Here is a 56,709-nt window from a genome sequence, read left to right as displayed (position 1 = left end):
GGCAATAATCACGTTGCGCGGCACATCCGGGTGGTTTTTGGCCAGCGGCAGGGCGCCCGGCTTGGTGAGCTGCATGGGCGGGATGTAAAATTGATGATCACGCGGCAGCGGGGCACGCAGGTTGATCATGAACAGGTTGGCCGGAAAGGTGTTGACCAGCGTGACGTTGTTTTTGGCGTCGTAATGGGCGTTGGTGCCGAGCTCCTCCAGCCTTACATGGAGGAATTTGCCTTTGGCCACGGTCTGGTTTTTGCGCCAGTGAAGCTCCAGGAAGGCGCTGCGCGGGATGATGACGAAATCGATCGGCGATTTGCAGAAAACATCGTCCACCACCAGGTTATGGTTGAAGGCGCCGAAGAAACTGGCCTCGTTCAAGCCTTCCGGGTAGGGGAAGGCCAGGCGCTGGTCGGGTTCCAGCGGTTTATCCAGCACGATGTTGACGTTGACAAAAGGCATGGTTTCTTTCCTATTTACCCTTTGTTATGGCACCATGGGTTTAGCAAAGGGTTAAATTTGTGCCTGTAAGGTGAGGCGATGGATTCAGGCGATAAACCATTTCACGATGTTGACCCCAGCAGGCTTGGGCATGGGCTGCATCCCGACGAGGATAAAAAGGATGAGAGCGGTGGGGATCACCGGTTTCGCCATCAATTCGAGCAACAGCAGCAGGCGCAGGAAACGCAGCCTGCCGTGGGGGAGATGCTGATCACCAGCATGGTGATGGGCGGGATTGCGGTGGATGCCAATTCCAAGAAAGGCAGCACCATCAAGAGTTTTCTGACCAAGAGCAGCTCGTTGCTGACGGCCAGCGAAGGGGTGGGCGACCTGGTGCCGGACCTCTGGTTTGACGAAGTGGATGAGGAAAAAGAGGCGGAATATCTGGCGTATCTGCAGATGATTGCGCCGGATAACGAGGTGGCCCAGCAGGCGTTGAAAGGAAAATTGCTCATGAAGCAGGTGGCGCTTGCCCGCATGTTGACGCGCCTGACGGTGGCCAATGTGGCGCGCCATGCGGGCCTGCTGGCGCCCGATGTGACGATTACCTGATATGGCGCACCATTTTTTCACCGACCAGGTTCGCACGGAGCTTTATGGGCTGATTCTGATGCAGGGATTTCGCAAGGATGGCGTGCCCTGGTATTGCTACCTGTCCGTGCGCATGGACATGCTGAAGGAACTGGCGGAGAAGCAGGCCGAAGGTATAGGCGTGGAGCCGACGGATTACGGCAGGGTGCTGGCGCATGGCATCGGCGTGCCGGATTTATCGGTACGGGCGCGAATGGAAGAGGAATATGGGTTTAACCATGAGGAGTGGTTGAACATCACTCAGCCTATTCATGCGCCTGACCAGTCACATGAATAGGCTGCCTTTTGTTTTGCCTCCGGCGAAATCCTCCTTGATTTCGCCATGAGGCATGCTCAAGGCTGGCCAGCGCGATCTGCTGTCGCGTTAACAAAGAGGGTAGGAATAAAAAAGGCGCCGGAGTGATCCGGCGCCTTTTCGTTCACGCTTGAAGCAGCTTACTTCTTGCCGGCCTTTTTCTTGGCGGCTGGTTTGGCTTCTTCCTTCGGTTTTTCTTCTTTTGCGGGGGCTGCTTCCTCTTTCACGTCTGCGGCAACCTGCATTTTGACGATTTTATCCGGGTTGTTGACGGAACCGTTGGAGCTGGGATCGCCCTTTTTGATGTTATCGACAAATTCCATGCCGGAGGTCACGCGGCCCCAGACGGTGTATTGACGATCCAGGAAGTTGGAATCCTTCAGCACGATGAAGAACTGGCTGTCGGCGCTATCCGGGGAGGCTGCGCGCGCCATGGACACGGCGCCACGGGTGTGGGGCTCGTCATTGAATTCGGCATTCAGTTTTTTGCCGCTGCCGCCCATGCCGGTGCCGGTGGGGTCACCCGTCTGGGCCATGAAGCCGTCGATCACGCGGTGGAATACGATGCCGTCATAAAAGCCCTTGCGGGTGAGTTCCTTGATGCGGGCAACGTGGTTGGGGGCTTTTTCCGGCAGCAGTTCGATGACCACGCGGCCGTCCTTCAGGTCGAGATAAAGAGTGTTCTCGGGATCCGCAGCTTTGGCTTTCGCCATAAAACCTCCTGTGATGGTTGCGGCGAGCAGGATTGCCGCCATGAATTTCTTGAAGCTTGCCATTGTTAGATGCTCCTACTGGTGAGTGGCATAATATCGCGCGAGTTTATCGGCAACTTGCGCAGATACAAAGCTGGAAATGTCACCGCCCAGGCGGGAAATCTGCTTGACGAAACGGGATGAGATGAATTGCGTGTTTTCCGATGCGGTGAGGAACACGGTTTCGATGTCGTGGTTCAGGCGGCGGTTGGTGCAGGCCATCTCGAATTCATATTCGAAATCCGACGTGGCGCGCATGCCGCGAACGATGAGCTGGGCCTTTTCTTTTTTGGCGAAATCCACCAGCAGGCCCTTGAAGGGTTTGACCTCGATATGGGCGGCGATGTCGGCGGGGAGGCTTGCGATTTCAGCTTTGGCCATGCTGACGCGGTCAGTCATGGAGAAGATGGAGCCTTTGCCCGTATCCTGCGCAACGCCGACCACCAGCTTGTCGACCACCTTCACGCCACGGCGGATGAGATCCAGGTGGCCGAAGGTGATGGGATCGAACGTGCCGGGGTAGATGCCGATGGTCATCGGTGTTATTCCGCCTGGGTGGTGGTTTCTTCTACCGCTTCTGCGCCTTCTTCATCCTCATCCTGGCTGTTGTCGGCAATGCGGACGGCGGAGACGACGTGCTCATCGTCCGACACGCGGAAGAGCGTGACGCCCTGCGTGTTGCGGCCGGCGATGCGGATGTCCTTCACCGTGGTGCGGATCATCTGGCCCTTGTCGGTCATCAGCATGATGTGGTCGGTCGCATCCACGGGGAAGCTGGCCACCACCGCGCCGTTGCGCTCGGAGGTTTCGATGTTGACGATGCCCTGGCCGCCGCGGTTGGTGATGCGGTATTCGTAGGCCGAGGTGCGTTTGCCGTAGCCGTTTTCGGTGATGGTGAGGATGAATTGTTCCTCGGTTTCCAGCTGCGTCACTGTTTCCTGCGGAAGTTTGGAGGCGTAGTCCTCTCCACGGCGCTTGGCGCTGGCATAGCGCAAATATTCGTCGCGCTCTTCAATGCTGACGCTGGAATCTTTCACGATGGCCATGGAGATAACGCGATCGCCTTCGGCGAGCAGCATGCCGCGCACGCCGTCGGACGTGCGGCTTTTGAACACGCGCACGTTGGCCACGGGGAAGCGCACGCATTTGCCGCTATGGGCGGCGAGCAGCACGTTGTCGTCCTCGGTGCAGGTGCGCACGCCGATGAGCGTGTCGCCTTCGTCCATGCGGATGGCGATTTTGCCGTTGGAGCGTACATCGTGGAAATCCTCCAGCGTGTTGCGGCGCACGTTGCCCTTGCTGGTGGCGAACATGATGTGCAGCTGATCCCAGAGGTTTTCATTCTCCGGCAGGGGCATGAAGGTCTGGATGGTTTCGCCCTGTTCCAGCGGCAGGATGTTGATGAGCGCCTTGCCGCGCGATTGCGGCGTGCCCTGCGGCAGTTTGTAGACCTTCAGCTTGAAGACGCGGCCCTTGCTGCTGAAGAACAATACCGGCGTGTGGGTGTTGGCCACGAACAGCTCGGTGGTGATGTCATCCTCATGGATGTTCATGCCGCTGCGGCCTTTGCCGCCGCGCTTCTGGGCGCGGTAGTCGGCCAGCGGCACGCGCTTGATGTAGCCGCCCATGGTGACGGTGACGACCATGTCCTCGCGCTGGATGAGGTCTTCGATATCCTGGTCGAAATCGCCATCTTCGATGCGGCTGCGGCGCGGCTCGGCATAGGCGGTTTTGACGGCGGTGAGTTCCTCGCGGATGATGGCGCGGATGCGCTCACGCGAGCCGAGGATGTCGAGATAATCACGGATGGCGGTGCCGAGTTCGCCGAGTTCGTCGTTGATCTTGGCTTGCTCAAGGCCCGTCAGGCGATGCAGGCGCAGGTCAAGGATGGCTTTGGCCTGGGCTTCGGTCAGTTTGGTGCGGCCGGAAACGAGGATGTTGCCGCGGTCTTCCACCAAGGCGATGAGCGGGGCGACGGTTTCGGCGGCCCAGTCCTTGGCCATCAGGGATTCACGCGCGGTGGCGGGGTCCGGCGAATTGCGGATGATGCGGATGATCTCGTCGATATTGGCCACCGCGATGGAAAGGCCGATCAATACGTGCGCACGCTCGCGGGATTTACTCAGGCGGTTGATGGTGCGGCGGTAGATGACCTCCTCGCGGAAGTCGATGAAGGCGATCAGGATCTCACGCGGGGTGAGGAGCTTGGGCTGGCCCTGGTCCAGCACCAGCATGTTGGCGCCGAAGCTGGTCTGCAGCGGGCTGTAGCGGTAGAGCTGGTTGAGGACGACGTCGGCCTGGTGATCTTTCTTGACCTCGATGACGACGCGCACGCCGTCGCTGTCGGATTCGTCGCGCAGGTCGGAGATGCCCTCGATGCGTTTTTCGCGCACGAGCTCGGCGATGCGCTCGATCATGCGGGCCTTGTTCACCTGGTAGGGAATGTCCTGCACGATGATGGTCTGACGGCCGTTATTGGCCTCTTCGATGTCGGTACGGGCGCGCATGACGATGCTGCCGCGGCCCGTCTCCATCATGTTGCGGATGCCGCCGCGGCCGAGGATGAGGCCGCCGGTCGGGAAATCCGGCCCGGGCATGACGGTGAGGATCTCCTCATTGGTGGCCAGCGGGTTGTCCAGCAGCATGTGCGTGGCGTCGATGACTTCGCCCAGGTTGAAGGTGGGGATGTTGGTGGCCATGCCGACCGCAATGCCGCCGCCGCCATTGACGAGGATGTTGGGGAAGCGGGAGGGAAGGACTTTGGGTTCCTGTTCGGAGCCGTCGTAGTTTTCCTGGAAGTCGACGGTGTTTTCGTCGATGTCGGCGAGGATTTCCATCGCCACCTTGGCGAGGCGGGATTCGGTGTAACGCATGGCGGCCGGTTTGTCGCCGTCCATGGAGCCGAAGTTACCCTGACCGTCCACCAGCATGACGGACATGGCGAAATCCTGCGCCATGCGCACGAGGGCGTCGTAAATGGCGGAGTCGCCGTGCGGGTGGTATTTACCCATCACTTCACCGACGATACGGGCGGATTTTTTGTAGGGCTTGTCGTTGGTGCAGCCGGATTCCAGCATGGCGAAGAGGATGCGGCGGTGTACGGGTTTGAGGCCGTCGCGGACATCGGGGATGGCCCGGCTCACGATCACGCTCATGGCGTAATCGAGGTACGAGCGCTTCATTTCATGTTCAATCGCTACCGGCTGAGAGCTGGAGGCTGGGGTATCGGTCATACTGGTTCCGAACTGGTCTGAAAAAGGATAGGGGGTTGGTTTAGCAAATCATGCCGTCGAGCGAAACCAAAACCTTGCCCAGTCCCTTTAAATAGTGCAGATGGATGATATGAAACGGATTCACCTTGTTTTTGCCTTTTTGTTGGGAATGGCGGCCCTGCTGCTGGCGGCCGCAGGGTGGCACGGTGACGCAAAAGCCGGAACCGAGCGAGATTCCACGGTTTTTCGACAGATTACGAAGCCGCCGGTTGTGACGCATAAGGGCGTGGAATGGTGCGGGGGCGGCGAAATCCGCCGTCAGGACGCCAGGATCGGCGGGATTTCCGACATGCAGGTGGAGGGCAATCACTGGATGGGCCTGGCCGACCGGGCGGAAATGGTGGAAGGGACGCTGATTTTCTCCCGCAATAAAAACAAGAGCCTTTATCTCGAAGACCTGAGCGATGTTACCGCCCACGATCTGCTGGATGCAAAAGGCGGCAAGCTGGCCATGCGCATGCGCGACAGCGAAGGCCTGGCCACGGCGGAGCAGACGGGCGAATATTGGGTGAGTTTTGAGCGCAAGCACCGGCTGCAGCGGTTTGAACGCAATGGCGAAGGCTGGCGCGCGGTGGGCGATGCCGTGCCCGTGCCCCTGAACGGTAAGGGGCAGGATGGCAATCTGGGGATTGAAACGATCATCAACCTGGGGGATGGAACCTGGTGGCTGGTGGCGGAATATGCCGCCTATAAGGATAAGGGCGGGAATGCGGTCAAGGATGCATCGACCTTATGGATATTTGACGGGAAAGCATTGACGGAAAGCCGCCCTTATCAGGAAAGCGAAGGGTTCATGCCGACTTCGGTGGCCCGGTGGGATGAGATGCACCTGCTGGTGCTGGAGCGGAAGCTGACCTTGTTTGAAGGATTTCGCAGCCGCCTCAGGCTGGTGGAAATCGGCCATGAGGACGTGGTGGGGCCGGTGATCGAGGTGACCAATTACATCATGCATGACAATGCCGAGGACCTTGCCGTGCTGGACAGCAAGGAAGGCGAGAAGATGGTGCTGATCGGCAGCGACGATAACTTCCAGCTGTGGCAGAGCAGCTGGCTGGTTGGCCTTTGCATGACGGATGAAGCCTTTGCCCCCGCGGACTGAACGCATCGCCGTGCTGGGAGCGGGGGGGCAGCTGGGCGGCGCCCTGTGCGCCCTGCTGGGAAAGCAGGCAAAGGGATTCGGCCATGGGCAGGCCGACCTGGCGGAGCCGGATGCGGCACTGCGCGTGCTGACGGATTACCGGCCGGATCTGGTGGTGAATGCGGCGGCCTATACGCAGGTGGATAAGGCCGAAAGCGAACGGGAAGCGGCTTTTCTCGTGAATGCGCATGCCCCGGGACTGCTGGCCGAGTGGGCAACCACGGAGGATATTCCGCTGGTGCATTTTTCCACCGATTATGTGTTTGACGGCGCGGGTTCGGCGCCCTGGCGGGAGGCGGATGACGCGCATCCGCTCAATTATTATGGAGCAAGCAAACTGGCGGGAGAGCAGGCGGTGCTGGCATCCGGCGGCAGCCATTATATTATTCGCCTGAGCTGGGTGTATGATGCGGTGAGGCGGAATTTCTTCACTTCCATTCTGGAGCAGGCAAAACAAGGCAAGCCATTACGCGTGGTGGATGACCAGATCGGCGCGCCGAGTTATGCGCCGGACCTGGCGCGGTGGCTGGTGAAAGCTATTGGAATGATTCTATCCGATAATCCACCCGCGCCCGGCCTTTATCATCTTTGCCATGGCGGGGAGGTGTCTCGCCACGGGTTTGCGGAGGCGATGGTGAAGGCGGCGCATAATGCCGGGCTCATCCCGCAGCTTCCCGACGTGGAGGCCGTATCCAGCGGCGCGTTTGCCACGCCCGCGCGGCGGCCGCTGAACAGCCGGCTGGATATATCCGCCTTTCGCGAGGCTTTCGGCATCTTACCGGATGATTGGCGGGACGGGCTTGCCCGTGCTATAGCCAGCCTTGGAGGGAAGGCATGAAGGTTATCGACACGGCCATTGACGGGGTGAAGGTCATCGAGCTGCAGCGGCACCGGGACGAGCGCGGCTGGTTCATGGAGCGCTTCAATGCGCGCGCCTTCAAGGAAGCCGGGCTGCCGCACGCCTTCGTGCAGGATAACCATTCCTTTTCCAAACCCAATGTGCTGCGCGGGCTGCATTACCAGCATAACCCGACGCAGGGGAAGCTGGTGGGCGTGCTGCGCGGGGCCATCTGGGACGTGGCGGTGGATGTGCGGGTGGCTTCGCCGACTTACAGCCAGCATGTGGCGGTGGAACTGAGCGCGGAAAACGGCAGGCTTCTGTGGGTACCCGGCGGCATGGCGCATGGGTTTTGCGTGCTGGGCGAGGAAGAGGCCGAGGTGTTTTACAAGGTGGATTCCCATTACAACGCCAAGGGGGAGGGCGGCATCCGTTGGGATGACCCTGACCTCGGCATTGTGTGGCCGCTTTCCAGCCCGATCGTTTCCGAAAAGGATGCCGGGTTGCCATCCTGGAACCATTACGCCCGGCACCCGGTGCGGGAGTGGAAGTAGATGAGTTTTTTCAGCAAGCTGCTTCGGTTGAAAAGCCGGATTCCACCCGCGCAGGCGGATGGCGCCTTGAAAGGGCTTTCCAGCCTGGAAGCCGCGCAGGCCGAATGGGCGCGCCGCCGCGTGACGGTGGTGCTGGCGGTTGGCGACGGCCGTATGGAAGGGCTTGGCGTACATGTGAAGGCCTTGTTCAAGCAGCCGTCGCTGCACAGCGTGATTCTGGTTTATCACAAGGCGCCCCCTGCTTTGCGGGAGCAATGGCATCACTGGGTGGATGACAGCGAGCGCATGGTGGTGATGGAAAGCGCCTGTGCCGACGCCGGAGGGCAATGGCAGGAGGCTGCCAGGCTTGCGGCAGGCCGCTATGTGGCGGCGGTGTCGCCTTATGCCAACCTGCCGGAGGACGCGCTGGAAGGAATGCTGGCGGTGGTTGAAAAAACTGGCGGTGTGAACGGGCTGCGGGTGCAGGATGGCTGGCATCACATTCTGGCGGGGTGGCGCGAGAAGATATGGCGCTATTGCGCGCGTTACATGCTGCGCCATGTGCCGCAGGATGGACGTGCGGCGTTGCCGTCGCTGCTGGCCATGATGTGGCCCAAGGGAGTGGATGTGCCGTTTGAACGGGCGGCTCAGGGCGTACCGCATGGTGCGGCCCTGAACGCGCTGGCCTGGTATTACGCGCAAAACGGTAACCCCGTTACGCTGGTGACGTTACCCGCCGCGGTTGCTCTGCCGCCGGAAAGCATTGGCCAATGGTGGAACTGGGTGATGCCGCGCCTGCAACAGGCCGCGCCGACGTTTCATCGTTCGCTTTTGTGGCTGGCTACCCGGGCGACCTCGCGGCTGGAGGCTATATGAAGCCGGTGCTGGTGACGGGAGCGGCCGGGTTTATCGGCTTTCATCTGAGCAAACGGCTGCTGGAGCAGGGTGTGCGCGTGATCGGCGTGGATAACCTGAATGCTTATTACGACCCACGCTTGAAGCAGGCGCGCCTGGCGGAGCTGGAAAAGCTGGGCGGGGATTTCACTTTCATCAAGGCGGATATCGCCGATGAAGCAAGCTTTGACCTTTTGCTGAAGGCGGCAGGAGAGGTGGAGGCGATTGCGCATCTGGCGGCGCAGCCGGGGGTGCGTTATTCGCTGGAAGCGCCGAGGGCCTACACGAAAGCGAATGTGGACGGCACACTGAACATGCTGGAATTGTGCCGGGCTCTGGGGCCGCAGGCGCATCTGGCCTATGCGAGTTCGAGCTCGGTTTACGGGGCGAACAAAAAGCTGCCTTTTTCGGTGGAGGACCCGGTGGATCATCCGGTGTCGCTTTATGCCGCCACCAAAAAAGCGACCGAACTAATGGCGGATTGCTATAGCCGCCTTTACGGCATACCTGCCACAGGGCTGCGATTTTTCACGGTATATGGCCCATGGGGCAGGCCCGACATGGCGGCGTGGAAATTCACGCAGGCCATTACGCAGGGTAAGCCGATCGACGTGTATAATCATGGCGATATGCGGCGCGATTTTACGTTCATCGACGATATTATCAACGGGCTCATGGCGGTGCTGGGGCGCCCGCCGGAAGAAAAAGACAGTGTGCGCCACCGGGTTTACAACCTTGGCAACCACCGCAGCGAAAAACTGACGGATTTCATTGCTGAACTGGAAAAGGCCATCGGCATCAAGGCGCAGTTGCGCATGCAACCCATGCAACCCGGCGATGTGCAGGATACCTATGCCGATATCGAGGCCAGCCGGCGGGATTTCGGTTTTTCGCCAAAAACGTCGATTTCTCAGGGGATTCCGGCATTCGTGGACTGGTACAAAATGTATCACTTAAACCGCTGAACGCGGCCTAACTGCAATCTTTTGGTAATGTTTTGCTGATAATCCCCATTGAAGCGGTGGGAAAGCAGGCCTATCTATGCCATACCGCAACGCACAAATTTGGGGAGACGCCGGTGTCCGCCTTACGTTCACAGACCATGCAGCAGGCGCGTATCAATATGGTATCGCAGCAGCTGGCCACTTCCGGAATCACGGATAAGCGTATTCTGGACGTGATGGGTGAGCTGCCGCGCGAGCCATTCATCCCCGCCGAATATCAAAGCCTGGCCTATGCGGACCATGACCTGCCGCTGGGGCATGGGCTGGATGCGCGCTACCTGCTGGAGCCCCTGGCTCAGGCCCGTCTGCTTCAGCTGGCCGAAATCGACGCAGAGGACACGGTGCTGGATGTGGGCTGCGCCACGGGATATTCCGCCGCGCTGGCTTCGCATCTGGCTAGACACGTGGTGGCGCTGGAATGCAATGAACAGCTGGCCGCCCATGCCGTCAGCCAACTGCGCAGGCTGGGACGTCAGAATGTTGAGGTGACGGTGGGCAGCCTGGCGCATGGCGTGGATGCCAAAACGCTGTTTGATGCCATCATCATCAATGGCGGCGCGCATCAGGTGCCCCAGGCGCTTGAGGAGCAATTGAAGGAAGGCGGCCGCATTGCCGCCATTATCTATAAAAAGGATTCCGGCCGTTTCGCCCGCATGGTTCAAGGGGTGAAGGCGGATGGCGTGGTGACGTATCGCGATGCTTACGATGCCGCGGTTCGCGTGCTGCCAGGGCTGGAGAAACATCAGGAGTTCGTGTTTTGATACGCCGTTCAGCTTCTCTCTTTCATCGCCGATTCATGCTGGGGCTGCTGGCCGTGGGGTGCGCAACGCTTCCCCTGGTGGCCCATGCCGAGGAACCGGTAAATAACTTTGCCGATGCGCTGGCGCATACCTACACGTTCAACCCCGAGCTTTCCTCCGGGCGTGAAGGGCTGAAGGCCACGGATGAGAATGTGAACCAGGCGTTCTCGCAGTTCCGTCCGTCCGTTTCGGCGGATTATTCGCGCGGGAATCAACGTATCAAACGCGGTTCCGGCGCGTTCTCGTACGGCACCACGGATGTGCGTTCGCTGCAGGCCAGCCAGCCCTTGTTCAACGGGTTTGGCAGCTATTACAGTTATCAGCAGGCAAAAGAGAATTCCGCCGCCGGGCGTGAGCAACTCAGGGGCACCGAGCAAAGCGTGCTGCTGGATGCCGCAACGGCTTATGCGGATGTGATCCGCACCCGCCGCGTGATGGATCTCAGCAAAAAAAACCTGGATGTGCTGCGCAAGCACCTGGATGCGACCAATGAGCGTTTCGAGGTGGGCGAAGTGACGCGCACCGACACCGCCCAGGCCCAGGCCCGCCTGGCAACCGCGCAGGCCAACCAGACGCAGGCGCAGGCCGACCAGGCCGCCGCCGAGGCGAATTTCGAGCGTATCGTCCGCAAGCCGGCGTCGCCCGTTCTTTCCGACGAATTGCCGGATATCAAACTGCCCGGCACGATTGAAGAGGCTGTGGATGTCGCCCTCAAGCAGAACCCCGTGCTGAAGCAGCGCGCGTTTCAGGCAGAGGCGGCGGATAAGAATGTAGGCGTTCAGCGGTCGCAGCTGTTGCCATCCGTTTCGCTGGATGCAACGGCGCAGCGTCAGGAAGGGAATGTGTTCCTGGGCGCGGGCACGGATGTGCGCAACGATACGATTGCGCTCAATTTCAATATTCCGCTGTATGAATCCGGCTCGGCCTATTCAAAGACACGGCAGGCCAAGCGTCAGCGCGAGCAGGCCAAGCTGACGGCAATGGATACGAATAACCGTGTGCGCGAAGCTGTGGTGAGTGCGTGGGAGCGCCTGAATTCCACCCGTGCCTCCATTGAGGCGAACAAAGAGGCGGTGGATGCTGCGAAAGTGGCGCTGGACGGCGTTCAGCAGGAGCAGCTATACGGTGCGCGCACCACGCTGGATGTGCTGGATGCCGAGCGCGAGCTTTTTCAGGCAGAGGTGGACCAGGTATCTGCCGAGCGTGACGAGGCCGTGGCGGAATATACACTGGCCGCGCTGCTTGGCCAATTTACCGCTGAAGCCTTGAATCTGGCCGTGCAGCGCTATGACCCCGAAGAGTATTACGACAACAACAGCCACAAAATGTTGGGGTTCTAACCCTAAGCCTATAACAAATGATTGTATTTGGCAGGTCCATTTGCTATCCTGCCCATGTGGTGTAAACATGGGGAAGAACGCAGGCCGTTTAGCGGCCTGGTTCGCAGGCGAAAGGTAAATGGTGGCTGGGCATGGCTGACGACAAGCTGCAACAAGACCCAACCATGGAAGAAATTCTTCAGTCCATCAAACGCATTATTGCGGAAGATGGGCCTGCAGGGGGTTCTCCTGAAGGGGCTGCCGACACAGCGGCGCCCGTTGACGCAGTGCCGGAATCAATCGATGCCTCGGCCGAAGAAGAGGATGTGCTCGAACTCACCGACATGGTGATGGAGCCGGATATTTCCACCCCCGATGATTCGCATGATATTCTGGCCGATATCGATGCCATTACCAAAGCCATTGAATCCGACGAGCCGTTGTCCGTTTCCGGTGGTGAAGAGGATATCGCGGAGCCGATTGATGAGGTGATTGCCGAAGAGGCCACGCCCATGGTGGCGGATGAAATGCCCGTTGAGCTTGAAATGGTGGATGAGGAAGCGCCTTCAAGCGTTGAAGCGGAAGAGGAAATTCACGAAGAGGACATCCACGAAGAATCCGGGGCTGATGATTTCAAGGACATGGATATTTCCATGCTCGAAAATGCCGGACTGGACGAGACGGATGAAGAAGACCAACCTGCCAAGGATCTGTCCATGGATGAACAGGAAGAACGGGGCTTGCTGTCGCCCCAGGCTGCCGCCAATGTGAGCAGTGCTTTCAAGGAGTTCATCGATACGCTTCCGCACCAGAATGAAGAGGCGCAGCCGGTTCATAGCGGTCTGGTGACCCGCAGCGGCACCACGGTGGAGGATTTGCTGATCGAGGCATTGCAACCGTTGATCAAGGACTGGTTTGAGGCCAATCTGCCAGCCACGGTAGAGCGCATCGTCCGCGATGAGCTGCGCAAACTGATACCCCGTTAAGCAGGGGGAATTGTGGCGGGCCACGGCACATTCAGCCAATATATCATCACAGGCCTTTGGGTGAGCCTTGCGGCCTTGTCATGTTCCAGTGCGTTTGCACAGGGAACGGGAGGGTTGCCACCGCTGCCCAACGCCAGTGATGCCGCCAGCGTGGAACTGCCAGAAATGCCGCCCATGCCGGCGCTGGAGCTTCCGTCGGCTTCGGCATTGCCACCGCCCGTGCCGGACAAGGCCGCGCGAAAAGCCGCCGATGACAAGGACATCAACGATCTTTTTCAGAAGCTGCCTCCGGATAAGGCGGCGGCCGCCAAGGTGACCAGCACCGCTACCACGACGACCAAGACCAGCGTGGTTGCCGCTGATATGCCGCCATTGCCGCCCGCTAAAACGGCCCCGGCCAAGACGCAGCCGACCGAGCTGGATGATCTGCCTCCTCCGTTGCCGCCCGCAAAGGGCGCATCCGCCAGTGTGAAGGCTCAGGCCGTGCCGGTGGATGACATGCCGCCGCCGCTGCCGCCCGCCAAAACAACGGTGCAAACCACCCAGACGACGGTTAAAGCCGTTGCCGTGCCAGTGGACGATATGCCGCCGCCATTACCACCTGCCAAAACCGCAGCACCAGCCAAGGCAGCGGCCGCTCCCACGCTGGACCTTCCGCCCTTGCCGACAGCGCCTGCTGCCCCGGTGCCCACCAAATCCGTCAAAACGCAAACCGTTACGACCACCACCACCAAAACCGTTAAGCCCGTGGTGGCCGGTGCCGCGCCCGCTGCGGCTACCCAGACCACCACCACCACGGTTGCGAAAGATCTGCCCCCTCTGCCGACGATGGCGACGGAACCCGCAGGCTTGCCGCCCTTGCCCGGCATGACCGATGCAGCAGCTGGCAAAGCAAGCAGCAAGGCTGGATTGCCACCTGTGCAACTGCCGGATAAGCCGGTGGATGCATCGGGCCGTATTGCGCCGATGTTTGCCATCAAAGGGCCGAATGGCGGCAATGGCAAAACCGATACGCTGGACAGCGGCGACCCCAATATCGACAAGGCCCTGAAGATGCTGGACGAGGCCGATAATAAAGGCCGGGTGTCGGGCATGGGCTATGATGATGAATTTGAGGAAGAGGACAGCACCCCGCCACCGCGCCCGCAGCTGAACCCCGAGGATTATAAACGCAAGAGCACGGCGCCGATTCCCGGTGGGCGGAAATTGTCGCGCCAGTTGGAGCATATGTATTTCACCGCCATCGACCGAAACGATACTGGCGCATTGCAGGCTTTGTTCGCACAGGGGTTTGACGGCAACCAGATTGACGAGGCGGGCAACCCGCCCGTGCTGCGTGCGCTCAAGCGCGGCAACATGCTGGCGGCGAATTTTCTGCTGTCGCAGAAACTCGACCCGGATGCGCAGGACAGCCACGGTATGACGGCGCTGCATTTTGCCGCCAATAACGGCAATACCGATATCGCCAAACTCATGATCAAGAACAAGGCGCGGGTGGATGAGAGCGATCAGGAAGGGCGCACGCCGCTGGCCTATGCGGTGAATGCGGGGCATGTGGAAGTGGCCAGCCTTTTGCTGAAGGCAGGGGCCAACCCTAACCTGCCCATGCAGCAGGGGCAGACGGCGCTGCATATCGCCGCCGCCAAGGGCAATAGCGACATGGTGGATTTGCTGACCAATAACGGCGCGGATAAGAACAAGGTGGATGATCGTGGCTTCACGCCGGGTTATTACGCGCAGTATTACGGCTTTCAGGAACTGGCGAATCGTCTGTTGCCGCCACCGCCGCCACAACCGGTCTATCGCCCTTATTATGGCTATCAGCAGCAGCCTTATTATGCGCCGCCGCCGACCTATTATCAGCAGCCGCAGGCCTATGCGCCGCAGCGCCAGTCCTATCCCGCGCCGCTGATGGCCGCTCCGCAGCCTGCGCCACGTTACCAGGCGCCCGTGCCGCAGCAGGGGTATGCGCCGCCGCAATCGCTGGGGGCGGTGCCACAGGGCTATCAGCCGCCGCAGCGCTATGCGCCGCCCATGCAGGCGCCTTATGCGGCGCCGCAGCCCGTGTATCAGCAGCAGAGCTATCAATATCAGCAAGAGAGCTTGCCGCCGCTGATTTCCAACGGAGGCGGCGCGGCTTATGTGCAGTCTTACGATCTGCCGCCCGCGAGGAAGGAAAGTTACATCTCGCAGCCTAATTTTGTGCCGCCGACGCAGCAGGGCTATGCGCCGCAGGTCTATACTCCCGCTTATCAGCCGCCACTTCAGCCGGTGATGCAGCAGCAGGCTTATACGCCGATGCCCGCGCAATTGCCGTATCAGGGGCAGTACCAGCAGCCCTATAATGGGCAGCCCGTTTACAATAGATAGATTGGGCAACAGGCGAACCCGTACCGTTAGGATTGTTTGGTTTTGCCGAGCCGATCGAACAGGTCGGCGGCCAGTTGCGTCAGGCGTTTTTCCTGAATGGCGGTGCGCAGCTGACGGGTGAGTTCCTGATAATAAGAGAGGTTGTGCCAGGTCATCAGGATAGGGCCGAGCATTTCGTCGGCTTTGAACAGGTGATGAAGGTAAGCGCGGGAAAAGCGGGAGCAGGTGGGGCAGTTGCAGGCTTCGTCAAGCGGGAGCGGGTCTTCGGCGAAGCGGGCGTTGCGGATGTTGACCTCGCCGATGGAGGTGTAGGCGCGGGCCAGGCGGCCGGAGCGGGTGGGGATGACGCAATCGAACATATCCACCCCGCGAAGCACAGCGCCGACGATATCGAGCGGTTTGCCGACGCCCATGAGGTAGCGCGGTTTGTGCGTGGGAAGGTGCGGGACGGTGACATCGAGCGTGTCGAACATAGCCTGCTGGCCTTCGCCCACGGCGAGGCCGCCGATGGCGAGGCCGTTAAAATCCATGTTGCTTAGAACGTCGGCGCTTTCCTTGCGAAGGTCCTCATAAGTGCTGCCCTGGACAATGCCGAAAATGCCGTATCCGTCGCGTTGCTGGAAGGCATCGAGGGAGCGTTTGGCCCAGCGCATGGAAAGGCGCATGGAGTCGGCGGCCTGTTTGTGCGTGGCGGGGAAGGGAGTGCATTCGTCGAAGCACATGGTAATGGTGGAATCCAGATGATGCTGGATTTCGATGGAGCGCTCGGGCGTGAGGTGGTGGGAGCTGCCGTCGATGTGGGATTTGAAGGTGACGCCTTCCTCGGTGATTTTGCGTAAGGAGGAAAGGGACATGACCTGAAACCCGCCGGAATCGGTGAGGATGGGACCGGGCCATTGCATGAATGTGTGCAGGCCGCCGAGGCGGCTGACGCGCTCCGCGCCGGGGCGGAGCATGAGGTGGTAGGTGTTGCCGAGGATGATGGAAGCGCCGGTGGCTTTGACCTGCTCGGGCGTCATGGCCTTGACGGTTGCGGCGGTGCCGACGGGCATGAAAACAGGGGTTTGCACTTCACCATGGGCGGTGTGCAGGGTGCCTGCGCGGGCGTTGCCGTCGGTGTGGGTGATGTTGAAGTTCATGTTCATTTTATGCTTTCCTCATGAGGAGGCTGCTATCACCGTAGGAGTAGAAACGGTAGTGTTTTGCGATGGCTTCCGCATAGGCGGCGTGCATTTCCTCCATGCCTGCGAAGGCGCATACGAGCATCATGAGCGTGGATTTGGGCAGGTGGAAGTTGGTCATGAGCATATCGGCGGATTTGAAATTGTAGCCGGGCGTGATGAAGATGCCGGTGGGGCCGGTGAAGGGGGCGAAACGGCCGTTATCATCCGCGATGCTTTCCAGCGTTCGCAGGGCGGTGGTGCCGACGACGATGATGCGGCGGCCTTCCGTTTTGGCCTGATTGAGGGCGGTGGCGGTGGATTCATCCATCTGGATGATTTCCTCGTGCATCACGTGTTCATTGGTGTCGTCCACCTTCACGGGCTGGAAAGTGCCTGCGCCCACATGCAGGGTGACGAAATGGCGCTGAATGTTTTTGGCGTCGAGTTTGGCGAGCAGGTCTGGCGTGAAGTGGAGACCGGCGGTGGGCGCGGCGACGGAGCCGTCATGTTTGGCGTAGATGGTCTGGTAGCTTTGCTGGTCGGTGCTGTCGGCGGCGCGTTTTTTCTGGATGTAGGGGGGCAGGGGCATCTGGCCGTGCCGGGTGAGCCATGCCATGAGCTGTGTGTGGTCGAGCGAGAAGGAGAGGATGACCTGGCCGTCATCCTGCTTTTCCAGCACATCGGCGGTGAGGTTGTGGCCGAAGGCGACGGGCTGGCCGGGTTTCAGCTTGCGGCCCGGTTTGGCGAAAACGCGCCATCGGTTGCCGCCCATGTGCTGATGGAGGAGGCATTCCACGTTGTTTTCGGTGAAGATGCGGGCGGGTATGACCCGGGAATCGTTGAAGACCATCACGTCGCCGGGTTGGAGGAGGTCGGGCAGGTTATGCACATTCAAGTGCTGGCGCGATGGGCCGTCTACCACCATCAACCGGGCGGCATCGCGCGGGGTGGCCGGGCTGGTGGCGATCAGCTCCTCTGGCAGATGATAATCAAATAAATCTACGCGCATGACGAAACAAACTTGGGAAACTATGATGGGCAGCTAACGCAAAAACCCTATTTGGGCAAGGATACTTCAGGCAAGGTTGGGCATGGAATGGCAGGATGAAGGTATTGTGCTGGCGGTGCGCAGGCATGGCGAGACATCGGCCATTGTGCAGGCCATGACGGCCAGCCACGGGCGGGCCGCCGGGCTGGTGAAGGGCGCGATGCGGGGCAAGCAGGCCAATTTGTGGCAGGTGGGGCAGGTGGTGGAGCTGCGCTGGAGCGCGCGGCTGCAGGAGCATTTGGGCATATTTGGCGGGGAGATGGTGCTGCCCGCGGGCAGTTTGCTGATGCGGGAGCGGGCGGCGCTGGCGGCGTTGCAGGAGTGTTTGCCGCTGCTTTCCATCCTGATGGCGGAGCATGAGAGCCACCCGGATGTGTATGTAGCCACGCGGCAATGGCTGCAATGGCTGTGTGAAAAAACGCGGGAAATGGCGGAATTGCAGGCATCGATTGCCGTGTGGCAGGGGCTTTTGCTGGAGGATATCGGCTATGGGTTTGACTGGTTGCAGTGCGCGGCGACGGGGGAAGATGTTGAATTGACGCATGTTTCGCCAAAATCCGGCGGGGCGGTTGGGGCGGAGGCGGCCCGGCCCTATGAGGGGCGTCTGTTGAAATTGCCTGCCTGGTACCGGGAGGTGATGCTGCATAAACCGCCGAACTGGCTGGAAATTGTGGGGCATATTTCTTTGCCGGAAGCCGCAGAATCGCTGGCAATATCGCGGCATTTCCTGTACCAGTGGGCGCTGCTTCCGATAGGGAAGGAACCGACCTGGAACTTATTGGCTGCGTAACATAGCCAATGGCGATAGTCCGTTGCTTAACCTTAGCTGCCGCAGTCTGGATTCCAGCGAAAGCTGGAATCCAGACTGCGGTGCAACCAATACAGGTCTTGAGTTGTCAACGGCCTGCTGGATTCCAGCTTTCGCTGGAATGACGCAATATGAATAGAGAATTGAACAGGATTTGAGATGAGCAAAGAGAAGACCCATCACCAAGACCCCGCCGGTGCGATTGTGGATGTGCCACTCGTGAATGCGCTTTCGGAGCGGTATCTCTCTTATGCGCTGTCCACTATCATGTCGCGTTCGCTGCCGGATGTGCGGGACGGGTTGAAGCCGGTGCACCGCCGCGTGCTGTATGCGATGCTGCAGCTGAAGCTGGACCCGGCATCGGGCTATAAGAAATGCGCCCGCGTGGTGGGGGATGTGATCGGTAAATACCACCCGCACGGCGATGTGGCGGTGTATGAGACGATGGTGCGCATGGCGCAGAGTTTTGCGCTGCGCTACCCGCTGGTGGACGGCCAGGGGAATTTTGGTTCCATCGATGGGGATAACGCGGCGGCGATGCGTTATACCGAGGCGCGCATGACCAATGTGGCCATGCTGCTGCTCGAAGATATCGAGAATGACACGGTGGATTTTCGCCCCACCTATGATTCGTCTGACATTGAGCCGGTGCTGCTGTCGGCGCGTTTCCCGAACCTTCTGGCCAATGGATCGGAAGGGATTGCGGTGGGAATGGCGACCAGCATTCCGCCGCATAACGTGGCGGAGCTGTGCGATGCGATTCAGCTGCTGATCAAAAAGCCGAAAAGCGACGTGGCGGATTTGATGCAGTTTGTGAAGGGGCCGGATTTCCCGACCGGTGGCTCGCTGGTGGAAGCACCCGAAACGATTTTGAAGGCGTATGAGACAGGCCGCGGAAGCTTGCGCGTGCGCGCCAAATGGGAAGTGGAGCAGCTGAGCCACGGGCTGTACCAGATTGTGGTGACGGAAATTCCGTATCAGGTGCAGAAATCGCGCCTGATCGAGAAGATCGCCGAATTGTTCCGCGATAAAAAGCTCGCGCTGCTCGGGAATATCCGTGATGAATCGACGGAGACTATCCGCATCGTGTTTGAGCCGAAGAGCCGCAATGTGGAGCCGGAAGTACTGATGGAATCGCTCTTCAAGCTGACCGAGCTGGAGAGCCGTTTTGCGCTGAATTTGAACGTGATCACCTCGGCCAATGTGCCGAAGGTGCAGAACCTGAAGGATATCTTGCAGGAATATATCGACCATCGTCTGGTGGTGCTGGACCGCAAGAGTCGTTATCGCCTTGGCAAGATCAAGGACCGGCTGGAAGTGCTGGAAGGTTACCTGGTTGCATATCTGAACCTGGATGAGGTGATTCGCATCATCCGTGAGGAGGATAAGCCCAAGCCGGTGATGATGGAGCGTTTCGGGCTTACCGACAATCAGGCGGAGGCCATCCTCAACATGCGTTTGCGCTCCTTACGCAAGCTGGAGGAATTCGAGATTCGCGGTGAGCATGACAGGCTGAAGGCCGAGCAGGCGGAGCTGGAAGCATTGCTTGGCAGCGATGACAAGCGCATGAGCTGGCTTTCCAAGGATGTGAAGGCGCTGAAGGCGATGTTTTCCGAGGAGACGGAAATCGGCAAGCGCCGCACGCTGGTGACGGATGCGCCGAAGGATATCGATATTTCCGTGGAAGCATTCGTGGAGAAAGAGCCCATCACGGTGCTTTGCTCCAAGATGGGCTGGGTGCGCGCGGTGAAGGGAACCTTCACCGAGATGCCGGATGCCAAATATAAAGAGGGCGATGAAGAGCGGTTTATTATTCCGTGCAAGACGACGGATAAGCTGATGTTCTTCGCCAGCGACGGGAAATGCTACACGGTGCCTGCCAACCGGATTCCGAAAGGGAAAGGGCTGGGTGAGCCGATTCGCCTGATGGTGGATTTGCCGAACGAGGAAGATATTGTTGCGCTATTTGTCAATGAGCCGGGCACGGATGAGCGCCAGTGGCTGGTGGCTTCCAGCGAGGGCAAGGGCTTCCGCATCATTGAAGGCGACATGGTGGCGCAGACGCGCCAGGGCCGCCAGGTGCTGAACCTGAATGACAAGCAGAAGGCCGTGATCTGCACGCCGGTGGATGGCGACAAGGTGGCCGTGATTGGCCAGAACCGCAAGCTGCTGGTGTTTGAGCTGGAGGAAATCCCCGTGATGAAGCGCGGGCAGGGTGTGACGCTGCAGAAATACAAGGATGGCAATATCAGCGATCTTAAAGTGTTCAAAGGCGAGAATGGCCTTAGCTGGAAAAGTGGTGAGCGCGAGCGGGTGGAGCCAAACCTGAACATGTGGCTGGGCAAGCGTGCGAGTGCGGGCAAATTGCCGCCGACGGGCTTTCCGCGGAATAATAAGTTCGCTTAGGTTTAAGATACCCCTCACCCCAACCCTCTCCCTCAAGGGGAGGGTTGGGGTGCCCTCGCTTGTTTCTCTAGCAATCCAGCAACGCTGACATGACTCCCTCTCTCGTGAGGGAGAGGGTTGGGGTGAGGGGCATCTATAGTGTGTGATGCATCGCGATGTTGTGAACGCGGAGGTATTCCACGCCTTCCGCGGCGAGTTGCCGTGAAAGGGTGTATGTTTCGGCATCACGCGTTTCGCTGAGGTTCGGCAGGGTTTTCAGGAATGATTTGCGGGAATGGCCGATGAGGAGGGGGATGCCCTCCACACGGATGGCGTGGGTGTTTTCGATGATGCGCCAGCTTTGGGCGGCGGTTTTGCCGAAGCCGAGGCCGGGATCGAGGATGATGCGGTGAGGGGCGATGCCGTTTTCCTGCAAGCGGGTGACGGTTGCTTCGCTCCATTGTTTGAGGGTGGTTAAGACGTCGGTATTTTCCGGCAGGGTGATGGATGGATCGGCCGGGATGGTGAGGCTGTGCATCACCACGCAGGTGGCGTCGCTGTGTTTGACGACATCGAGCATAGCGAGGGGGAAGCCGGTAACGTCGTTTACCCAGTCGATGCCTTCGCCGAGGGCGCGGGCGATGGTTTCGGGGTGGCGGCTGTCGAGGCTGACGAGCACGTTGTTGCTGTGGGCGAGTTTGATGATGTCGCTCAGAATGGGAGAGAGGCGTTGCCATTCCTGTGCGGGGGTGAGGGGGGTGGCGCCCGGGCGGGTGGATTCCGCGCCGATATCGATGATGTGGGCGCCGTCTTTGATGAGTTGTTTGGCATGGGCGTAGGCGGTTTCGGCATGGTCGTGCTCGCCGCCGTCGGAGAAGGAATCGGGCGTTATGTTGAGGATGCCGACCAGCTTACTCATAGGTGAATGCTTCGAGGATGCCGTCATAGCCGATGGTGGCGGCCATGTCCGACACGCGTTTGCCGGTGACGGGATGGACCCATCTGGGTGCGATGTCGTTTAAAGGAAGCAGTACGAAATTGCGCTTATCCAGTTGCGAATGGGGCAGGGTGAGGGTCGGGGTTTGCAGCACCAGGTCGTCATAGGCGAGGATATCGACATCCACCTCGCGCGGGCCCCAGTGGCCGCGCTTCTGGCGACCGGCGGCATGTTCGGCGGCCTGGGTGTGTTCGAGCAGGGCATGGGGGGTGAGGTTGGTGATGGCGGCCACGGCGATGTTGATGAAGGAGATGTTCCATTCCGGCGGGGCGTTTTCCGGCAGGAGGGCGGCATTCTCATAGGCGTTGGAGATGGCGGTGATCTGGATGACGGGCTTGAGGTGATCCAGCGCGGCCTGGAGGTTGGCAAGGCGGTCGCCCACGTTGCTGCCGAGGCTGAGAAGAATGTGATGTTCTGGCGCTGGATTCATACGGGCCTCTGGTCTAGAAGCATAACTATGACATCTGTGCCCGCTTACATCAATGGTTTGCCTGCCGAGGAGGCTGGGGGAATCTCTCCCGCCGACCGGTGCTTCCGTTATGGCGACGGGTTGTTTGAGACGATGCGCGTGGTGAAGGGGCGCATCTGGAACGAGGCGTTTCATCGGCAGCGTTTGATGCAGGGCATGAAGCGGCTTGGCATGGAGGGCGCGGTGGAATGGCCGGTTCCGCAGGCGGATGGCTTGTTGAGGCTTGGTGTGAGCCGTGGTGTGGGGGGGCGCGGTTATCTGCCGCCGGAAAAGCCCGTGCTGAATGTGGTGACGGAGCATTTCGCGGCACCACCTTTTCTGGGAATGGCCGCGCGGTTGTGGCTGGGGGAATGGCGCAGGCCGCCTTCCGATAGTCTGCCGCATGAGGTGAAGCATGCGAGCGGGTTGAATTCCGTGCTGGCGCGGATGGATGCGGCGAAGAATGGGTGCGATGAGTGCCTGTTGCTTTCCGTGGATGGATGGGTGGCGGAGGCGAGCTCGGCGAATATCTTCTGGCACAAAAATGGTGAGTGGTTCACGCCTGCGCTGGATATCGGCGTGCTGCCGGGCAGCGTGCGCCATTGGCTGATGGGGCGGGTGAAGGTGATGGAAGGGCGTTTTCGTTTGCCTGATTTGCTGGCGGCGGATGGGGTGGTGCTGACCAATGTAGGCTGGGGGCTTTGGCCGGTGGAATTGCTGAAGCCGCATGGGCATGTGTGGCAACGGACGGATGAGGTGCGCGCCCTGCGCCATGCGCTGCTGAAGGAATGGGGGGTGGACAATGCGGATGCGTGAGCTGCCCTGGCGGCACCCATTGGCCTGCGCGGACTGGCTGGCGGAGCGAGGCGAAGCGGAATGGGCCTTGTTCTATTCCAGCATGGAGACGAGCTATAGCGGTGGGAAATCGTTGCTGGCCTGGGGTGTGGAAAAACGCGTGGATGGTGGTGACTGGGATGCGTTGAGCGAGCATCTGTCCCAATATGACAATGAATATGAGCATGCCTGGTTCGGGTATCTTGGCTATGGGTTGAAGAACCGGCTGGAGAAGCTGCCGGAGGATGTGGCGGATGCGGCGATCAGCATCGGCTCCGCCTTGCCGGACATGCAATGGCGGCGCTATGCGCATGTGCTGGTGTTCGATCATGCGGCGAAGCGGCTGTTTGCCTATAGCGATGCACCGGAGGCGATGGACAGCTTGCCCCGCGCGGAAGATGCGCCCGCGCTTGCGCAGAAGACGCAGGGGCACCGGGTGGTGATGAGTTCACCTATGACGGATGGTGAATATCTGGTGAATGTGGGAAGGATTCTGGAGCATATCGCGGAGGGCGATATCTATCAGGCGAACCTGACGCGGAAATATACGGGGCATGTTGAGGGACGTAGATGGCGGCATTTTGATTTGTTCTGCAAACTGTGCGAAGTGAGCCCGGCGCCTTACAGCGCGTTTCTGCAACTGGGGGAGACGGCAATCCTTTCCTCCAGCCCCGAGCGGTTTTTATCGATGGATGCGAAAGGGCATATCGAGGCGCGGCCGATCAAAGGGACGCTCCGGCGCGGGGACAGCAAGGCGGATGACGCAGCGCTGGCGGAAAAGCTGGCGCATAGCGAGAAGGACCGGGCCGAGAACCTGATGATTGTGGACCTGATGCGGCATGATCTGTCGCGCATTGCGGTGCCAGGAAGTGTCGAGGTGCCTGCGTTGTTCGAGGTGCAGCCTTTTGCGACCGTGCATCATATGGATTCCACCATCCGCGCGCAGAAGCGCAGCGACATTGCGGCGCTGGATGTGGTGAAGGCGTGTTTTCCGCCCGGCTCGATGACGGGAGCGCCGAAAATACGCGCAATGGAGATCTGTACCCATCTGGAGAAATACCGAAGGGGGGTGTATAGTGGCGCAATCGGCTGGTTCGGCGGGGATGGCAGCATGGATCTCTCGGTGGTGATCCGCACCCTCATCATGCAGGGGGACCGGTTTGAGTTTCAGGTGGGTGGCGCAATTGTCAGCGATTCGGTTCCGGAAAAGGAGCTGGAGGAGGTTCAGGTGAAATCACGCGGGATATTGAAGGCATTGGGAGTGTTATGACGAAAGAGAAGCTGATTTATGCGCTCAGCCATTTCGGCCCGGCGGTGGGATTTCTGATCGGGTTTCATCTGGGCGGCTTGATGGCGGCGACGCTGACGGTGGTGATCGTCACGCCGATTGCCCTGCTGCTGCATTATTCGCATTATCGGAAATGGCCGTTGCTGCCCGCCATAACCTGTGCCTTCGTGCTGGTGTTCGGCGGGCTGACACTGGCGTTTAACGATCCGCTTTTCATCAAGATGCGGCCGACGGTGGTGAACCTTGTGTTTGCGCTGACGCTGGCCATCGGGCTGGCGGCCGACAGGCTTTGGGTGAAGCAGGCGCTCGGCCATCAATTCAACCTGCCGGACAATGCATGGAAAATGCTGACCTGGCGGATGGTGGGCATGTTCGTGATGCTTGCCTGCGTGAATGAAATCGCCTGGCGGCATACGCCGGATAATGTTTGGGTGAACATCAAGCTGTTCGGGTTACCGACATTGATCATGCTTTTTTTCCTGGCGCATTTGCCATTTTTTCAGAAATACATGATAGTGCCTGATAATCAGCCTAAAAGCTGACGTTTTTTAGGGAGTTACCCAGTCATGGTCGTCGCCACGCTCAGAAATACCCCCCGGGAGGAAACCGTTAAGGCCTATGTGACCATGAAGCTGGAGAACCAGATGCTTGGTATGCCGGTTTCCTGCGTGCAGGACGTGCTGAAGAACCGGATGATCACGCCCGTGCCGCTGACGCATGAATGCATTGCGGGCGTGATGAACCTGCGCGGGCGCGTGGTGACGGCGATCGATATGCGCAAGCGGCTGGGCATGCCCATCGTCGAGCATGGGCCGGACGATGAATTGACGCTGGTGGTGGTGAATTACCACGAGGAGCTTTACGGACTGATTGTCGATAAGATCGGCGATGTACTGAACCTGCCGGATAATAAAATCGAACACACGCCGCCGCACTTGAAAGAGCATTGGAAGGCCATTGCCTCCGGCGTGTATCCCATGCAGGACAGTTTGATGGTGATTGTCGACCCCGAGCGGCTGTTCGTGGTATAAAAGGGCTGTAAGCAGCCATCATTCCTCATTGCATCTCTGTGGTATCGGCCTACAAGGGTATGCCTTACCTGAGGCTGAACCAGGCTGTGAAGATGAACGACACGCAACATGCATGGATGCGCCGTCTGGCGCGGCACCCGTTGATGGTGGATGTAAAAGAGCGGCTGGATAGCTGGATCGATGAACCGGACCTGCTGCGCCATGTGCTGCGCGAAAACCAGTTTGGCCAGGCATTGCTGTGCGTGCTGCTTGGGATGGTGGTGGGGGCTATCGTGGCTTCGCTGCATCATGCGTTGAAGGTGCTGCACGAGGCGATTTTTCTGCTTGGGCCGGGGGAATATATCAGCTCGGCCTCAAGCATCGACTGGGTGAGGGTGGTAACCGTGCCTGCCGCGGGCGCTGTGCTGCTGGTGATTGTTTCTTCCCTGATGCGCTACTGGCGGCCCAAAGAAGTGATCGACCCGATTGAGGCGAATGCGCTGATGGGCGGGCGCATGCCCTTTATCGACAACCTGCGCCTGCTGCTGGAATCCTTCATTTCCAGCGCGTCGGGGGTGTCGTTCGGGATGGAGGCGGCTTACACCCAGATGGGCTCGGGCTTTCTTTCCTGGGCGGGGCAGAAGCTGCAATTGCGGCGGGAGGATTTGCGTATTTTTGTGGCTGCGGGCGCGGCAGCGGCTGTTTCGGCTGCGTTTAACGCGCCGCTGGCAGGCGCGTTTTACGGGTTTGAGCTGGTGCTTAGCGTTTATACGATTTCTGCTTTGCTGCAGGTGGGGTTGTGCGCGCTTTCCAGCGCGGTGTTCGTGCGGATATTCACGGAAGGCACGCCGATTTTTCAGCTTTCCAATAACGTGATTGATGTGCCGATTTATAATTACGGGTTGTTTTTTGTGCTGGGGATTGCCTCGGCGTTCGTGGGTATTGCGACCATGAAAATGGTGACCAGCTGTGAGCATACGGCCAACAGGCTTTCCCTGCCGGATTGGCTGAGGCCGGTATGTGGCGGCATGGTGCTTTCCCTCATTGCGCTGTTGTTTCCGCAGGTGTTGGGAAGCGGGCAGGGCGCAATCGACGACCATTTGAACCGGGCCTGGCCGCTTTTACCGCTGATCGTGCTGCTGCTGGCGAAAATGGCGGCCTCGGCTGTTTCCATCGGTGCCGGGTTTCGGGGCGGGTTGTTCAGTTCGTCGTTGTTTCTGGGATGTTTGACGGGGCAGATCATGGGCGTGGTGGCCAGTTATCTGCTGCCGCAGACGCCGGGGCAGGTGGAGAGTTTCATGCTGGTTGGCATGGGCGCGGTGGCGACTTCCATCATCGGCGCACCGGTGACAATGGTGCTGCTGGTGCTGGAGCTGACCGGAAGCTTCGCGGCGACTTCGGGCGTGCTGTTTGGCGTGCTGGTGTCGTCTTCTCTCACACGGTACATGTTCGGCTATTCCTTCTCAACCTGGCGGTTTCACTTGCGTGGGTTGCGTATTCATGGGGCGCAGGATATCGGCTGGATCAGCGACCTTAAGGTAAGCAAACTGATGAAGAGCGACGCGCGCATTGTCCCGGGCGATACCAGCCTGGCCGATTTGCGTGAGGTGGCGCCACTGGGCGATACGCGCCGGGTGTTTGTGGTGGATAAGGGCCATGAATATCAGGGTGTGGTGGATGTAAACGCCATCCACAGCCCAAACCTGGATAAGCGGCTGAATGAAACCGTGGCGCGTGAGCTGGCAAAAGGGAAGGATTTTTATCTTCTGCCGGATGAGGATATTCAGCATGCGATGAAGCAGTTTGAGCGATCCGAGCTGGAGGAACTGCCGGTGCTGGATTCGCTGAAAAGCCACAAGATTATCGGCTATGTGACGGAGGCTTATACGCTGAAGCGTTACGCGCAGGAGCTTGAGACGCAAAATTCCGCCATACGTCTGCCGTTGCAGGGAAAGAAGCTCAGCTAGAAGGCAGCAGCATGTTGCCGGTGGCATCCAGCGTGAATTGCGGGTTCCAGGCTACTTCCCAGATATGCCCATCCGGATCGGCGAAGAAGCCGACATAACCACCCCAGAAGATATCGTGCGCAGGTTTGATGATGGTGGCGCCTGCTGCTTTGGCGGTGGCCATCACGTCATCCACTTCTTCACGCGTGTGGGTGTTGTAGGCGAGGGTAATGCCGGAAAAGCGCGCGCCGTCGTCCTTCACCTCCATATCCCTGGCCAATGAGGCGCGGGAATAGAGCGACAGTACCATGCCGCCGGTCTGGATGAAGCAGACCTCCTCCTGGCTGAGGGGGGAGATGTTCCAGCCCAGGCCTTTTTCATAAAAACGGCGGGATTGGGCGACGTCTTTTACACCAAGGGTCACAAGGGTGAGGCGGGGTTGCATGGGCTTCTCCTTTCGGCTTTTTTACTTATGGCCAAATAAAAAGGCCGTGGCAAATGCCACGGCCTTTTCGGTTTTGCCAAGATAACTTGGCGAGCATAAGGCTAGAAGTCGCCCATACCGCCTGCATGTGCCATCGGGTTGGCGGCGTTGCTGTTGGCGGGTTCCGGTTTGTCGGCAACCAGGGCCTCGGTCGTGATCATCAGACCGGCAACGGAAGCGGCGTTTTGCAGGGCATTGCGCACGACTTTGGTCGGGTCGATGATACCGGCCTTGATCAGGTCGGTATATTCGTGGTTCTGGGCATCGTAGCCGTAAGTGGCTTCTTTCTGGTCGAGCAGTTTGCCCACTACCACGGCTCCGTCTTCGCCTGCGTTGGCAACGATCTGACGGATCGGGGCTTGCAGGGCGCGCTTCACGATAGCGATACCGGCTTTCTGGTCTTCGTTGGCGCTTTTCAGCTTTTCCAGAACGCGGGAAGCGTAAAGCAGCGTGGAACCACCGCCCGGGACGATGCCTTCTTCCACCGCAGCGCGGGTGGCGTGCAGGGCGTCTTCAACGCGGTCCTTGCGCTCTTTCACTTCGATTTCGGAAGCGCCGCCGACTTTCAGAACGGCCACGCCGCCTGCCAGTTTAGCCAGGCGCTCCTGCAGCTTCTCGCGGTCGTAATCGGAGGTGGTTTCCTCGATCTGGGCTTTGATCTGCTTCACGCGGGCCTGGATGGCGTCTTTCTTGCCAGCACCGTCGACGATCGTGGTGTTGTCTTTGGTGATGGTGATGTGCTTGGCTTTGCCGAGCAGCGCCAGGGAGGCTTTTTCCAGCTGCATGCCGGTCTCTTCGCTGATGACGGTGCCGCCGGTGAGGGTGGCGATATCATCCAGCATGGCTTTGCGGCGGTCGCCGAAGCCGGGAGCTTTCACGGCAGCGACTTTCAGGCCGCCACGCAGTTTGTTGACCACCAGCGTTGCCAGAGCCTCGCCTTCAACATCCTCAGCAATGATGAGGAGCGGACGGCCGGTCTGGACAACCTGCTCAAGCAGCGGCAGCATCTGCTGCAGGCCGGAGAGTTTTTTGTCGAACAGCAGGATGTAGGGGCTTTCGAGGTCCACGGACATCTTGTCGGCATTGGTGACGAAGTACGGGGAGAGGTAGCCACGATCGAACATCATGCCTTCCACAACATCCACCTCGAACTCAAGGCCTTTGGCTTCTTCAACCGTGATGACGCCTTCCTTGCCCACTTTCTGCATGGCTTCGGCGATTTTGGTGCCGACTTCCTTGTCGCCGTTGGCGGAAATGGTGCCGACTTGCGCGATTTCGGACTGGCCTTTAACCGGGCGGGAGATGTTTTTGATTTCTTCGGTCACGGCGTTCACGGCCAGATCGATGCCACGCTTGAGGTCCATCGGGTTCAGACCGGCGGCAACGGCTTTGGCGCCTTCGCGGAAGATGGCCTGGGCCAGCACGGTGGCGGTGGTGGTGCCATCGCCGGAGATGTCGGCGGTTTTGCTGGCGACTTCACGCAGCATCTGGGCGCCCATGTTCTGGAATTTGTTCTCCAGGCTGATTTCCTTGGCAACGCTTACGCCGTCCTTCGTGATGCGCGGCGCGCCGAAGGCTTTCTCGAGCAGCACGTTGCGGCCTTTGGGGCCCAGGGTCACTTTTACGGCATCGGCGAGGATATCCACCCCGCGGAGGATTTGTTCGCGTGCTTCGGCACCGAAGCGAACGTCTTTAGCAGCCATGTTGATTCTCCGTTAGATTAATTAATGGGTTACGAGCTTAGCGAGTTGGGCCATGAGGCCCCGCGCCTAATGGGCGCGTGAACTTGCCCGAAGGGCAGGTCAGGAACGCTAAGCGGCTTTTTTCTTGGAAGTGGCAGCATCCAGCACCACGCCCATGATGTCGGACTCTTTCATGATGAGCAGCTCTTTGCCGTCCACCTTCACTTCCGTGCCGGACCATTTGCCGAACAGCACGATATCGCCTTCTTTCACGTCCATCGGGATGATTTTGCCGCTATCGTCGCGGCTGCCGGCGCCTACGGCCACCACTTTGCCCTGCTGGGGCTTTTCCTTGGCGGTGTCGGGGATGATGATGCCGCCAACGGTTTTCTCTTCGCTATCCAGGCGTTCAACCACGACGCGGTCGTGCAGGGGGCGTATTTTCATAGGTTTCTCCTTCAAAAGAACGAGCCGAATAAGGCTTTGTGTTTCAATGCATGTGCACAGGTAAGCGCGTTGCAATGCGCTTTCAAGGGCTAAATCATAAAAAAAGTGGTGGTATGGGCGATTTTTTTGCCTGTTTCAGGGGGGCGCTATCACAAAACTTTAATATTAAGTGTTACAATATGGCTCTAATCATTCCGATCTACCGAAGGTGGGGTAGTCAAAATGGGAATTTACCGCTGGGATAATGGAGCGAGGCTCTATTCATACAAGGGGCAAGCCGTTATTACGGCCAAGCCGGGGCAGAGCGCGGACGAAGTAAATTCGCTGATTCAAGGGCTTGAAGCCGCAGGTTATACGGTTGTTCCCACGGAAATTTCCTCGGGCCTGACGCATGAGGTGCGCTTTCATGACCTGGCAAGCATCGACCCGAAACTGCTGGATTACCTGAAAGAGCGCGTGGCGGTGGAAAACCGCATCCTGGAACAGGATCATAACAAGACCGTTCGCACCATCAATGGCAGCAGCCTGACGCCGGAACAAAAGGCGCGTGAAATCAGCGAACTGGGCAAGCCAAGCTTTGCCAGCATCGAAGTGGGCGATAACAGCATCACCATCAAAGGGCTGCATGAAGAGCGCGTGGCGCATGAATTCTTCCGCATGGGCGATTTGTGGGACAGCATCGGCAAAGGCCATACGGAACACAAGGCGGTGGCCGGTTCCAGCGCTCCCGGCCTGCGTTTGACCGGTGTGCGGGACGATGAGGCGCTGATTCGCCAGCTGGAGAAGGCAAACTGGGGCACGGGCTTTGTGCGGGATGAGTTCTACGGGCTTAACCCTGTGCAGAAAAACCTCGCCAAACTGCTGAATAACGCCGATGTGGTCGGCCCTATCCTTTATGGTTTCGGCGATAGCCGCATTCTTCTTGCCACTATCGACGATGCGCGCCGTTTGGGCATCAGCCCGCTGGCGCATCCGCGTTTCGGCGAGGGCGCCGGGTTTCTTTCCGGCAGCATCGGCTGGCTCATCAATTCCGTTCTGAAGCGCCCGGGAACCGTCAAAAGCGTGGTGGACCGGCTTGACCAGAATTTCCGCGTGGGTGACGAGGTAGACTTCAACAAGGCCATCAATTTCGGCCCAGATGGCAAGGATCTGGGCGCAATCCCACGCCTTGGCCGCACCTTTCTGGCCGATGGCGGGCGTTTTGTGATGATGCTGGCCAATCTCTGGGCCGGTTCGTCGCTGATTCGCGGCCGTAACGAGGAGGTGCTTTCCACCGAGACGATCGGCAACGGCCATGTTAACGTGAAGCTCGATGAGGTGACCGGCGAGATCGCCCGGACTAAAAAACTCAAGCCGCAGGCGGTTTTCTCAGGCCTGGTGCTGATGTTCTCGGCCTCCATTTTCGCCTTCATGCCGCGCCGCGGGGTGGATCATCCCGATTTCGATTATGCCAATATCAGCGATTCGCTGCGCGATAAGCCGATTATCGGCGGTATCTGGCGTGCGGCCAATAAATTCTTTACGCAAAACAGCTTCGGCAAGACCATCGGCGCGCCGTGGGTGGGCTTTTGGGACCATGTGTCGAAGGATCCGTTCGGTTTTGGCGGCCCGTGGATCACGGCGCATAATGCCCAGCAGATCGCCTTCAACGCAAAAGATTTGTTCGAGGTGCGCGCGAAAATGGCCGAGCTGCGCCAGCAGGTGGCCGATTACCGCGGCATGGTGGATGCCAATATCGCCGACCCGAAAAACCCGCTGCCGCTTGGCGAAGGCGGCAAGCCAGTGCATTTTGAGGGCGAGGAACTGGCCCGTGTGCAAAAAGCCCTTAAGGACATGCTGGAGCATGGCACGGATTTCGACCATAAAGCGCCGCGCTACAGCAAGCCGGGCAGCAAGGAATATCAGGCGAAGCTGCAGAACCCCGAGACCTATCTGGATTATTACCAGCAGTTCAAGGAAAAGCAGAAGGATAACCGTCAGGGGCTTTCCGAAGCCGACCGCTATATCGGTATGCAGGCGGCCAACCTGCTGAACCTGAATGAATATGAGCAGATCAACAAAACGGCTTTTGGGCGTTTTTTCGGCTACAGCAACATGCTGCTGGCTGCCACGACGCTGGCCAATGCCGACAAGAACTCCACCATCCGCAATGCCGCAATGGGCGTGAATGACCTGCTGGTGACCACGGCGGCTGCGGCGGAATGGGTGAAATCCAAAACCGGCGACAAGCAGTTGACCGACGACCAGATCACGAACGTGGCGAAAAGCCTGAGTCAGGACCGCGAGGCGGTGAAGAATGGCTGGGGTGTGGAAGTGATCCAGCGCGCGCTGACCGCCAGGTTGCGTGGTGAGACGCTGCCGGAAGAGCAGCAGATGCTTGACCGTTTCATTCATGCACAGGCGGTGGAAACCAATGCCGCACCTTCCCTGGAAGACCAGAGCCTGATGGCTGCTGCGGCCAAGCAGGTGATTGTGCCTGGTGTGAGCCAGGAAATGTTCAGCATGTAATTCGCTTTGCGAATTACATGCTGGCCTTAGTGGCTCGCTCCGCCCGCATAATTAAAATTGCCATGCTCCGCATGGACGCGCCCAATAAGGCGCGGCCCTCCATATGCGTCGCCATGCTTCGCATGGACGGTGCCAGTCGCGCTACGCTCCGGCTTTTATGTGAGGTTTTGTGTGTAAAGCTAGGCTGCTTTCAATTTTTTGAGAAGGCGCCCCTGATTGGCAGGGGTGATGCGGATGCTGAGGCGCAGATTGCTTTCGGCCTGCTGCTGTTCCATCACATGCGCGTTTTCGTGCAGCCAGGCGGAGATGCCGCCTTCGTCGGGGTGGAGTTCCACCGACATGGTCACCGTGTTGCTGCTGAGGGCTTCGTCGATGGCGGCGGTCAGGCGGTCAAGGCCTTCGCCCGTATGCGCGGAGATGCAGACGGTGCGCAGCTCGTCGGCGGCCAGGCGCAGCATGTCGGCCTGTTGTTCCTCGTCGAGCACATCCATTTTGTTCCAGCATTCGAGCATGGAATCCAGCGCTTCGGTGGAGAGGTCCAGCGTTTTCAGCACTTTTTCAACATCGAGTTTCTGAATGTCGGTCTCTTCGTGCGAGATGTCGCGCACATGCAGGATGAGCGTGGCCTCCAGCACTTCCTCCAGCGTGGCGCGGAAGGCTTCCACCAGTTGCGTGGGGAGGTTGGAGATGAAGCCCACCGTATCGGACAGCATGATATCCACGCCCGAAGGCAGTTTCAGCTTGCGGAGCGTGGGGTCCAGCGTGGCGAAGAGCTTGTCCTGCGCCAATACCTCCGCCCCGGTAAGGCGGTTGAAAAGGGTGGATTTGCCGGCGTTCGTATAGCCCACCAGCGCCACGACCGGGTAAGGAGCCTCGCGGCGCTTCTTGCGGTGCAGTTCACGCGTCTGGCGGACTTCCTGGAGTTCTTTTTTCAGTTTGATGATGCGGTCGCGGATGATGCGTTTATCCAGCTCAAGCTGGCGTTCGCCCGGGCCGCCCGTGAAGCCGCCGCCGCCGCGCTGGCGCTCAAGGTGCGACCAGGCGCGGACGAGGCGGCCTTTCTGGTAATCCAGCGAGGCGAGTTCCACCTGCAACTGGCCTTCACGCGTGCGGGCGCGCTGGCCGAAAATCTCAATGATGAGGGCCGTGCGGTCGATGACCTTGCATTTCCAGGCATTCTCCAGGTTGCGCTGCTGGACAGGAGAAAGGGCGCAATCCATCACAGCCAGCGTGATGCCCTGTTCATCCACGATCTGCTTCAGCTCATCCACCTTGCCTTGGCCGATATAGTGGGAAGGGCTGACGCTGGCGAGGTTGCAGGGTTCGGCATGGGCCACATCCAGCCCGGCGGCGTTTACCAGGCCGATGGCCTCTTCCACGCGGCCGTCGGACGAGCGGTTGACGCTGCTGATGCCGCCGCGAGGGGCGCGGCGGGCAGTCGGGCAGACGAGCAATACCTGTTCGACAAGGGGAGCCGTATCAATTGGCTGCGACAAGCGGTTTACTCGAAATCATCGGGCATGGGCACGTCGTCGTGCTCGCCCACTTCAATGCCGAAATCCTCCGGCGTCAGCGCGCCGGCGGGCACCACGGTGGCCACAGCATGCTTGTAGATCATCTGGATTTGCGGGCCACGGCGAAGCGTGATGCAGAAACTGTCGAAACTGCCGACAATGCCTTGCAGTTTCACGCCGTTGATGAGGTAAACGGTGACGGGGAGTTTCTTTTTGCGGAGGGCGTTGAGGAAATTATCCTGAAAATTATTGGCTTTATCCTGGCGCATGTTTTTTTCCTTTTTCATTGGATATGTTGCGCTGCATAATAGATGCTATTTCGCGATTGTCCATAACCTAACATCATCTTTAGCCATGACGATACACGCCCCCAACGACCCGTTTGAACTGTTTGAAAGCTGGTATGCCGAAGCGGGTGCGCTTGGCCTGAAAGAGCCGACCGCCATGCATCTTGCCACGGCGGATGAGCATGGGATGCCCTCCTGCAGGGTGGTGTTGCTGAAGGCGCTGGATACGGGATTTGTGTTTTTCACGAACAGCACCAGCCAAAAAGGGCATGAGCTTGAAGTGAACCCCCAGGCGGCGCTCAATTTTTACTGGATGCGCCTGGGCAAGCAGGTGCGGGTGCAGGGGAAGATTGTCCGCGTGAGCGAGGCGGAAAGCGATAATTATTACAACAGCCGCGCGCGGGAAAGCCAGATTGGCGCATGGGCGTCGCTTCAGTCCCAGCCGATGCCCGAGGCCGACAGCCTGAAAAAGCGCTTTGCCGAGTTTGACCGGCAATATGAAGGCAAGCCGGTGCCGCGCCCGCCGCACTGGGGCGGCTACCGCCTGGTGCCGGATGTCATTGAATTCTGGCAGGAACAGCCGCACCGGCTGCATGACCGGTTGATATACCGACGGGACGGCACCCACGGTGCCTGGAGCACGGAACTTCTATTTCCGTAAGCTTTAACTAAGTGAAGCTTACGGGCTCCGGGTCGGCTCGCTCTGCTTGCATCGTTTGAATTGCCATGCTCCGCATGGACGGGCCCGTTGCGCTATGTGCTCCCGTTTTTAGCAGACGGTGGCGCTGCAATTCGGGGTTTCGAAGAGCTTGAGCGACACCAGTTCGATGCCCTCGCTGGCAAACAGCTCCTTACGGCAGAGCTCGGCCAGGAAGGCGGCCATATTCTCGGCAGTGGGGTTGCAGGGCATGTAAAAGCTGGTCTGGCCGGTATGGCCGTCGATGAAGCGCCCCAGTTCCTTGTCATCCTGGTGGAGGATGATGGTGTGGTCCCAGTTGGCGTCGATCCAGGTCTGGAGTTTTTCCTTCAGGATGCCGAAATCCACCACGCGGCCTATCTTATCCAGTTCCGGCGCGCTGAAGCTGGCTTCCACCACATAGCGGTGGCCATGCACATGGCGGCATTTGGATTCGTGCTCACGCAGGCGGTGCGCGGCGTCGAATTCCACACGGCGGGTGATGATCACGCGTGAGTTCATGACTGCTTTTTACGAATGTTGCGGGGCGTTGTTAGCCTTAAGCGCCTGTTCGGGCAAGTGTTGAGCGGCGGACTGGGCCAGTTGCGGGTCGTGCCGCATGGCGTTGTGGCTGTTTTCCTGTCCGGCGCCGGTTGCAAGGTTGTGGTTGGCCTTGTCGCCCAGTTTCAAGTGGTCGAGCACCCAGGAAACGGCCTGGCTCACCAGGTTTACGCTTGGGTCTTTCCAGGTGAAATCGGTGAAGGTGCGTTTCAGCGCGAAATAGGGGGCGTAACCGGCATAGCGCTCGGCGGAGGCATCGGCCAGTTCCACGCGGGATTTATACTGCTCGGCGGTGGCTTCCTGATGCGTGAGAGCGTTGCGGACGTTGAGTTCCGCCAGGAAAAGCCCTTGCAGGCCGGCGGAATGAAGCGCCGTGTATTTTTTTACCTGATGGCCCACTTCGTCCTGCATGGCGACCAGGCTGTCATTCACATCATCCAACAGGCCGGGCTTGCCCTGCTGCTGCTCGATTTTCAGGTTTTCCGGCTTTCTGATGGCATCCACCGGGCGATCGCCGTTGATATAGTCCTTATAAAAAGCGTGAGTGACGGATTTGGACTGTTCGTGGAGGCATTCCTCGAAGAAGCTTTTGGAAATCTGCTCACGCGCCTGCAACAGCTCGTCATGCACGGCGGCGGGCAGGCGCAGGGCCAGATGGTCCATCAGCAGTTTTTCACGCTCTTCAAAAGCGGTGCGGAGATTTTGCGGGGTTTTTTCCAACTGGGGATGAAGGGTATCAAGCTGAAGCTTATCAAGCGGCAGGTCGATGCTCTTTTTTTTACATATCTCCTGCATTCGGAGGGGCAGCTCGGTAAATAGCCGCTCGATCAGCATGTGATCACGGGCTTCCTTCAGTTCCTTGGCGGCCATTTCGCCGTAATGGCGGCCGGGAGAAAAACCGACGGACACGGCAGGGTACATGGCGGTGCCGATCTGGAAAGTGCGGACGGCGCAAAAGCTGGCGATATCCACCAGGCCGTTCCAGAGCCTGCCCAGGCCTTTGCTTTCGCGCTCGGGCTGAGCGTGCATGTATTCGCGCAGTTTGCTCTGGCTCGGGCGCAGCCACCAGTCCACCAGCAAATCCTGCCAGACGAGCATGCCGATCCAGTTATAGGCCACGAAGGGGATGTTGTAGTGGATGTGGGTGTTTTTCAGCTCGCTGTTTTCGCTGGAGCGCTTGCGGCTGAAGAATTCCTTGATGGGGGTGTAGAAGATACCGATGAAATAATCGTAGGTGAAATCGCCGCGGATGGCGTTTTCAACCATGTCATAGCCGATTTTACCGATGGCGCGCGGCAGGCTTTGTTTCTTTTTCCATTCGGCAAATTCGGGGGAATTGCGGAATGCGGGATCGTTGTTGTGGTGGATGTAGCGGAGCCCGTCCTTGGCGGCCAGGTAGAGGCGGTTGACGACATAATCCGCCTGGCCCATGCAGGCGAAATCGGTCGAGATTTCCATAAAGCGGCGGCCGTAGCTCTTGGCGCGGTGCTGCGGACGGGCTTCGTCCGGTATATCCTTCTCTTCTTTATGGAGGTTGTAGAAACGTTTGCGAAAATAGCCTTTTTCAATGGCTTCGTCGGTCACATCGGCGCGGATGCCCAGCGCCTTGCGGCCTTCCTCGGTTATTTCATAACGGGAGCGATCCTTGCCGAAAAGCGCATCATAGCCTTTATCCATAACATCCGCCGCGCCGCGGATGAGCCTGGCGGGAGCCTGTTGGCGCAAGGGAGCGCCGGTATCGTCGGTTTTGAAGGATTCGACCGTATATTTGTTCACGGCCGCCTGAACCACGGTGCCGACGCTGCGGCGCAGGGCCATGGTGGTGGCCACGGTTTCCGCCGCCTGGCCCCATTTCATGCCTTTCATGTAGGTTTCATGAAGGGGGTGATTCCGGCCGGAGGGGGCAGTGTTTTCAATGTGGTAGTAGGTTTTGTCTTTTAAATACGGAGAGTTAGGGCCTCTCCCGTCGCCGTCCCGTGGTGCCATGGGCGGCGTATCTGTTTGCATGGGGGAATGATCAACAGTAGCTGACACCATCCCGTATCGTCCAACAGATCGTCATATTCGTTACTCTCCCTATGGTTTCAGCCTATCACACCCATCTTAAGGATTGGTGACAGTTACATGATAATTCCACATGGAATTATGCGTTATTTGCATGGATATTATGCTTGCATTTTGGGGGCGGAGGGTGACATTAGACCTCCTTCAGAAGAGGTTAACATGGTTCAGAACACTGCGCTTACCCAGGCCCACCAGCAGGCTAACGCCAAAATGGTGGAATTTGCGGGCTATAACATGCCCATCCAATACCCGCTCGGCATCATGAAGGAGCATGAATGGGTGCGCAGCGAGGCCGGGATTTTCGATGTCTCCCATATGGGCCAGCTCATCCTGAAAGGCAGCGCGGCGGCGGATATTCTGGAACATCTGACGCCGTCGGGCTTCAAGGCTCTGCCGCTTGGCAAGTGCAAATATACGGTGCTGACCAATGAAAAGGGCGGGGTCATTGACGATTTGATCGTGACGCGGCTTGGGGATGAGACATTTTACCTGGTGGTAAATGCCTCCCGGAAGGAAGGGGATGAGGCCTGGATTGCCAAGCATCTGGTGGGAGATGCAACGCTTGAGCGGTTTACGGAGCGTTCGCTGATCGCCGTGCAGGGGCCGAAAGCCGAGGCCGTGTTGCAGCGCCAGCTGAAAGAGGGCGATCTTTCCGCGTTGAAATACATGAATGCCACGACCGTTGTGTTGAAAAGCGGCGTGCAGGTGCTGGTCAGCCGCACCGGTTACACGGGTGAAGACGGATTTGAAGTGAGCCTGCCGGATGTGAATGCGCCGGATTTGTGGAATGGATTGCTGAAAGAGCCCGAGGTGAACCCGATCGGCCTGGGCGCGCGTGACAGTTTGCGCCTGGAGATGGGCTATCCGCTTTACGGGCACGATCTCTCGGAAGATATTACGCCGGTGGAAGGCGGACTTTCCTGGGTTATTGCCAAGGATAACAAGGATTATCACGGGGCGGATGTCATCCGTGCGGAACTGGCAGACAAGCCGAAACGCCAGCGCATCGGCCTGATACTGAATGACCGGGGCGTGGTGCGCGAGGGAGCGCCGCTGTTCCTCAGTGCCGAGCCGAAAGCCGGGGAACAGCCGGTGGGTGAAGTGTGCAGCGGCGGGTTTTCGCCTTCGCTGCAAAAATCCATTGCGATGGGGTATGTGAAGTCGGATATTGCCGCCAGCGCCCAATTGCTCTACGCAGAAGTTCGTGGTAAACGCCTCGCCGCGCAGAAGGTCGGCATGCCGTTTTACCAGGTACGCAAACGCAATGTCGCCTAATTCTTGATAGAAAACTGGAGGTTCGCATTTTATGACATCCACGGTTCCCGAGGGTCTCTATTACACTAAAGAGCATGAGTGGCTGAAGGTCACCGCCAATACCGCCGTTGCCGGTATCACGCATTATGCACAGGAATCCCTTGGAGATCTCGTGTTTGTGGAGCTTCCGGCCGTCGGCGCGCTGCTGAAGCAGCATAAGGAATTCGCCGTGGTGGAATCCGTCAAGGCGGCCAGCGAGGTGTATGCGCCGGTGAGCGGCGAGGTGCTGGCGGTGAATGAGGAGCTTTCCTCTTCTCCGGAGCTTATCAACCAGTCCCCGTATGATCAGGGGTGGATCGCCAAAATTCGCATCGAGGATGAGTCCGAACTTGAGGACATGATGGATGCTGAGGAATATGAACAATATCTGAAAGAAATCGCCTGATATGCGCTTTCATCCCCATACCGCCGCCGTCCGCAAGGACATGCTCGCCGAAATCGGCGTGAAATCCATCGATGATTTGTACCAGGCCGTGCCGGAAAAGGCGCGGAATGCGAAAATCGACCTGCCTGCGGGCATGGGGGAAATCGAGATCGAATCCAAGCTCGGGAAGCTGGCGTCGAAGAACCGCGCGGCGAATGCGGGACCGTTTTTCCTTGGGGCTGGCTGCTATTATCACCATGTGCCGGCAACGGTAGACATGGTGATCCAGCGGTCGGAATTTTTGACCGCCTATACGCCCTATCAGCCGGAAATCGCCCAAGGTACGCTGACGGTGATTTTTGAATATCAGAGCATCATCGCCGCGTTGACCGGTATGGATGTGGCGAATGCCTCCATGTATGACGGTGCCACAGCGCTGGCCGAGGCCGTGCTGATGGCACGACGCCTGACCAAGCGCACGGAATATGCCGTGTTTGGCGCATTGCACCCGGACTATGCCGGTGTGACCAATACCTACTGGATGGAGCAGGGCGGTACGGTGACCGGCTTTGACGCCATCAGCGACAAGACGGCGGCCGTGGTGGTGCAATATCCGGATTATCACGGCAATATTCCTGACCTGAAAGCGGTGCGCGTAGCCTGCGACAAGGTGGGCGCGAAGATGATCGTATGCGTAACCGAGATTCTGGCGCTGGGCGCGCTGCCTGCCCCTGCCATGGCCGATATCGTGCTGGGTGAGGCGCAAAGCATCGGCGTGGGCATGAATTACGGCGGGCCGCATCTCGGCTTTTTTGCCTCCAAAAATGAATATCTGCGCCAGATGCCGGGCCGCCTGTGCGGCCGCACGGAAGATGCGGACGGCAAGCCCGGATTCGTGCTGACATTGAGCACGCGCGAGCAGCATATCCGCCGTGAGAAGGCGACCTCCAACATCTGCAGTAACCAGGGCTTGATGGCGCTGGCCTTCACGGTGCATGCCTCGTTGCTTGGGGAGGTCGGCTTTAAAAAGCTTGCCCTGCTGAATCATGAACGCGCCTGCGAGTTGGCCGATGCGCTGGCCGCCGTGCCAGGTGTGAAGGTGGTGAACCAGAGTTTTTTCAATGAATTTGTGATCGAAACCCCCAAGGACGCCCGTCAACTTAGGGACGTGCTGATGGAAAAGCATAACATCGTGGCGGGCCACCCGCTGGAAGGCAACCACCTGCTGGTTGCCGCAACCGAAATGACCACTCAAGCCGATATAGCAGCCTATGCCAGCGCACTCCGCAACAGCCTTTAATCAGGACATTGACATGACGCCCGCGAACGACACACGCAACGCGGTGAAACCCGCCGGTGAATTGCCCGGGCATCGTGGCCTTCTGATGGAAGAGGGCCTACTGATTGATCAGAGCGAGAAAGGCCGCTGCGGTGTGGATTTGCCGGAGCTTTCCGGCAAAAGCAAGGGGCGCCTTGGAGTGGAAACACGCGCTGAAATCGGCCTGCCGGAAGTGACGGAACCTCAGGTAATCCGTCATTTTGTGCGCTTGTCGCAGCAGAATTATTCCATCGACACCGGGTTTTTCCCGCTCGGTTCCTGCACGATGAAGCATAACCCGCGCCTGAATGAGAAAATGGCGCGTTTGAACGGGTTTGCCAATATCCATCCGCTTCAGCCGGAGGCGACCGCGCAGGGTGCGCTTGAGCTGATGTACGAGCTTCAGCATTGGCTGGCCGAGATGTCCGGCCTGCCGGGGGTGACGCTGGCGCCGGCCGCCGGTGCGCATGGCGAATTCGCCGGGATGATGGTGATCCGCAAGGCGCATGAGGTGAAGGGCAAGCCGCGCAAAAAAGTGCTGGTGCCTGACAGTGCACATGGCACCAACCCTGCCACTGCCGCCATTTGTGGCTATGAGATTGAAACTATCCCGACCGACGCACAGGGGCATGTGAATTTTGACGTGGCCAAGACACTGGTGAATGAGGATGTGGCGGCGATGATGCTGACCAACCCTAACACGGGTGGGAAATTTGAGCCGATGGCCCATGCGCTGGCGGATCTGCTGCATGAAAAGGGTGCGTATTTCTATTGCGACGGCGCCAACTTCAACGCCATTGCGGGCCGTGTGCGCCCGGCGGATTTTGGCGTGGATGTGATGCATTTCAACCTGCACAAAACCTTCTCCACCCCGCATGGTGGCGGTGGCCCGGGCCATGGGCCGGTGGCGGTGCGCAAGGAACTGGCGGAATTTCTGCCTGTGCCGCGCATTGTGAAAAAAGGCGATCTCTATGCGCTGGAGACCGAAGCGAAACACAGCATCGGCCGTATCAAAGGTTTCCATGGCCATTTCGGCATGGCCGTGCGTGCGTTGACCTACATGATGGCGCATGGTGGCGAGGGTATTCGCCAGGCATCGGAAGATGCGGTGTTGAACGCCAATTACATCCGCGCCAAGCTGCATGATCTGTACCATGTACCATTTGACGGCATCTGCATGCATGAGTGCCTGCTGACCGATAAGAAGCAGAAGGAAAAAGGCATTTCCACCATGGATATCGCCAAGACGCTGGTGGAATATGGCTTCCACCCGATGACGGTCTATTTCCCGCTGATGGTGCAGGGCGCGATGCTGATCGAGCCGACGGAATCCGAAACGCGCGAGAGCATTGATGAGTTCATCAACACCATGCGCTGGATCGCCACCGAGGTGAATGAAGGCCGCGGCGAAGCACTGAAGCAGAACCCCGTCAGCGCGCCGCGCCGACGTCTGGATGAGGTGAAGGCGGCGAAGAACCCCGTCCTCACGTGGAAACAATAAGGGGGCGCGATGCCGCTTCCATTCCTGAAAATGCACGGGCTTGGCAATGACTTTGTCGTGCTGGATGCGCGGCTGAAGGCCGTGCGCCTCACCCCGATGCAATATCGCTGGATTGCGGACCGTCGCTATGGCATCGGCTGCGACCAGTTGATTGTGCTGCAGCCATCGCAGCGGGCGGCGGTGAGCATGCGCATTTTTAACCCCGATGGTGGCGAAGTGGGCGCCTGCGGCAATGCCACCCGCTGCGTGGCCGACCTGCTGATGCGTGAGAAGCGGCAGGATGAGGTGATTCTTGATGTGGGCGGGCGGTTGATCAAAGCCTATCGCGGCTCGGTGGAACATGTGGTGCAGCTGGATATGGGCGTGCCGGTGCTGGACTGGGAGCATATTCCCGTTTCCAAAGCCATTGAACCGGGTGAGCCCTTCACCTTGTTTTCGGCATTTCCGCCTGCCATCATGGTGAATATGGGCAACCCGCATGCGGTGATGTTCGTCAAGGATGTGGCGGCGGTGGATGTGGAAGAATGGGGCCCGAAGATGGAAAATCACCCGTTTTTTCCTGAAAAGGCCAATATCACCTGGGCCAAGGTGGTGAGCCGGGAACATGTGGTGATTCGTGTGTGGGAGCGCGCGGCGGGTGCGACGCTGGCCTGCGGCACGGCGGCTTGCGCCACGGCCGTGGCCGCGCGGCTGCAGGGGCTGGTGGAGCCGCAGATGACCGTGACCCTGCCGGGCGGAGATTTGCAGGTGGCCTGGCAGGGCGGAATGGGTGACACGGAGCATCCCGTATGGATGGAAGGCCCGGCGGAGACCAGTTTTTCTGGCATTATTGATGAAAATACTCTATCGGCAGTTGCTTAATCCCTGTCATTAAGCTGTCTTGATACGCCCCTAGAAGCGGGCTTCACCTTTTGGTTTACCATGTCACGCAACGCATCGCCCGTTATGAGCTTCGGTTGCCGCCTCAATGCTTATGAAAGCGAGGTGATGGAAGGGCACATGCGCGCGGCGGGCATGGAAAGCACGGTGGTGATCAACAGTTGTGCCGTGACGGCTGAGGCCGAGCGCCAGCTGCGCCAGAGCATCCGCAAACTGAAGCGTGAACAGCCGGAGACACGCATCATCGTGACGGGCTGCGCGGCGCAGATTCACCCCGAGCAATATGCCGACATGCCGGAGGTGGATGCGGTGGTGGGCAATGAGGAGAAGCTGAAGCCGGAGACCTACCTTGCGCTGAACAGCCAAGCGGCGGAGCAGACGCCCATTCTGGTGAATGATATCATGTCCGTCACGGAGACGGCGCTGCACATGATGGACGGCATGGGCAGCCGCACGCGCGCCTTCATGCAGGTGCAGAACGGCTGCAACCACCGCTGCACCTTCTGCATCATTCCCTATGGTCGCGGCAACAGCCGCAGCGTGCCGGTGAGCCAGGTGGTGAGCGGCGCACGGCAATTGCTGGAAAAAGGCTTTCGCGAGATCGTCATCACGGGCGTGGATGTGAGCGATTATGGCAAGGATCTGCCGGGTACACCCACGCTTGGGCAGTTGTTGAAAAGCCTGCTGGAAGAATTGCCGGAACTGCCGCGGTTGCGTTTATCTTCCATCGATGCGGTGGAAGTGGATGAGGATTTGAAGCGGCTGTTCGCCGAGAATGAGCGGTTGATGCCGTATCTGCATGTGTCGTTACAGGCGGGGGATAATTTGACGCTGAAGCGCATGAAGCGCCGCCATTTGCGCGAGGATGCGATTCGTTTTTGCGAGGAGATGCGCTCCTTAAGACCGGAGATGATGTTCGGCGCGGATATCATCGCGGGGTTTCCGACGGAGACGGAAGAAATGTTTCAGAAGAGCCTGGATATCGTGGATGAATGCGGGCTGACCTATTTGCATGTGTTCCCGTATTCGGAGCGCCCGGGCACGCCCGCGGCCAAGATGCCGTCCGTACCGCTGGCGGTGCGGAAGGAACGCGCGGCGCGGCTGCGGGAGAAGGGGCAGGCGCGGTTGGGTGCTTATCTCACTGGTCTGGTTGGCACGTCGCAGCAGGTGCTGGTGGAGCAGCACGGCATGGCGCGGAATGCGCAATTTGCGGAGTTCAAGCTGAGCGGGCAGGCGCAGCCGGGTGAGATCATCGCCGTGGTGCCGAGCCATACGGACGGTAAATACCTGTTTGCGTAAGCAAAGCTGGCGACGTAGTCTCTTCCGGTCATTCAGTGGAGAGAAACATGAAGCTCTATTATTCCGAAGCCTCCCCTTTTGCGCGGCGTGTGCGCGTGCTGGCGCATGAAAAGAAGATTCCGCTGGAGCTGGTGCCGACCATGCCGCTGAACAATGATGCGGCGTTCCTTGCCGTGGCGCCGATCGGGCTGATACCTGTGCTGGTGGCGGATGACGGGGTGCGGTATCACGATAGTTACGTGATTTGCGAATATCTGGACATGATCAAGCCGGAGCCGAACATCATTCCCAATACGCCGAAGGAGCGCATCGAGGTGCTGCGGCGGGATTTTATCGCTAACGGTATTTTGCAGGCGGCGGTGAAGCTGACCATCGAAGGGCGGCGCCCGGAAGACAAGCAGTGGGACGGCTGGGCACAACGGCAGCGCGATGCGATTGGGCGGACGCTTGCGTATATTGAAGAGACGCTGGATTATGACAGTAATCCGTTGACGCTGGATATGATCACGCTTGGCTCGGCGCTTTATTATCTGGATTTGCGGCATCCGTCGATTGACTGGCGCAAAGCGAATCCCAAACTGGCGGAATGGTATGCGGCGTTCAGCAAGCGACCTTCCATGCAAGAGACGGAAGTAAAAGCGGCCTAGCCGAAAAAGACGTAGCTGAAATAAATGGCGGCGACGATGGCGGTGAAATCCGCAAACAGGCCGACGCCTGCAGCGTAGCGTACGCGGGTTATGCCGACGGAGCCGAAATAGACGGCCATGACGTAGAAGGTGGTTTCGGTGCTTCCCTGCACCATGCTGGCGACGGTGGCGGGGAAGGAGTCTACGCCATAATGCTGCATGACTTCGAGCATGCTGGCGCGAGCGGCGCTGCCGCTGAAAGGTTTCATGAAGGCGGTGGGGAGGGCGGGGACGAAGCCGGGGTCCAGCCCGATGGCGGTGGCGGCGCGCGCGACGAGATTCTCCAGTGCCGTGAGCAGGCCGCAGGCGCGAAGGGCGGCGATGGCGCCGATCATGGCCACGAGATAGGGAAGGATTTTGATGGCGGTGTGGAAGCCTTCCTTCGCGCCTTCGATGAAGGCTTCGTAGACGGGCACCTGGTTCAGCATGCCGTGTATAAGGATGCCCGCGATGGCCAGCATCAGGATGCCGTTGCTGATGGCGGACATGGTGGCGGAGCGTTCGGCCTCCGGCACGGCAAATGCGCACAGCCACAACAGCATGCCGAGCGCGACGATGCCAACGCCGTAGGCGATGATGACGGGGTCCAGCAGTTTGATGCGCTGGATATGGGCGGTGACGATGACGGCGGGGATGGTGCCCGCGATGGAGGTGAGCAGCAGGGGAAGGAATACGGCAGCGGGGTCGGCAGAGCCCATCTGCTGACGGTACATCATCACCGTGACGGGCAGCAGCACGACGGAGGCGGTGTTGATGACCAGGAACATGATCTGCGCGTTGCTGGCGGTGTTGTCACTTTTGTTGAGCGTCTGCAGATCGATCATCGCCTTGAGGCCGAAGGGCGTGGCGGCATTGTCCAGGCCCAGCATGTTGGCGGCCATGGTGGCGGACATGCTGCCGAGCGAGGGGTGGCCATGCGGCACTTCGGGCATGAGGCGGCGCAAAAGCGGACTGATGAGGCGCGAAAAAACCTGGATGAGGCCGCTTTGCTCGGCGATGGCGAAAAAGCCCATCCACAGGCACATGATGCCCGCCAGGCCGAGGGCGACATCCATGGAGAATTTGGCGCTTTCAAACAGTGCCTTGCCCATGGTGGGCCAGATGTCCGGATGGCCAAGGAGGGTCTGCATACATGCCGCGAACAGCGACAGCAGAATCATGCCTGCCCAGAGCTGGTTCAGCACAGGAACTGCCCCGGCATGTCGCAGGGGTTGATCCATTCCATCTGCACGGCGAGGAAATAGACCAGGAACACTGTGGTCACGAGCTTAATCAGCTGCATGATTAAATGGCCCATGGAACCTCCTTAAAAGCGCAGGAATTTAGCGCTCTGCACGCCGGGCAGATCCTGCACGGCTTTCAGCTGCTTGTCATCAATTTTATGATCCAGCTCGATCAGCGCGGTGGCCATGCCCTTGTGTTCGGCCTTGTTGGAGCGGCCGAGGTGGAAGTGGGCGATGTTGATCTCCGCATTGCCGAGGAACTGGCCGAGCTTGCCGATGAAGCCGGGTTTATCCTCGTTGCTGATGTAGAGCATGTAGGGGCCGACGGCGGCTTCCAGCTTCACGCCGTGCACTTCCACAATGCGGGGATGGTCGTTGAACAGGGTGCCGACGATGCTGCGCTTGCGCTTGTCGGTTTCGACCGTGATGCGGATGAGCGTCTGGTAATCCGATTTGCCATCATGGGCGGATTCGCTGACGCGGATGCCGCGCTCACGCGCGATGATGGGCGCGCTGACGGGGTTGACGCTGTTAATGAGCGGCGTGAGGAAGCCGCAGAGCGCCGCGGCCGTCAGCGGCTTGGTGTTGAGCGTGGCGGCGTGTCCTTCGTAATCGATGGAGACGGATTTGATGCCGGTTTCGGTGATCTGGCCTGCGAAGCTGCCAAGATATTGCGCCAATTCGAGGTAGGGTTTCAGCTTGGCGGCATCTTCGGCGGAGACGGAGGGCATATTGAGCGCGTTTGTAACCGTGCCGTTATTGAGGTAGTCGGCCATTTGCTCGGCCACCTGGAAGGCGACGTTCTCCTGCGCTTCAGTGGTGGAGGCGCCGAGGTGAGGCGTGCAGACAACCTGCTCCATGCCGAAAAGCACGTTGGTTTTGGCGGGTTCTTCCTCAAACACATCCAACGCGGCACCGGCCACCTGGCCGGACTCGATGGCGGCTTTGAGGTCTTTCTCATTAATGAGACCACCGCGGGCGCAATTGACGATGCGCACGCCCTTTTTGGTTTTGGCGAGCGTATCTTTGTTCAGGATGTTGCGGGTGGAATCGTTCAGCGGGGTATGAAGCGTGATGAAATCCGACTCTTTTAACAGTTCGGGCAGCTCGACCTTGCGGAGATTCATTTCCTTGGCTTTGTCGTCGGAGAGGAAGGGATCATAGGCGATGACCTTCATTTTCAGCCCGGCGGCGCGGTTGGCGACGATGGAGCCGATATTGCCGCAGCCGATGAGGCCGAGCGTTTTGCCCGCCATTTCCACGCCCATGAAGCTGTTCTTCTCCCATTTGCCGGCATGGGTGGAGGCGCTGGCGGCGGGGATGTTGCGGGCGAGCGACATCATGAGGGAGATGGTGTGCTCGGCGGTGGTGATGGAATTGCCGAAGGGCGTGTTCATCACGATGATGCCTTTGGCGGTGGCTGCTGGGACGTCCACATTGTCCACCCCGATGCCCGCGCGGCCGATGACTTTCAGCTTTTTGGCTTTATCCAATACATCCGGCGTTACTTTGGTGGCGGAGCGGATGGCGAGGCCTTCGTAATTGCCGATGATGGCTTTCAGTTCATCGGGCGTGAGGCCGGGTTTGTTGTCCACCTCGATGCCGGCCTTCTGGAAAATTTCCACAGCTGCCGGGCTGAGTTTATCGGAGATGAGGACTTTGGGGGCGGATTTGGTCATGGTGTTACGCTGCTTTCACGGTTTGCATGGATTCGTTGAATGCCCAGTCGAGCCAGGGGAAGAGGGCTTCCAGGTCGGATTTCTCGACTGTGGCGCCCGCCCAGATGCGCAGGCCCGGAGGGGCGTCGCGGTAGGCGCCGATGTCGTAGGCCACCCCTTCCTTATCCAGCAGGCTGGTGATTTTTTTGGCGACTTCGGCCTGAGCCTCGGCCGAAAGGGCGAGGTAGGCGGGGTCGATCACTTTCAGGCACACGGAGGTATTGGAGCGGATCTCGGCGCGCTCGGCAAGAAAGTCCGCCCATTTGCTGTTCAGCACCCAGCCTTCGATGGCTTTGAGGTTGTCGTTGGAGCGGCGCTGGAGCGCCTCGGCTCCGCCGATTTTCTTGGTCCAGTGCAGGGCATCGAGCAGGTCTTCCACGCACATCATGGAAGGGGTGTTGATGGTTTCGCCCTGGAAGATGCCATCGATCAGTTTGCCCTTCGACGTCATGCGAAAGATCTTGGGCATGGGCCAGGACGGGCTGTAGCTTTCCAGCCGCGCCACGGCGCGCGGGCTTAAGATGATGACACCGTGCGCGCCTTCGCCGCCGAGGACTTTCTGCCAGGAATAGGTGACGACATCGAGCTTGTGCCAGGGCATGTCCATGGCGAACACGGCGGAGGTGGCATCGCATAAGGTGAGGCCTTCGCGGCTGTCCTTGATCCAGTCGCCGTTCGGCACTTTCACACCCGAGGTGGTGCCGTTCCAGGTGAAGACAATGTCGCGGGCGCTGTCTGCCTGCGACAGATCGGGTATCTGGCCGTAATCGGCGTTGAAATAACGGACGTCGGAGAGTTTCAGCTGGCTTTTTATGTCGCTCGCCCAGCCTTGGCCGAAGCTTTCCCACGAAAACACATCCACCCCGCGCGGGCCGAGGAGGGACCACATGGCCATTTCGAATGCGCCGGTGTCAGAGGCGGGGACGATGCCGAGTTTGTAATCCGCGGGGAGGCCGAGCAGCTCATGGCTGAGGTCGATGGCTTCTTTCAGTTTGGTTTTGCCGACCTTGGCGCGGTGGGAGCGGCCGAGCGCGGCATCCTTCAGCGCATCCAACGTCCAGCCGGGGCGTTTGGCACAGGGGCCGGAGGAGAAATTGGGAATGTTCGGACGCGTGGTCGGCTTCATTTCAGGTTCCTCAATGACGGTATCTGGTGGTTATAGCCAATTGCTCCCCATAGGGCTAGAGTGTGCGGCGATTTTTTGGAGAGTTTTTCATGCAGCCCGTCATCTTGTGGTATCGCAATGACTTACGCGTGGCCGACCATGGTTTGCTTCATGCGCTGGCCGAGAGCGGACGGCCCGTGATACCGGTTTATGTGCTGGATGATGAAGCCGGTGGGCGCGCCATGGGCGCGGCATCGTGCTGGTGGCTGCATCATTCGCTGGTATCGCTGGCGGCATCGCTGGAAGCGCTTGGCAGCAGGCTGATCCTTAAGCGCGGCGACGCTGCGGAGGTACTTGCGGCGCTGGCGGTGGAAAGCCAGGCGGCGGAGCTTCATTTCGGCCGGGCATACGACCTGTATCAGCGCAAACAGGAGCAGGCGGTGCAACAGGCGATGGATGCGCTGCAGGTGAAGCTGCGCACGGAAAACACCACGCTGCTGCTGGAGCCGTGGCAGGTGAAAAATCAGAGCGGCGGGCCTTATAAGGTATTCACGCCCTATTGGAACAAAGGGTGTCTGCCGCAGCTGGAAAAGGTGGAGGCTTTGCCCGCGCCCAAATGGTTGGCGACACCCGAAAGCTGGCCCCAAAGCGATGAGCTGCTTGGTTGGCCATTGCTGCCAACCAAGCCGGATTGGGCAGGCGGGTTTCGGGAAAGCTGGAAAGCCGGAGAGGCCGCCGCCCGGGAAAGGCTCGCCGCTTTTTTAAGTGGGGCCGCGAAAGATTATAAGGATGAGCGGAATTTTCCGGCGGTGGAGGCGACTTCCCGGTTATCGCCTTATCTGCGTTTTGGCGAGATCAGCCCCCGTCAGGTTTATGCCGCCACGCGGGTGGCGCAGGCGAAGCAGCCCGGCTGGAGCAAGGGATATGAGCATTTTCTGAGTGAACTCGGCTGGCGGGAATTTTCCTATAACCTGCTGTATCATTTCCCTGCTTTTCCGGAGGAGAATTTCCGGCAGGAATTTGATGATTTTCCCTGGGTGGAAGATGACGGCGCGCTGACGCGCTGGCAAAAGGGAAAAACGGGTTACCCCATTGTGGATGCGGGTATGCGCCAGCTCTGGCATACGGGCTGGATGCATAACCGCGTGCGTATGATTGTGGCGAGTTTCCTTATCAAGGACCTTCTTATCCACTGGAAAGAGGGGGAGGCATGGTTCTGGGATACGCTGGTGGATGCGGATATTGCCAATAACAGCGCCAGCTGGCAGTGGGTGGCCGGGTGCGGGGCGGATGCCGCGCCGTATTTTCGTATTTTCAACCCCGTGGGGCAGGGCGAAAAATTCGACCCGGATGGGGATTATATCCGCCAATGGGTGCCGGAGCTGGCCAGACTGCCGAAAGAGGCCATTCACGCGCCCTGGCTGGCCGGCCCCGCATTGCTGAAGCAGGCCAATGTTGAGCTTGGGAAGGATTATCCCTACCCGATGGTGGACCATGCCAAAGCGCGGAATGCGGCGCTGGAGGCATTCAAGAAGCTGCCGAAACGGCAGGATGCCGCCTGATTACCTGTGGTTGTGAAAAATGCTGGCTAAATGGAAGCGGCGCGCTTATAAGAAAATTCTTAAAATTTCATTAAGTGCCATGATTCTGTCATCTCAGTGGGTTATCCGCTGCTGGTAATGACATGAAAGGTCAAGAAATGCGCGCGAAAAGCCTGATGGATGTGCTGGTATGCTATGTGGTGATGGCCATTATCGCCATTGGCCTGATTTATGGCGTCTCGTATCTCTTTTTTGACCTGACCAACCGCATTTACAGCGAGCATTGCGTGGACAAGATTTTTTACTGGTCGCTCGGGTTCGGCGGCCTGCTCGGGCTGTATTTCACCTTCCTGGCCGGACAGAGCCGGGATGAGGAGTTTATCGGCGTTTATTAGATTTTGCCGGTTTGCAGGTAATAAAAAACCCCGGAATCGCAGGATTCCGGGGTTTTTCTTTCCGCTTTCGCGTGGGCGGTTAGCCTTGGCGAGCCTTGAAGCGCGGGTTCTTTTTGTTGATCACATACAGACGGCCCTTGCGACGAATAACGCGGCAGTCTTTATCGCGCAATTTGGCGGATTTCAGCGAGCTACGGACTTTCATAACACTTACCTATAGAAATTTGAGGTGCGATATATGCGGGAAAGCAGCCGGAAGGTCAAGTGTAATTTGGATGGTGACGGGCGGTTTTCTTCGTTTTAACCAATCTCAGCTATATTCCCACTAACAAAAGTTAGTGGGAATAGCCTTTTGCCTGACCTTCGCTACGCGAAGGGCTGCGCCCGCATTAGCGGGCGGGGCCTCAATGGCCCAACTCGCTGCGCTCGTAAAACGAGATCGAAAGGACAAGAATGGCGCATTATCTGGTAACCGGCGGGGCGGGATTCGTGGGCGGGCATCTGTGTGATGTGCTGCTGGCAGCGGGCCATGCTGTGCGCGTGGTGGATGATTTGAGCACCGGCAGGGCGGAAAATCTGGCCGCCGATGTGGAATTGCTGAAAGGTGATGTGCGCGATGCCGCTTTGATGGCGCGTGCGCTCAGGGATGTGGACGGAGTGTTCCATCTGGCCGCTATTGCGGCGGTGGGGCAATGCAACCAGCAGCTTTTTGACAGCCATACGGTGAACCTTGGCGCGTGGGTGCAATTGCTGGAGCTGGTGAAGGCAAACCCCGTGCCGTTGATCGTGATGTCATCGGCCGCCGTGTATGGCGAGCAGCGCGTGATGCCGATCGTGGAGACGGCGGTGACGGAGCCGATCAACCCCTACGGCGCGGATAAGCTGGGGTGTGAGCTGCATGGGCGCGCTGCGGCAGAGGTGCACGGGCTGGATGTTCGTGCATTCCGGGCGTTCAATATCTATGGGCCGAGGCAGCAGCCGGGCAGCGCCTATTCTGGCGTGATTTCCATTTTCATGGATGCAATCGGGCGCGAGCAGCCCATCACGTTCTTCGGCGATGGTGAGCAGACGCGGGATTTTGTGTATGTGGGCGATGTGGTGAAGGTGCTGATGGCGGCTATACAGCAGGGCTGGGAGGGGTTTGAGCGTTACAATATCTGCACCGGCGCGGTGACGACGGTAAACCAGCTTGCAGGGCATCTGGAGCGGATCATCGGGCATGAGGTGGAGCACCGGCAGGTGGATGCGCGGGCGGGAGATATTCGTCATTCGCAGGGTAGCCCGGCGGCCTTGAAGGCGGTGCTGGGACTTGCGCCGGAAACACCCGTTGCCGAGGGGCTTCAGCGCACCTGGGAATGGTACCGCAACGGCCGGTAGGCTATTTTGCTTTTTTGCGCATGATGATGTCCGGGTTGGCGGGGTTTTCAACCGGGGCTTCCGCTTTGGCATCGCCGGGCAGGTTGGCTTCGATGGCTTTGACGAGTTTTTCATCTTCCGGTTTGGTGGCGGATGAGAACCAGTCGATCAGCGTGCCTTCGGGCGAAATCAGGTATTTGTGGAAATTCCATTTGGGGGTGCCGAGCACGCCCGCCTGTTTGGCGGCCCATTGATAGAAGGGATGCGCGCCCTTGCCGACCACATCTTCCTTTTGTGTCAGGGGGAAGGTGACGTGGAAGCTGCCCTCGGCGAATTGCTTGATGTCCTCGTTGCTGCCCGGTTCCTGCGAGCCAAAATTGTTGGCGGGCACGCCGATGATGACCAGGCCTTTGGATTTGTATTTCTGATAGAGTTTTTCCAGGCCTTCATATTGCGGGGTGAAGCCGCATTTGGAGGCGGTGTTGACCACCAGCAGCAGCTTGCCGCGATAGTCGCTGAGGGGCATGGGTTTGCCGTCGATGCTGGTGAATTTCGCCTCATGCGCGTTCAGAAGGCCGGAGGTGTCTTCCGCCAGGGCATTCTGTATGCCGGCGAAAATTCCGATGATGGCAAACAGGATGAGGAGCATGTGGTGGCTCCCTATCGTTGGAGCAACTTACCTATCACATCGGCGAGAAAAGCAATATCGCTTTCCGGCATGGTAAAGGGTGGCATGAGGTAGATGATGTGGCCGAAGGGGCGGAGCCAGGCGCCCATTTCGGCGGCGCGAATGCGCATATCCCATGCATCCACGGCGCAGGCATCCAGCTCCACCACGCCGATGGCGCCTTTGACGCGGACGTCTTTTACATTTTCCACATTGCGAAGCGGCGAGAGGAGTTGCCAGAGATGCTGCTCAATGGTTTGCACCTGCTGGATGCGTGGTTCGGACTCGAACAATTCGAGCGAGGCAAGCGCGGCGGCGCAGGCGATGGGGTTGGCCATGTAGGTGGGGCCTTGCATGAGGGCGCGACCGGGGAGTTCGCTGAGGAAGCCGTCGAAGACTTTATCGGTGGCCAAGGTGGCGGCGAGGGTGAGCATGCCGCCGGTGAGGGCTTTGCCGACGCACATGATGTCCGGCGTGATGCCCGCTTCGTTACAGGCGAACATGCTGCCGGTGCGGCCAAAGCCGGTGGCGATTTCGTCGGCGATCAGGAGCAATTCGTGCTTTTGGGTGATGCGGTGGATCTCCGCCAGTGTGTCGGCGCTGTGGAAAATCATGCCGCCCGCGCCCTGCACCAGCGGCTCGATGATGATGGCGGCGGCGCTGGGGGCGATGTGGGAGAGCAGGTCATCGAATTCGGAAAAGCCGTATTCGTCCGACGGGATGTCGATATGGAACTGCATGGGCACGTAGCCGCTGAAGGTGGTGTGCATGCCGTCATCGGGGTCGCAGACGGACATGCAGCCCATGGTGTCGCCATGATAGCCGTGGCGGAAGGCGATGATCTTTTTCTTGTTCACTTTGCCTTTGTTCACCCAGTATTGCACGGCCATTTTCATGGCGGTTTCCACCGCGACGGAGCCGGAATCGGCGAAAAAAACGCGGTTGAGGCCCTCGGGGGCGATGGCGGTGAGTTTTTCTGCCAGCAGGGCGGCGGGTTCATGCATCAGGCCACCGAACATCACGTGCGGCAGGGCGGCGGCCTGTTTCTGCACGGCTTCCACCAGCTTGGGGTGGGCATGGCCGTGGCAGGCGGTCCACCAGTTGGCGATGCCATCTACCAGTTCGCGACCATCGGCCAGATGGATGCGGCAGTCTTTCGCGCCAACCACGGGTAATGGCGCAGGTGCCAGCTTGTGCTGATTGTATGGCAGCCAGAGATGGCGCGCGCCGGTAGCTGCCCAGGAGGGCTGGGCGGAGGCGTTACGCCGCTGCGCAGACGGGTTTGTTTTCATGCCGAGCCTCCATCGGCACCATGCCGAGGCGTGTGAACAGGGCCTGGTCCTTTTCCGTATCCGGGTTGCCGGTGGTGAGCAGCTTTTCGCCATAGAAAATGGAGTTGGCGCCTGCGGCAAAGCAAAGGGCCTGAAGCTCATCGCTCATGGCTTCACGCCCGGCGGAAAGGCGGACCATCGAAGCGGGCATCATGATGCGGGCAACCGCGATGGTGCGGACGAAATCGAACGGATCGGGCGTGGTGCGGCCATGCAGCGGGGTGCCTTCCACCTGTACCAGCCAATTAATCGGCACGGATTCCGGATGGGTGGGCAGGTTGGCCAGCGTCACCATCATGGCGGCGCGGTCCTCCACCGCCTCTCCCATGCCGACGATGCCGCCGCAGCAGACGCTCATGCCCGCATCGCGCACATTTTCCAGTGTATCCAGCCGGTCCTGATAGGTGCGGGTGGTAATGACCTTGTCGTAGAACTGCTCGGAGGTATCGAGATTGTGATTGTAATAATCCAGCCCGGCATCCTTCAGGGTGTGCGCCTGTTGCTTGTCGATCATGCCGAGCGTCATACAGGTTTCCAAGCCGAGGGCTTTGACGCCTTCGACCATTGCCACCATTTTGGGCATGTCGCGCTCTTTGGGGCTTCGCCAGGCGGCGCCCATGCAGAAGCGGGTGGCGCCGTTGGTTTTGGCGATGCGGGCTTTTTCCAGCACGTCATCGACATCCATCAGTTTTTCGGCTTTCAGGCCGGTGTTGTATTTGGCGCTTTGGGGGCAATAGGAGCAATCCTCGGCGCAGCCGCCGGTTTTGATGGAAAGCAGGGTGCTGACCTGAACCTCGTTGCTGGCAAAGAACTGGCGGTGGGCGGTCTGGGCTTGGTAAAGCAGGTCATTGAATGGCAAGGAAAACAGCGCCATGGCTTGCTCTACGCTCCAATCATGGCGGATGGGGGAGCTTAGGCGTTGTGAAATCGTCTGGTTTTGGTTATTCAAGGTGCCCATCGTCAGGATGCCTCTTGTTGGACGGATTGACCGTATAGCAGAGTTTCCTTCAAGCAAACAGTGAAATTGGGCGTGAATTTGGCCGAAGCGAAAACTGTATCAGGTCCGGCCGTATCTGCACCGGAAGCATTGACCATTGAGAAATGGGCAGCGCAGCAGCTTGACCAGTTGGTGAGCAAGCACCAGATGCGCCATATCCATGAAACGGTGCCGCTGGAAGGGGTGCTGGTGCACCATCAGGGGCGGGAGCTCATCAATTTCAGCAGTAACGACTATCTCGGCCTTAGTCGCCATCCGGATGTGGTGAATGCGGCGGTGGAGGCGCTTTATGCCTATGGCACGGGGGCGGGGGCTTCGCGTCTGGTGACGGGCAACCACCCAATTTACAGCGAACTGGAGCAGCAGCTTGCGCGGCTGCGCGGTACGGAAGGGGCGCTGGTGTTCGCCAGCGGGTATCATGCCAATATTGGCGTGATTCCGGCCTTAATGGGGCGGAATGACCTGATCCTGCTCGATAAGCTGGTGCATGCCTGCATTCTGGACGGGGCGCGGCTTTCGGGCGCGACCATCATGCGCTTCAACCATAATGACATGGCGCATGTGAAGCAGATTCTGGAGAAAACGCGCAGCCACCATACGCGCTGCCTGGTGGTGACGGATGCGGTGTTCAGCATGGATGGCGATGTGGCGCCGGTGGAGGAACTCTCCGCCCTGTGCCGCGCCAACGATGCCTGGCTGATGACGGATGATGCGCATGGGCTCGGGCTGTGCGCGGATGACCTGGACAGCAAGGCGCATCTGGTGGATATCCAGATGGGCACGCTTTCCAAGGCAGCCGGGAGCTTTGGCGGTTATGTGTGTGCCAAGCGGGATGTGATTACCCTGATTGCCAATACGGCGCGGAGCTTCATGTTTTCCACCGCCTTGCCGCCCGCGGTAGTGGCGGCGAGCGTGAAGGCGCTGGATATCATTGAATTTGACAGGGATTGGCGCTTGCGGCCGCTGGACATGGCGCGGCATTTCAGCAACCGGCTCGGGCTGCCGACGGCGCAAAGCCCGATTGTGCCGATTGTGGTCGGCAAAAGCGACGTGGCCATGTATGCGGCGCGGACCTTGATGCAGCAGGGATTTTTAGTGACGCCCATCCGCCCGCCGACGGTGCCGGACGGCAGCGCGCGGCTGCGTGTGACCTTCTCCGCGCTGCATAAGATGGATCAGGTGGATCTGCTGGCGCTTACCATTCACTCGCAACCGTGGTTCCGGGAATGCGTGCTCTCTGCCTGACGGGATGGATGCAGCCTTACCGCGCGCTGGTGAGGTTTGCGGAAGCGCTTGGCTATGAGGCCGAGGTGCTGCCTTATGGCGATGTGGCGGATATGGCGGCGCTTAGGAAAGATGCGCATGAGGTGGATCTGGCTATCGGCTGGTCGCTTGGGGGCGGGTTGCTGTGTCACGGGCTGGCGGATGGGTGGATCAAGGCATCGCGGGCATTGTTGATCGCCACGCCTTTTTCATTGTCGGACACGCGAGGGTATCGGGAATTTCTGGCGCTTTACCGGCAGAACCCTGGCTTGGCGGCGGATTGGCTGAGCCAGCGCATCGGCGTGACGGACAGGC

The 56,709-nt window shown here is 59.1% G+C and carries 54 protein-coding genes (1 of these 54 only partly in view); 32 read left to right on the top strand and 22 right to left on the bottom strand.

The window, feature by feature from the left end; genetic code table 11:
* On the bottom strand, window positions 1-456 hold the 5' portion of the coding sequence (locus GC177_00315; protein MBI1274402.1) for a hypothetical protein. 438 nt of this gene lie to the left of the window's left edge; the window shows 456 of its 894 coding nt (coding positions 1-456); its start codon is at window positions 454-456; the stop codon falls past the left edge of the window.
* A gap of 78 nt (window positions 457-534) precedes the next feature.
* Between GC177_00315 and GC177_00310 the strand changes: the two genes are divergently transcribed.
* On the top strand, window positions 535-1,047 hold the full coding sequence (locus GC177_00310) for a hypothetical protein (protein ID MBI1274401.1): 513 nt from the start codon (window positions 535-537) through the stop codon (window positions 1,045-1,047).
* Window position 1,048: 1 nt separating this feature from the next.
* Window positions 1,049-1,363 carry a hypothetical protein gene (locus GC177_00305; protein ID MBI1274400.1) on the top strand — a complete coding sequence of 105 codons (315 nt, stop codon included), beginning with the start codon at window positions 1,049-1,051 and terminating at the stop codon, window positions 1,361-1,363.
* Window positions 1,364-1,521: 158 nt separating this feature from the next.
* Here the strand turns inward: GC177_00305 and GC177_00300 are convergent, their stop codons facing one another.
* The 3 genes from GC177_00300 to gyrA are packed head-to-tail and all read right to left on the bottom strand — an operon-like array spanning window position 1,522 to window position 5,366.
* Window positions 1,522-2,136, bottom strand: a complete 615-nt coding sequence (locus GC177_00300) for a peptidylprolyl isomerase (protein MBI1274399.1) — start codon at window positions 2,134-2,136, stop codon at window positions 1,522-1,524.
* Window positions 2,137-2,169: 33 nt separating this feature from the next.
* Window positions 2,170-2,670, bottom strand: a complete 501-nt coding sequence (coaD, locus tag GC177_00295; GenBank protein MBI1274398.1) for a pantetheine-phosphate adenylyltransferase — start codon at window positions 2,668-2,670, stop codon at window positions 2,170-2,172.
* A gap of 5 nt (window positions 2,671-2,675) precedes the next feature.
* Window positions 2,676-5,366 carry a DNA gyrase subunit A gene (gene gyrA, locus GC177_00290; protein ID MBI1274397.1) on the bottom strand — a complete coding sequence of 897 codons (2,691 nt, stop codon included), beginning with the start codon at window positions 5,364-5,366 and terminating at the stop codon, window positions 2,676-2,678.
* Window positions 5,367-5,466: 100 nt separating this feature from the next.
* Between gyrA and GC177_00285 the strand changes: the two genes are divergently transcribed.
* The 9 genes from GC177_00285 to GC177_00245 all read left to right on the top strand — a co-directional run bounded on the left by GC177_00285 (window position 5,467) and on the right by GC177_00245 (window position 15,287).
* Window positions 5,467-6,504: a hypothetical protein gene (locus tag GC177_00285; GenBank protein MBI1274396.1), complete on the top strand. Its 1,038-nt coding sequence runs from the start codon at window positions 5,467-5,469 to the stop codon at window positions 6,502-6,504.
* Window positions 6,479-7,381: a dTDP-4-dehydrorhamnose reductase gene (gene rfbD, locus GC177_00280; GenBank protein MBI1274395.1), complete on the top strand. Its 903-nt coding sequence runs from the start codon at window positions 6,479-6,481 to the stop codon at window positions 7,379-7,381. Before GC177_00285 ends, rfbD begins: the two co-directional genes overlap by 26 nt.
* On the top strand, window positions 7,378-7,935 hold the full coding sequence (gene rfbC, locus GC177_00275) for a dTDP-4-dehydrorhamnose 3,5-epimerase (GenBank protein MBI1274394.1): 558 nt from the start codon (window positions 7,378-7,380) through the stop codon (window positions 7,933-7,935). Before rfbD ends, rfbC begins: the two co-directional genes overlap by 4 nt.
* Window positions 7,936-8,790 (top strand): hypothetical protein, encoded by an 855-nt coding sequence (locus tag GC177_00270; GenBank protein ID MBI1274393.1) that lies wholly within the window; start codon window positions 7,936-7,938, stop codon window positions 8,788-8,790. It begins immediately after the preceding gene.
* Window positions 8,787-9,773 carry an SDR family NAD(P)-dependent oxidoreductase gene (locus GC177_00265; GenBank protein ID MBI1274392.1) on the top strand — a complete coding sequence of 329 codons (987 nt, stop codon included), beginning with the start codon at window positions 8,787-8,789 and terminating at the stop codon, window positions 9,771-9,773. Before GC177_00270 ends, GC177_00265 begins: the two co-directional genes overlap by 4 nt.
* Window positions 9,774-9,886: 113 nt before the next feature.
* On the top strand, window positions 9,887-10,573 hold the full coding sequence (locus GC177_00260; protein MBI1274391.1) for a methyltransferase domain-containing protein: 687 nt from the start codon (window positions 9,887-9,889) through the stop codon (window positions 10,571-10,573).
* Entirely contained in the window at window positions 10,570-11,952 is a 1,383-nt protein-coding gene (locus GC177_00255) for a TolC family outer membrane protein (GenBank protein ID MBI1274390.1), read from the top strand. Before GC177_00260 ends, GC177_00255 begins: the two co-directional genes overlap by 4 nt.
* A 131-nt stretch (window positions 11,953-12,083) precedes the next feature.
* Window positions 12,084-12,917: a DUF2497 domain-containing protein gene (locus GC177_00250; protein ID MBI1274389.1), complete on the top strand. Its 834-nt coding sequence runs from the start codon at window positions 12,084-12,086 to the stop codon at window positions 12,915-12,917.
* 12 nt (window positions 12,918-12,929) lie between these two features.
* Window positions 12,930-15,287: a hypothetical protein gene (locus tag GC177_00245; GenBank protein MBI1274388.1), complete on the top strand. Its 2,358-nt coding sequence runs from the start codon at window positions 12,930-12,932 to the stop codon at window positions 15,285-15,287.
* Window positions 15,288-15,313: 26 nt separating this feature from the next.
* Here GC177_00245 and tgt read toward each other — a convergent pair whose 3' ends face one another.
* A complete protein-coding gene (gene tgt / locus GC177_00240; GenBank protein ID MBI1274387.1) occupies window positions 15,314-16,432 on the bottom strand; it encodes a tRNA guanosine(34) transglycosylase Tgt in 1,119 nt (372 codons plus the stop codon).
* Between the two features lies 1 nt (window position 16,433).
* Entirely contained in the window at window positions 16,434-17,459 is a 1,026-nt protein-coding gene (gene queA / locus GC177_00235) for a tRNA preQ1(34) S-adenosylmethionine ribosyltransferase-isomerase QueA (GenBank protein ID MBI1274386.1), read from the bottom strand.
* Window positions 17,460-17,541: 82 nt separating this feature from the next.
* Between queA and recO the strand changes: the two genes are divergently transcribed.
* Complete coding sequence (gene recO / locus GC177_00230; protein ID MBI1274385.1) at window positions 17,542-18,288, top strand: DNA repair protein RecO; 747 nt, start codon at window positions 17,542-17,544, stop codon at window positions 18,286-18,288.
* Between the two features lie 177 nt (window positions 18,289-18,465).
* Window positions 18,466-20,712: a DNA topoisomerase IV subunit A gene (gene parC, locus GC177_00225; protein MBI1274384.1), complete on the top strand. Its 2,247-nt coding sequence runs from the start codon at window positions 18,466-18,468 to the stop codon at window positions 20,710-20,712.
* A 133-nt stretch (window positions 20,713-20,845) separates the two neighbouring features.
* On the opposite strand, the gene folP is transcribed toward parC, so the two are convergent.
* Both folP and folK read right to left on the bottom strand, forming a co-directional pair.
* Window positions 20,846-21,637: a dihydropteroate synthase gene (folP, locus tag GC177_00220; GenBank protein MBI1274383.1), complete on the bottom strand. Its 792-nt coding sequence runs from the start codon at window positions 21,635-21,637 to the stop codon at window positions 20,846-20,848.
* Window positions 21,603-22,292, bottom strand: coding sequence for a 2-amino-4-hydroxy-6-hydroxymethyldihydropteridine diphosphokinase (gene folK, locus GC177_00215; protein MBI1274382.1), 690 nt, complete (start codon window positions 22,290-22,292; stop codon window positions 21,603-21,605). Before folK ends, folP begins: the two co-directional genes overlap by 35 nt.
* Here folK and GC177_00210 point away from each other — a divergent pair.
* Genes GC177_00210 through GC177_00190 form a run of 5 tightly spaced genes read left to right on the top strand, consistent with a single transcriptional unit; the run spans window position 22,098 to window position 27,235 of the window.
* Window positions 22,098-22,952: a hypothetical protein gene (locus GC177_00210; GenBank protein ID MBI1274381.1), complete on the top strand. Its 855-nt coding sequence runs from the start codon at window positions 22,098-22,100 to the stop codon at window positions 22,950-22,952. The genes folK and GC177_00210 overlap by 195 nt on opposite strands.
* The gene (gene pabB, locus GC177_00205; protein MBI1274380.1) at window positions 22,939-24,240 is read left to right on the top strand and encodes an aminodeoxychorismate synthase component I; all 1,302 of its coding nucleotides are present in this window, start codon (window positions 22,939-22,941) and stop codon (window positions 24,238-24,240) included. The genes GC177_00210 and pabB overlap by 14 nt, the downstream gene beginning before the upstream one ends.
* Complete coding sequence (locus GC177_00200; GenBank protein MBI1274379.1) at window positions 24,237-24,800, top strand: septation protein A; 564 nt, start codon at window positions 24,237-24,239, stop codon at window positions 24,798-24,800. The genes pabB and GC177_00200 overlap by 4 nt, the downstream gene beginning before the upstream one ends.
* 24 nt (window positions 24,801-24,824) lie before the next feature.
* The gene (locus GC177_00195) at window positions 24,825-25,289 is read left to right on the top strand and encodes a chemotaxis protein CheW (protein MBI1274378.1); all 465 of its coding nucleotides are present in this window, start codon (window positions 24,825-24,827) and stop codon (window positions 25,287-25,289) included.
* Window positions 25,290-25,327: 38 nt separating this feature from the next.
* Window positions 25,328-27,235: a chloride channel protein gene (locus GC177_00190; protein ID MBI1274377.1), complete on the top strand. Its 1,908-nt coding sequence runs from the start codon at window positions 25,328-25,330 to the stop codon at window positions 27,233-27,235.
* Here the strand turns inward: GC177_00190 and GC177_00185 are convergent.
* The 3 genes from GC177_00185 to GC177_00175 form a co-directional block, all read right to left on the bottom strand.
* Complete coding sequence (locus tag GC177_00185) at window positions 27,228-27,659, bottom strand: VOC family protein (GenBank protein ID MBI1274376.1); 432 nt, start codon at window positions 27,657-27,659, stop codon at window positions 27,228-27,230. The genes GC177_00190 and GC177_00185 overlap by 8 nt on opposite strands.
* A 101-nt stretch (window positions 27,660-27,760) precedes the next feature.
* Window positions 27,761-29,401: a chaperonin GroEL gene (gene groL, locus GC177_00180; protein MBI1274375.1), complete on the bottom strand. Its 1,641-nt coding sequence runs from the start codon at window positions 29,399-29,401 to the stop codon at window positions 27,761-27,763.
* A 108-nt stretch (window positions 29,402-29,509) separates the two neighbouring features.
* Window positions 29,510-29,827 carry a co-chaperone GroES gene (locus GC177_00175; GenBank protein ID MBI1274374.1) on the bottom strand — a complete coding sequence of 106 codons (318 nt, stop codon included), beginning with the start codon at window positions 29,825-29,827 and terminating at the stop codon, window positions 29,510-29,512.
* A 222-nt stretch (window positions 29,828-30,049) separates the two neighbouring features.
* On the opposite strand from GC177_00175, the gene GC177_00170 reads away from it, so the two are divergent.
* Window positions 30,050-32,335: a hypothetical protein gene (locus GC177_00170; protein ID MBI1274373.1), complete on the top strand. Its 2,286-nt coding sequence runs from the start codon at window positions 30,050-30,052 to the stop codon at window positions 32,333-32,335.
* A gap of 179 nt (window positions 32,336-32,514) precedes the next feature.
* Here the strand turns inward: GC177_00170 and hflX are convergent, their stop codons facing one another.
* Window positions 32,515-33,819 carry a GTPase HflX gene (gene hflX / locus GC177_00165; GenBank protein ID MBI1274372.1) on the bottom strand — a complete coding sequence of 435 codons (1,305 nt, stop codon included), beginning with the start codon at window positions 33,817-33,819 and terminating at the stop codon, window positions 32,515-32,517.
* Window positions 33,820-33,836: 17 nt separating this feature from the next.
* Window positions 33,837-34,118 carry an RNA chaperone Hfq gene (gene hfq / locus GC177_00160; protein MBI1274371.1) on the bottom strand — a complete coding sequence of 94 codons (282 nt, stop codon included), beginning with the start codon at window positions 34,116-34,118 and terminating at the stop codon, window positions 33,837-33,839.
* Window positions 34,119-34,203: 85 nt separating this feature from the next.
* Here hfq and pdxH point away from each other — a divergent pair, with 85 nt between their 5' ends.
* A complete protein-coding gene (gene pdxH / locus GC177_00155; protein MBI1274370.1) occupies window positions 34,204-34,797 on the top strand; it encodes a pyridoxamine 5'-phosphate oxidase in 594 nt (197 codons plus the stop codon).
* Between the two features lie 108 nt (window positions 34,798-34,905).
* On the opposite strand, the gene GC177_00150 is transcribed toward pdxH, so the two are convergent.
* Both GC177_00150 and GC177_00145 read right to left on the bottom strand, forming a co-directional pair.
* Window positions 34,906-35,334: a 6-carboxy-5,6,7,8-tetrahydropterin synthase gene (locus GC177_00150; protein ID MBI1274369.1), complete on the bottom strand. Its 429-nt coding sequence runs from the start codon at window positions 35,332-35,334 to the stop codon at window positions 34,906-34,908.
* 9 nt (window positions 35,335-35,343) lie between these two features.
* Window positions 35,344-37,239 carry a hypothetical protein gene (locus GC177_00145; GenBank protein MBI1274368.1) on the bottom strand — a complete coding sequence of 632 codons (1,896 nt, stop codon included), beginning with the start codon at window positions 37,237-37,239 and terminating at the stop codon, window positions 35,344-35,346.
* Between the two features lie 357 nt (window positions 37,240-37,596).
* Here GC177_00145 and gcvT point away from each other — a divergent pair, with 357 nt between their 5' ends.
* Genes gcvT through GC177_00110 form a run of 7 tightly spaced genes read left to right on the top strand, consistent with a single transcriptional unit; the run spans window position 37,597 to window position 44,759 of the window.
* Entirely contained in the window at window positions 37,597-38,712 is a 1,116-nt protein-coding gene (gene gcvT, locus GC177_00140; protein MBI1274367.1) for a glycine cleavage system aminomethyltransferase GcvT, read from the top strand.
* Between the two features lie 31 nt (window positions 38,713-38,743).
* Complete coding sequence (gene gcvH / locus GC177_00135) at window positions 38,744-39,136, top strand: glycine cleavage system protein GcvH (protein ID MBI1274366.1); 393 nt, start codon at window positions 38,744-38,746, stop codon at window positions 39,134-39,136.
* A 1-nt stretch (window position 39,137) separates the two neighbouring features.
* Complete coding sequence (locus tag GC177_00130) at window positions 39,138-40,415, top strand: aminomethyl-transferring glycine dehydrogenase subunit GcvPA (protein MBI1274365.1); 1,278 nt, start codon at window positions 39,138-39,140, stop codon at window positions 40,413-40,415.
* A gap of 13 nt (window positions 40,416-40,428) precedes the next feature.
* Complete coding sequence (locus GC177_00125) at window positions 40,429-41,934, top strand: aminotransferase class V-fold PLP-dependent enzyme (protein MBI1274364.1); 1,506 nt, start codon at window positions 40,429-40,431, stop codon at window positions 41,932-41,934.
* Between the two features lie 9 nt (window positions 41,935-41,943).
* Window positions 41,944-42,795 carry a diaminopimelate epimerase gene (locus GC177_00120; GenBank protein MBI1274363.1) on the top strand — a complete coding sequence of 284 codons (852 nt, stop codon included), beginning with the start codon at window positions 41,944-41,946 and terminating at the stop codon, window positions 42,793-42,795.
* 60 nt (window positions 42,796-42,855) lie between these two features.
* Window positions 42,856-44,112 carry a tRNA (N(6)-L-threonylcarbamoyladenosine(37)-C(2))-methylthiotransferase MtaB gene (gene mtaB, locus GC177_00115; GenBank protein ID MBI1274362.1) on the top strand — a complete coding sequence of 419 codons (1,257 nt, stop codon included), beginning with the start codon at window positions 42,856-42,858 and terminating at the stop codon, window positions 44,110-44,112.
* A gap of 47 nt (window positions 44,113-44,159) precedes the next feature.
* Window positions 44,160-44,759, top strand: a complete 600-nt coding sequence (locus GC177_00110) for a glutathione S-transferase (GenBank protein ID MBI1274361.1) — start codon at window positions 44,160-44,162, stop codon at window positions 44,757-44,759.
* Here the strand turns inward: GC177_00110 and GC177_00105 are convergent.
* The 3 genes from GC177_00105 to GC177_00095 all read right to left on the bottom strand — a co-directional run bounded on the left by GC177_00105 (window position 44,756) and on the right by GC177_00095 (window position 48,865).
* Window positions 44,756-45,982: a hypothetical protein gene (locus GC177_00105; protein ID MBI1274360.1), complete on the bottom strand. Its 1,227-nt coding sequence runs from the start codon at window positions 45,980-45,982 to the stop codon at window positions 44,756-44,758. The genes GC177_00110 and GC177_00105 overlap by 4 nt on opposite strands.
* Window positions 45,983-46,104: 122 nt before the next feature.
* Window positions 46,105-47,700, bottom strand: a complete 1,596-nt coding sequence (locus GC177_00100; GenBank protein MBI1274359.1) for a phosphoglycerate dehydrogenase — start codon at window positions 47,698-47,700, stop codon at window positions 46,105-46,107.
* Window positions 47,701-47,704: 4 nt separating this feature from the next.
* On the bottom strand, window positions 47,705-48,865 hold the full coding sequence (locus tag GC177_00095; protein ID MBI1274358.1) for a phosphoserine transaminase: 1,161 nt from the start codon (window positions 48,863-48,865) through the stop codon (window positions 47,705-47,707).
* A gap of 89 nt (window positions 48,866-48,954) precedes the next feature.
* Between GC177_00095 and GC177_00090 the strand changes: the two genes are divergently transcribed.
* The gene (locus GC177_00090) at window positions 48,955-50,406 is read left to right on the top strand and encodes a deoxyribodipyrimidine photo-lyase (GenBank protein MBI1274357.1); all 1,452 of its coding nucleotides are present in this window, start codon (window positions 48,955-48,957) and stop codon (window positions 50,404-50,406) included.
* A gap of 122 nt (window positions 50,407-50,528) precedes the next feature.
* Window positions 50,529-50,780, top strand: coding sequence for a hypothetical protein (locus GC177_00085; GenBank protein ID MBI1274356.1), 252 nt, complete (start codon window positions 50,529-50,531; stop codon window positions 50,778-50,780).
* 79 nt (window positions 50,781-50,859) lie between these two features.
* Here the strand turns inward: GC177_00085 and GC177_00080 are convergent, their stop codons facing one another.
* The gene (locus tag GC177_00080) at window positions 50,860-50,985 is read right to left on the bottom strand and encodes a 50S ribosomal protein L36 (protein ID MBI1274355.1); all 126 of its coding nucleotides are present in this window, start codon (window positions 50,983-50,985) and stop codon (window positions 50,860-50,862) included.
* Between the two features lie 248 nt (window positions 50,986-51,233).
* Here GC177_00080 and GC177_00075 point away from each other — a divergent pair, with 248 nt between their 5' ends.
* Window positions 51,234-52,157 carry an NAD-dependent epimerase/dehydratase family protein gene (locus GC177_00075; protein ID MBI1274354.1) on the top strand — a complete coding sequence of 308 codons (924 nt, stop codon included), beginning with the start codon at window positions 51,234-51,236 and terminating at the stop codon, window positions 52,155-52,157.
* 1 nt (window position 52,158) lies between these two features.
* On the opposite strand, the gene GC177_00070 is transcribed toward GC177_00075, so the two are convergent.
* From GC177_00070 to bioB, 3 genes are read right to left on the bottom strand one after another with little or no spacing between them, the layout of a single operon-like run.
* A complete protein-coding gene (locus tag GC177_00070) occupies window positions 52,159-52,785 on the bottom strand; it encodes a redoxin domain-containing protein (GenBank protein MBI1274353.1) in 627 nt (208 codons plus the stop codon).
* Window positions 52,786-52,796: 11 nt separating this feature from the next.
* Entirely contained in the window at window positions 52,797-54,095 is a 1,299-nt protein-coding gene (locus GC177_00065) for an adenosylmethionine--8-amino-7-oxononanoate transaminase (protein ID MBI1274352.1), read from the bottom strand.
* Complete coding sequence (gene bioB, locus GC177_00060) at window positions 54,064-55,092, bottom strand: biotin synthase BioB (GenBank protein MBI1274351.1); 1,029 nt, start codon at window positions 55,090-55,092, stop codon at window positions 54,064-54,066. The genes GC177_00065 and bioB overlap by 32 nt, the downstream gene beginning before the upstream one ends.
* Before the next feature lie 186 nt (window positions 55,093-55,278).
* Here bioB and GC177_00055 point away from each other — a divergent pair, with 186 nt between their 5' ends.
* Both GC177_00055 and GC177_00050 read left to right on the top strand, forming a co-directional pair.
* Window positions 55,279-56,376, top strand: coding sequence for an aminotransferase class I/II-fold pyridoxal phosphate-dependent enzyme (locus GC177_00055; GenBank protein ID MBI1274350.1), 1,098 nt, complete (start codon window positions 55,279-55,281; stop codon window positions 56,374-56,376).
* Window positions 56,358-56,709: hypothetical protein (locus tag GC177_00050; GenBank protein ID MBI1274349.1), on the top strand; the 352-nt coding region annotated here is incomplete at its 3' end. The genes GC177_00055 and GC177_00050, both read left to right, overlap by 19 nt.

It is taken from the genome of bacterium, assembly GCA_016124905.1.
In the GTDB taxonomy this organism is placed as follows: domain Bacteria; phylum Pseudomonadota; class Alphaproteobacteria; order Rickettsiales; family RI-342; genus RI-342.
This window is presented reverse-complemented; position numbering and strand designations above follow the sequence as displayed.

Bases quoted from the DNA above. Each gene is read 5' to 3' on its own strand.
- GC177_00310 (MBI1274401.1), top strand. From the start codon at position 535: ATGGATTCAGGCGATAAACCATTTCACGATGTTGACCCCAGCAGGCTT.
- GC177_00305 (MBI1274400.1), top strand. From the start codon at position 1,049: ATGGCGCACCATTTTTTCACCGACCAGGTTCGCACGGAGCTTTATGGG.
- GC177_00300 (MBI1274399.1), bottom strand. From the start codon at position 2,136: ATGGCGGCAATCCTGCTCGCCGCAACCATCACAGGAGGTTTTATGGCG.
- coaD (MBI1274398.1), bottom strand. From the start codon at position 2,670: ATGACCATCGGCATCTACCCCGGCACGTTCGATCCCATCACCTTCGGC.
- gyrA (MBI1274397.1), bottom strand. From the start codon at position 5,366: ATGACCGATACCCCAGCCTCCAGCTCTCAGCCGGTAGCGATTGAACAT.
- GC177_00285 (MBI1274396.1), top strand. From the start codon at position 5,467: ATGGATGATATGAAACGGATTCACCTTGTTTTTGCCTTTTTGTTGGGA.
- rfbD (MBI1274395.1), top strand. From the start codon at position 6,479: ATGAAGCCTTTGCCCCCGCGGACTGAACGCATCGCCGTGCTGGGAGCG.
- rfbC (MBI1274394.1), top strand. From the start codon at position 7,378: ATGAAGGTTATCGACACGGCCATTGACGGGGTGAAGGTCATCGAGCTG.
- GC177_00270 (MBI1274393.1), top strand. From the start codon at position 7,936: ATGAGTTTTTTCAGCAAGCTGCTTCGGTTGAAAAGCCGGATTCCACCC.
- GC177_00265 (MBI1274392.1), top strand. From the start codon at position 8,787: ATGAAGCCGGTGCTGGTGACGGGAGCGGCCGGGTTTATCGGCTTTCAT.
- GC177_00250 (MBI1274389.1), top strand. From the start codon at position 12,084: ATGGCTGACGACAAGCTGCAACAAGACCCAACCATGGAAGAAATTCTT.
- tgt (MBI1274387.1), bottom strand. From the start codon at position 16,432: ATGAACATGAACTTCAACATCACCCACACCGACGGCAACGCCCGCGCA.
- queA (MBI1274386.1), bottom strand. From the start codon at position 17,459: ATGCGCGTAGATTTATTTGATTATCATCTGCCAGAGGAGCTGATCGCC.
- recO (MBI1274385.1), top strand. From the start codon at position 17,542: ATGGAATGGCAGGATGAAGGTATTGTGCTGGCGGTGCGCAGGCATGGC.
- parC (MBI1274384.1), top strand. From the start codon at position 18,466: ATGAGCAAAGAGAAGACCCATCACCAAGACCCCGCCGGTGCGATTGTG.
- folP (MBI1274383.1), bottom strand. From the start codon at position 21,637: ATGACGGCATCCTCGAAGCATTCACCTATGAGTAAGCTGGTCGGCATC.
- GC177_00210 (MBI1274381.1), top strand. From the start codon at position 22,098: ATGTTCTGGCGCTGGATTCATACGGGCCTCTGGTCTAGAAGCATAACT.
- folK (MBI1274382.1), bottom strand. From the start codon at position 22,292: ATGAAACGCCTCGTTCCAGATGCGCCCCTTCACCACGCGCATCGTCTC.
- pabB (MBI1274380.1), top strand. From the start codon at position 22,939: ATGCGGATGCGTGAGCTGCCCTGGCGGCACCCATTGGCCTGCGCGGAC.
- GC177_00200 (MBI1274379.1), top strand. From the start codon at position 24,237: ATGACGAAAGAGAAGCTGATTTATGCGCTCAGCCATTTCGGCCCGGCG.
- GC177_00195 (MBI1274378.1), top strand. From the start codon at position 24,825: ATGGTCGTCGCCACGCTCAGAAATACCCCCCGGGAGGAAACCGTTAAG.
- GC177_00185 (MBI1274376.1), bottom strand. From the start codon at position 27,659: ATGCAACCCCGCCTCACCCTTGTGACCCTTGGTGTAAAAGACGTCGCC.
- groL (MBI1274375.1), bottom strand. From the start codon at position 29,401: ATGGCTGCTAAAGACGTTCGCTTCGGTGCCGAAGCACGCGAACAAATC.
- GC177_00175 (MBI1274374.1), bottom strand. From the start codon at position 29,827: ATGAAAATACGCCCCCTGCACGACCGCGTCGTGGTTGAACGCCTGGAT.
- GC177_00170 (MBI1274373.1), top strand. From the start codon at position 30,050: ATGGGAATTTACCGCTGGGATAATGGAGCGAGGCTCTATTCATACAAG.
- hfq (MBI1274371.1), bottom strand. From the start codon at position 34,118: ATGCGCCAGGATAAAGCCAATAATTTTCAGGATAATTTCCTCAACGCC.
- pdxH (MBI1274370.1), top strand. From the start codon at position 34,204: ATGACGATACACGCCCCCAACGACCCGTTTGAACTGTTTGAAAGCTGG.
- GC177_00150 (MBI1274369.1), bottom strand. From the start codon at position 35,334: ATGAACTCACGCGTGATCATCACCCGCCGTGTGGAATTCGACGCCGCG.
- GC177_00145 (MBI1274368.1), bottom strand. From the start codon at position 37,239: ATGAAAGGCATGAAATGGGGCCAGGCGGCGGAAACCGTGGCCACCACC.
- gcvT (MBI1274367.1), top strand. From the start codon at position 37,597: ATGGTTCAGAACACTGCGCTTACCCAGGCCCACCAGCAGGCTAACGCC.
- gcvH (MBI1274366.1), top strand. From the start codon at position 38,744: ATGACATCCACGGTTCCCGAGGGTCTCTATTACACTAAAGAGCATGAG.
- GC177_00130 (MBI1274365.1), top strand. From the start codon at position 39,138: ATGCGCTTTCATCCCCATACCGCCGCCGTCCGCAAGGACATGCTCGCC.
- GC177_00125 (MBI1274364.1), top strand. From the start codon at position 40,429: ATGACGCCCGCGAACGACACACGCAACGCGGTGAAACCCGCCGGTGAA.
- GC177_00120 (MBI1274363.1), top strand. From the start codon at position 41,944: ATGCCGCTTCCATTCCTGAAAATGCACGGGCTTGGCAATGACTTTGTC.
- mtaB (MBI1274362.1), top strand. From the start codon at position 42,856: ATGTCACGCAACGCATCGCCCGTTATGAGCTTCGGTTGCCGCCTCAAT.
- GC177_00110 (MBI1274361.1), top strand. From the start codon at position 44,160: ATGAAGCTCTATTATTCCGAAGCCTCCCCTTTTGCGCGGCGTGTGCGC.
- GC177_00100 (MBI1274359.1), bottom strand. From the start codon at position 47,700: ATGACCAAATCCGCCCCCAAAGTCCTCATCTCCGATAAACTCAGCCCG.
- GC177_00095 (MBI1274358.1), bottom strand. From the start codon at position 48,865: ATGAAGCCGACCACGCGTCCGAACATTCCCAATTTCTCCTCCGGCCCC.
- GC177_00090 (MBI1274357.1), top strand. From the start codon at position 48,955: ATGCAGCCCGTCATCTTGTGGTATCGCAATGACTTACGCGTGGCCGAC.
- GC177_00085 (MBI1274356.1), top strand. From the start codon at position 50,529: ATGAAAGGTCAAGAAATGCGCGCGAAAAGCCTGATGGATGTGCTGGTA.
- GC177_00080 (MBI1274355.1), bottom strand. From the start codon at position 50,985: ATGAAAGTCCGTAGCTCGCTGAAATCCGCCAAATTGCGCGATAAAGAC.
- GC177_00075 (MBI1274354.1), top strand. From the start codon at position 51,234: ATGGCGCATTATCTGGTAACCGGCGGGGCGGGATTCGTGGGCGGGCAT.
- GC177_00070 (MBI1274353.1), bottom strand. From the start codon at position 52,785: ATGCTCCTCATCCTGTTTGCCATCATCGGAATTTTCGCCGGCATACAG.
- GC177_00065 (MBI1274352.1), bottom strand. From the start codon at position 54,095: ATGAAAACAAACCCGTCTGCGCAGCGGCGTAACGCCTCCGCCCAGCCC.
- bioB (MBI1274351.1), bottom strand. From the start codon at position 55,092: ATGGGCACCTTGAATAACCAAAACCAGACGATTTCACAACGCCTAAGC.
- GC177_00055 (MBI1274350.1), top strand. From the start codon at position 55,279: ATGCGCCATATCCATGAAACGGTGCCGCTGGAAGGGGTGCTGGTGCAC.